The organism is Hydrogenophaga sp., assembly GCF_018780075.1.
In the GTDB taxonomy this organism is placed as follows: Bacteria; Pseudomonadota; Gammaproteobacteria; order Burkholderiales; family Burkholderiaceae_C; genus Hydrogenophaga.
Map to the genome: position 1 here is coordinate 1 of NZ_JADMKB010000040.1, position 49,271 is coordinate 49,271.

The following is a 49,271-nucleotide window of genomic DNA, read 5'->3' on the forward strand; positions in this document are numbered from 1 at the left end:
GCCTCGATGCTGTCTTCCAGCCGCACGCCGTTGGGGTAGATGTAGAGGTGGTCGCTGCTGGTGGTGCAGCCCGAGAGCAGCAGCTCCGCCATCGCCACCTGGGTCGAGACCTGCACCATCTCGGGCGTGAGCCCGGCCCAGATCGGGTACAGCCCGCGCAGCCAGCTGAACAGCTCGGCGTCCTGCACGCCGGGAATGGCGCGCGTGAGGCTCTGGTACATGTGGTGGTGCGTGTTCACCAGGCCGGGCGTGACGAGGTGGCCGCGCGCGTCGATGGTCTCAACGGCCGATTCGAGCAGCGCGCGCGGCAGCTCGGCGGTCGGGCCGATCCACTCGATCACGTGGTCGCGCACGAACAGCGACGCGTCTTTCAGCTCGCGCCCTTGCGCCGGGTCGGCGTGGTCGAAAGTGGCGATGCAGGTGGCGTGGTGGATCAGCAGGGTGTTCATGGTCAATCTCGGAGGAGGGGCATTCAAGGTCAGAACATCGCGGAACCGGCTTTGCCAGGCTGCTGATGTTGCCCCCTTGAGGGGGTGACGCGAAGCGGCGCGGGGGTGTTCTTATTTCAACCAGTAATTGGGCTTGGCGTACGTCTTTTTCAGGTGCTCGATGAAAAACCGCACCTTGGCCGGCAGGTGCCGCTGCTGTGGGTACACGGCCAGGATGTCGTAGGCGGGCAGGGCGAACTGATTCAGCACGGTCACCAGCTCGCCGCGCTGCAGCTGCGCCTGGATCTCCCAGGTGCTGCGCCAGCCCAGGCCCATGCCTTCGCTCACCCAGCGGTGCAGCAGCTCGCCGTCGTTGCAGTCCAGGTTGCCATCCACGCGCACAGTCACCGTTTTGCCGTCCTGCTGGAAATACCAGCCGCGTTGCTGACCCCCTTGCAAGTTGAAGGCCAGGCAGTTGTGGTGCTTGAGGTCGTCCAGCGTCTGCGGCTTGCCGTGTTTGCGGAAGTAGGCCGGCGTGCCGCAGACCACGCGCTGGTTGGTGGCCAGCTTGATCGCCACGAAGTTCGGGTCGATCACGCCGCCGATGCGCAGGCCCAGGTCGTAGCCATCGCGCACCAGGTCCACCACGCGGTCGGTCAGGTTGAACGAGAGCTTCACCGCCGGGTTGGCCTTCAGGAACGCGGCCGCGTGCGGCGCCACGTGCAGCCGGCCGAACGCCGCTGGCGCTGACACCACCAAGTGGCCGCTGGCGCTGTGCTTCTGGGCCGACACCGTGGCCTCGGCCTGCGCCCACTGCGCCAGCAGCGCTCGGCATTCGTCAAGGAAGCTCGCGCCCTGTTCGGTCAGCGCCAGCCGCCGTGTGGAGCGGTGAATCAGCAAGGTGCCCAGGCGCTTCTCCAGCGCGTCGATGCGCCGGCCCATCATCACGGGGGTGATGCCCGCGTGCAGCGCGGCCGCGGCCAGGCTGCCGTGTTCCATCACCTGCACGAAGGCTTCGATTTCCTTGTATCGGTCCATGGGCGCATGTTATCCGCGGGATTGCATACCTGGAGTATCGAATCAAAGTACCCCCAGTGGCATTCTCAAAACGCTATGCGCTCCATAGCATCGGCTCCAGTGATTCAATTTATCTGGAGACAGACATGCCGAAGATGAAAGCCGCGATGGCCGCCGTGCTCGTGATGGAAAAGGAAGGCATCACCCAGGCCTTCGGTGTACCCGGTGCCGCCATCAACCCGCTCTACGCGCAGCTGCGCGAGCGCCAGACGATTGCCCATGTGCTGGCGCGCCATGTGGAAGGCGCCTCGCACATGGCCGAGGGCTACACGCGGGCACGGGCCGGCAACATCGGGGTCTGCATCGGCACCAGCGGCCCGGCCGGCACCGACATGATCACTGGCCTGTATTCGGCCAGCGCCGATTCGATACCGATCCTCTGCATCACCGGCCAGGCGCCGCGCGCCCGGCTCTACAAGGAAGACTTTCAGGCGGTGGACATCGAGGCCATCAGCAAGCCGGTCACCAAATGGAGCGTGACGGTGCGCGAGCCGGCGCTGGTGCCCCGCGTGTTCCAGCAGGCCTTTCACCTCATGCGCTCGGGTCGCCCCGGCCCGGTGCTGATCGACCTGCCGATCGACGTGCAGATGGCCGAGATCGAGTTCGACATCGACACCTACGAGCCGCTGCCGGTCTACAAGCCCGCCGCCACGCGCAGGCAGATCGAGCGCGCGCTGGACATGCTGGCTGCATCGAGCAAGCCGCTGATCGTCGCCGGTGGCGGCATCATCAACGCCGACGCGTCCGACCTGCTGGTGGAGCTGGCCGAACTCACCGGCGTGCCGGTGATCCCCACGCTCATGGCCTGGGGTGCGATCCCTGACGACCACCCGCTCATGGCCGGCATGTGCGGCCTGCAGACCAGCCACCGCTACGGCAACGCGACCATGCTCGCAAGTGACTTCGTGCTCGGCATCGGCAACCGCTGGGCGAACCGCCACACCGGCTCGGTCGAGGTCTACACGCAAGGGCGCAGCTTCGTGCACGTGGACATCGAGCCCACCCAGATCGGCCGCGTGTTCAACCCGGATCTCGGCATCGTGTCCGACGCCAAGATCGCGCTGGAACTGTTCGTGCAGGTGGCGCGCGAGCGCCAGGCCGCCAACGCTTTGAAGGACTTCAGCACTTGGGCCGCGCGCTGCGCCGAGCGCAAGAAACTCATGCAGCGCAAGACCCATTTCGACAACGTGCCCATCAAGCCGCAGCGCGTCTACGAAGAGATGAACGCCGCCTTTGGCCGCGACACGGTCTATGTCTCCACCATCGGCCTGTCCCAGATCGCCGGCGCGCAGTTCCTGCACGTGTACGGCCCGCGCCAGTGGATCAACTGCGGCCAGGCCGGCCCGCTGGGCTGGACCATTCCCGCCGCGCTCGGCGTGGCCGCTGCGGACCCGACCAGGACCGTGGTCGGCCTCTCGGGTGACTACGACTTCCAGTTCCTCGTGGAAGAGCTGGCGGTCGGTGCGCAGTTCCGCATTCCCTATGTGCAGGTGCTGGTGAACAACAGCTACCTCGGCCTGATCCGCCAGAGCCAGCGCGGCTTCGAGATGGACTACTGCGTGCAGCTCGCGTTCGAGAACCAGAACGTTCAGGATGCCACGCTCAAGGGCTACGGCGTGGACCACCAGGCCGTGGTCGAGGGCCTGGGTTGCAAGGCGCTGCGGGTGACCGACCCATCGAAGATCCAGGCGGCCCTGCGCGAGGCCCAGACCATGGCGCGCCAGTTCGGTGTGCCGGTGGTGGTGGAGGTGATCCTGGAGAAAGTGACCAACATCGCCATGGGCACCGAGATCAACGCGATCAACGAGTTTGAAGACATTGAATGCCTGCATCCCGAGGGCCGTGAAGGCCTCATCGCAGCAGGTCTGCTGGAATGAACTGAAAGAGAAAGAACATGCCCCGCTTCGCCGCCAACCTCTCCATGCTCTGGAACGAGCTGCCGTTCCTCGACCGTTTTGAAGCCGCTGCCAAAGCCGGATTCAAGGCCGTGGAGTTCCTGTTCCCCTACGACTTCCCGGCCGAGACCATCGCGCAACTGCTGAAGCAGCACCGGCTGGAATTGGTGCTGCACAACCTGCCGCCCGGCGACTGGGCCGCGGGCGAGCGCGGCATGGCCTGCATCCCGGGGCGCGAAGAAGAGTTCCGCGCCGGCGTGGCCCAGGCCGCCGAATACGCGCCGGTGATCGGTGTGCAGCGCTGGCACTGCATGGCCGGCCTCATGCCCGCGGGTGTGAGCGAGGCGCAGGCGCGTGCCACCTGGGTGGGCAATGTGCGCTTTGCTGCGGCCGAGGCGAAGAAGCTCGGTCTGCCGCTGCTGATCGAGCCCATCAACACCTTCGACATGCCGGGCTACTTCGTCCACCGCCCGCGCCAGGCCATCGCGCTGATGGACGAGGTCGGCGCCGACAACGTGTTCCTTCAGTACGACATCTACCACGCGCAGCGCATGGAAGGCGAGCTGTGCAACACCATCAAGGACCTGCTGCCGCGCATCGCCCACCTGCAGCTGGCCGACACGCCCGGGCGCCATGAACCGGGCACCGGCCAGATCCACCACCGCAACCTGTTTCACCACATCGATGCGCTGGGCTACACCGGCTGGATCGGCTGCGAATACAAGCCCAAAGACGCCACCCCCGGTGGGACAGACCGGGGACTCGGCTGGATCGCCGCGCATGGACAGACGCTGTAGACAAAAACACAAGGAGATACCACATGACCAAGATCGGCTTCATCGGCCTGGGCATCATGGGCACGCCCATGGCGCTGAACCTCATCCAGGCGGGGCACCAGCTGTTCGTCAGCAGCCGCGGCAAGATCCCGGTTCAGCTGGCGGAGCAGGGCGCCACCCTGTGCACCAACGCCACCGAAGTGGCCAAGCGCGCGGACGTGATCATCACCATGGTGCCCGACACGCCCCACGTGCAGGACGTGCTGTTCGGCGAAACCGGCGTGGCCAAGGGCCTGTCGGCGGGGAAGGTGGTGGTGGACATGAGCTCCATCAGCCCCATGGCCACCAAAGGTTTCGCAAGACAGATCAACGCGCTGGGCTGCGACTACCTGGACGCGCCGGTCAGCGGTGGCGAGGTGGGCGCCAAGGCCGGCAGCCTGACCATCATGGTGGGTGGGCCGGAGGCGGCCTTTGAGCGCGTCAGGCCGCTGTTCGAAGCCATGGGCCAGAACATCACCCTGGTGGGTGGCAACGGCGACGGCCAGACCACCAAGGTGGCCAACCAGATCATCGTGGCGCTCAACATCGAGGCCGTGGCCGAGGCCCTGCTGTTCGCCAGCAAGGCCGGTGCCGACCCGGCCAAGGTGCGCCAGGCGCTGATGGGCGGCTTCGCAGCCAGCCGCATCCTGGAGGTGCATGGCGAGCGCATGGTGAAGCGCACGTTCAACCCCGGCTTTCGCATCGAGCTGCACCAGAAGGACCTGAACCTGGCGCTGCAGGGCGCGAAGGAGCTGGGCGTGAGCCTGCCGAACACCGCCAGCGCGGCGCAGCTGATGCAGAGCTGTGCGGCCCATGGCTGGGCGGGCCTGGACCATTCGGCGCTGTGCCGCAGCCTGGAGCTCATGGCGGGCCATGAGATCGCGGGATAGGCATCCCCCCGCCGCGCTTCGCGCGACCCACCAGGGGGCAACACCAGCGGCCCGGCAAGCCGGTTCCGCGGTGTTCTGTAACGAAGGCACTTCTCGCCGATGTATCGCTAGACTGCCGCCATGACCCAAGCCTCCGCCCCCAACCTTGACAACCCCCGCGCGCTGCTGCGCCACCTGTACGACGTGGCGGTGCAGCGCGCGCTGCCGCTGCACAACACCGCCGCCCACCTCCCGCAACTGCCCAAGGGCCGCACCCTGGTGCTCGGCGCCGGCAAGGCCGGCGCCGCGATGGCGCAGGCGGTCGAAGCGCTGTGGCCGGCCGACGCGCCGCTCTCGGGCCTGGTCGTCACACGTTACCACCACGTTCCCCCCCGCCCGGCCGGCGTGCCCGAGCGCATCGAGGTGGTCGAGGCTTCGCACCCCGTGCCCGACGCGGCCGGCCTGGACGCCGCGCAGCGCATCCTGAAACTCACCGAAGGGCTCACCGCCGACGACCTGGTGTTGTGCCTCATCTCCGGCGGCGGATCGTCCCTGCTCACGCTGCCCTGCGACGGTCTCACGCTCGAAGACAAGCAGCGCATCAACCGCCAGCTGCTGGAAAGCGGCGCGCACATCGGCGAGATGAACACCGTGCGCAAGCACCTCTCGGCCATCAAGGGCGGGCGCCTGGCGGCGGCCTGCGCGCCGGCCCGCGTGGTCACGCTCACCATCAGCGATGTGCCGGGCGACGATGTGAGCGTGATCGCCAGCGGCCCCACCGTGGCCGACGCCTCCACCTGCGCCGAGGCGCTGGACATCCTGCGCCGCTACGGCATCGAGGTGCCTGAAGTGGTGAAGGCGCAGCTGCAAAGCGGCGCGCTGGAAACGCCCAAACCCGGCGACGCCGCGCTCGCCGGCATTGAAACGCACCTGATCGCCACGCCCCAACAGAGCCTGGACGCCGCCGCTGAGGCCGCCCGTGCGCTCGGCCTGAACGTGGTGGTGCTCAGCGACGAGATCGAAGGCGAGTCGCGCGAGGTGGGCAAGGTGCACGCCGCGCTCGCGCGCTCCACCGCGCTCGGCCGCAGCAGCTTCGCCAGGCCCTGCCTCATCCTGAGCGGCGGCGAAACCACCGTCACCGTGCGCCCGCGCGCCGAAGGCCAGAAGAAAGGGCGCGGCGGCCGGGCCGGCGAGTTCTGCCTGGGCCTCGCGCAGGCGCTGGGCGGGCAGGGCGGTGTGTGGGCGCTCGCGGCCGACACCGACGGCATCGACGGTGTGGAAGACAACGCCGGTGCCCTGGTCACGCCCGACACGCTGGCGCGCGCCGCCAGGCTGGGCCTGAAGGTGGCCGACCACCTGGCCCGCAACGACGCCTACGGCTATTTCGAACCGCTGGGCGACCTCGTGATCACCGGCCCCACGCACACCAACGTGAACGACTTCCGGGCGGTGCTCGTGATGTGAGTGGAACACCCCCGCCGCGCTGCGCGCGACCCCCTGAAGGGGGCTGAGGGCCGCGGCTCCAAGCCTGCCTGCGCAGGCTTGGACAGCCCGAAGAAGCCTCGCCTCTGGCGAGGCTGCGGCCTGCAAGGCGCACTGGCCGTCCGGCAGAGCCGGCCCGGCGGTGCCCTGAGCGGGTGCCGTGCAGGCGCTGGGGCGGCGCTCCGGCCCCATGGGACCGGCGCGGTTTTGCATGCACAACCGCCTGAGCGGCTGAAGTGGGGTTTCGGATGCGCGTTTGTGCATGGTATGTTTCTTGTTTGTGCACGATATGATCCGCCCATGCACACCGACATACCGCTCCAGCGCCGCGACCTGATCGCCGGGCGCCTGGCCCAGGGCCAGACCGTGGTGGCCGCGGCGCTGGCCGCCGAATTCCAGGTGTCGGAAGACGCCATCCGGCGCGACCTGCGCGCGCTGGCGGCCGAGGGGCGCTGCCGCCGCGTCTACGGCGGGGCGCTGCCGCCCCTGCCCGGCGCCACCCCGATGGCGGTGCGCATGGACGAAGGCCGCGAGCGCAAGGCCGCGCTGGCGCGGGCGGCGGTCGAGACCATCGAACCCGGCGAGTTCCTGTTTCTCGACAGCAGCAGCACCAACCTGGCGCTCGCCGCCGGCCTGCCCGAGGACCACGCGCTCACGGTGGCCACCAACTCGGTGGACATCGCCGCCACGCTGCTGCGCCGCCAGGACGTGCAGCTCCTCATGGTCGGCGGCTCGGTGGACCCGCTGGTGGGCGGCTGCATCGACGCCACCGCCGTGCTGGCCGTGGGCCAGATGAACATCCAGCGCTGCTTCCTCGGCGCCTGCGGGGTCACGGTCGATGGCGGGGTCTGCACCGTCGATGCCGCCGACGCCGCCTTCAAGCGCGCCCTGCGCGCGGCCAGCCGCCGTTGCGTGGCCATGGCCACCAACGACAAGCTGGGCCTGCAGCTGCCGCACCGGGTCACGCCTGTCCGCGAGCTCGATCACCTGGTGGTCGAACACGACGCCGATTTCGCGACCCTCAAGGCCCTCGCGAAGCAGGGCACGCAGATCCTCAAGGCCGCCCGCCCGCGCTGACGCGGCCTCGCGCCGCGCGGTGCCGCCGGGCGACCTCCGGGCCGTGACCAAGGGTTTGCCCGGTATGTAATCCGCTATCACCACAAGCGTGATGTTTTGCTCAACACTGGGGTTCCCCACACGCACCGGAACGGTCCGGGCCACAAGAACCCCTTGGAGACAAACATGCGCGTCATTCCCATTGCAGACCCCGCGTCTGCGGCCGCCGGTTGCGGCGAAGAGAGCGGCGAAGTCCGCAAAGTGAACCTGCCTCTGGCGCGGCGGGATTTCCTCAAAGGCTCCGGCCTGCTGTTCGGCACGCTCGCCACCGGCAGCCTGCTGGCCGGCCTGGCCCCCAGCACCGCCTGGGCGCTCGAACTCAAGAAGCTCAGCGCCGCCGAAGGCAGCGCGCTCATGGCCATGGGCCGCGTGCTCTACCCGCACGAGAAGCTGCCCGATGCGGTCTACGCGCTGCTCGCCAAAGACCTCGACGGCAAGGCCGCGGGCGACGCGGGCGCGGCCAAGCTGCTGGCCGACGGCATCGCCTGGCTCAACCAATCGGCCGGTGGCAACTTCGCCAAGGCCCGCGCGGCGCGGCGCCTGGAGACCGTGCGCGGCATGGAAGGCACGGCCTTCTTCAACACCGTGCGCGGCCAGTGCGTCACCTCGCTCTACGACAACGACATGGCCTACGCCGTGTTCGGTTACCCGGGCTCGGCCTGGGAAAAGGGCGGCTACATCACCCGCGGGTTTCAGGACCTCAAGTGGTTGCCCGCCCCCAGCAAAGAAGCCAGCCCGCCGCCCTACATGGGCTGATGTGGCGCTTCCATTGAACCGAACCCAACCGAACAGAGGCAGACATGGCGAAATTTGACTTTTCCGACGACTCCGTGGTCGTCATCATCGGCTCGGGGGCCGGCGGCGGCACCCTGGCCAACGAGCTGTGCCAGAAGGGCATCAAGGTCGTGACGCTGGAGGCCGGTGCCCTGCAGTCGCAGGCCAGCTTCATCAACGACGAGTGGAAGTCGTTCGTGCAGCTCGCCTGGCTCGACGCGCGCACCACCTCGGGCTCCTGGCGCGTGGCCAAGGACTTCTCGGGCCTGCCGGCCTGGATCTGCAAGACCGTGGGCGGTACCACCACCCACTGGGCCGGCGCCTCGCTGCGCTTCCAGGAACACGAGTTCCGCGCCAAAACCACCTACGGCGAGATCAAAGGCACCAGCCTGCTGGACTGGCCGATCACGCTGAAAGACCTGGAGCCCTACTACGCCAAGGCCGAAAACAAGATGGGCGTGACCCGCACCAACGGCATCCCCGGACTGCCCGGCAACAACAACTTCAAGGTGATGTACAACGGCGCCAGCAAGCTCGGCTACAAGGAGTTGCACACCGGCAACATGGCCATCAACAGCCAGCCGCGCGACGGCCGCGGGCGCTGCATGCAGCTGGGCTTCTGTTTCCAGGGCTGCAAGAGCGGCGCCAAGTGGTCCACGCTGTACACCGAGATCCCCAAGGCCGAGGCCACCGGCAACTTCGAACTGCGCACCCAGGCCCACGTGACGCGCATCGAACACAACGCCGCCGGCAAGGTGACGGGCGTGGTCTACATGGACAAGGACGGCAAGGAACAGCGCCAGAAAGCCCGCATCGTCTGCGTGGCCGGCAACTCCATCGAGACACCGCGCCTGCTGCTGCTCTCGGCCTCCAACCAGTTCAAGGACGGCCTGGCCAACTCGGCCGGCCACGTGGGCCGCCACTACATGCGCCACATGACCGGCTCGGTCTACGCCGCCTTCAAAAACCCGGTGCACATGTACCGCGGCACCACCATGGCCGGCATCGTGCGCGACGAAGCGGCGCACAACCCGGCGCGCGGTTTCGTGGGCGGCTACGAGCTGGAAACGCTGTCGCTGGGCATCCCGTTCATGGCCGCGTTCCTCAACCCGGGTGGCTGGGGATCGGACTTCACCTGGTGGATGGACCGCTACACGAACCTCGCGGGCATGTGGCTGGTGGGCGAAGACATGCCGCGCGAGACCAACCGCGTCACGCTCAACACCAACGTGAAAGACCAGTACGGCAATTACGCGCCCAACGTGCATTTCGACGACCACGAGAATGACATCGCCATGCGCAACCACGCGTTCACGCAGGGCGAGCGGGTCTACGAAGCGGCCGGCGCCATCCGCACCTTCCGCACGCCGCCGTACCCGAGCACGCACAACATGGGCACCAGCCGCATGAGCGCGCGCCCGCAGGACGGCGTGGTCAACAAGTGGGGGCAGACGCACGACATCCCCAACCTGTTCATCAGCGACGGCAGCCAGTTCACCACCGGCGGCGCCGAAAACCCCACGCTCACCATTGTCACCCTCGCCATCCGCCAGGCCGACCACATTGCCGAGCAGATGATGCAGCGGGCGATCTGAAGTGAACCCCCCGCGCCGCTTCGCGTCACCCCCCTCAAGGGGGACGGCACTGGCCGTCTGGCAAAGCCGGCCCGGCGGTACCCCTGGGCCATGGACCGTTTCATGCGTTGCGGATGGCGCTCCGGTGCCGTAAAAAATCAGGAGACACCCATGTGCGAATTTTTCGTCAAGGCCGACCCCATCCAGTACGAGCAGCGCACGCGCACCGTGCGCATCCGCAACGTGCTCACCAGCATCCGGCTGGAGAACATGGCCTGGGACATCCTGGCCGAGATGGCGCTGGAGGAGGGCTGCACCACCAACGCGCTCATCGCCCAGTTTCACGACGAGATCTTTCTGCACCGGGGCGAGGTGCCCAATTTCGCCTCGTTCCTGCGCGTCACCTGCATGCGCTATCTGCACCGCAAGATGACCCGGGCCGAAAGCGCGCTCGCCGTCGACCCGCCCGCGGCGCACATCGGACCTGGCGCTGCCCTGCCCGCCCCCAAGCTGGTGGCCATGGGCGGGCGCAGCTGAACCACGTCCTCCGTTCACTGGCCGTCCCGGTGTGGACCTGCCGGCCACCACCCGCCCCGACAGGGGCAACCACCCGAGGAGACAGAAGATGAAGAAGACGATGAAGCTGTGGGCACTGGGCGCCGTCGCGGCGGCCGTGGCCCTGGGCGCGCAGGCGCAGCAGAACATTGAAAAGCTGAAGCAGATGAAGGTGGCCACCACCGACCTCAACATTCCCGTGGTTCCGCAAACCGGCAAGAACGCCGACGCCATCCGCGCCAACCTCAAGCGCGTCAAGCTGCCGCCGGGCTTCAGCATCGACCTGTTCGCCATCGTCCCCGACGCGCGCCACATGGCGGTCGCGCCCAGCACCAACATGCTGTTCGTCGGCACCCGCAAGACCACCGTCTGGGCCGTGACCGACCGCAACAGCGACGGCGTGGCCGACGAGGTCAAGAGCTTCGCCCCGAGCCTGAAGTTCACCAACCCCAACGGCGTGTGCTGGACCAAGGACGGCTTCCTGATCGTGGCCGAACACAACCGCGTGCTCAACTTCCCCGCCGCCGAGTTCTTCTACGAAGGACCGGACGTGGCCGTGATCGAGGTGGTGGGCCAGGGCAAGCTGGTCCCGCCCGAAGAAGAGAGCTACAACCACGGCGCCCGCACCTGCCGCGTGGCCGACGACGGCATGCTGCACATCACCCTGGGCCAGCCGCACAACGTGCAGCCCAAAGACAAGGTGGCGCTCTACGAGCAGCTGGGCATTGGCGGCATGGTCAAGATGAACGCCTTCGACGGTTCCAAGCGCGAGGTTGTCGCGCGTGGTGTGCGCAACTCGGTCGGCATGGACATCAACCCGAAAGACAAATCGGTCTGGTTCACCGACAACCAGACCGACGGCATGGGTGACGACATCCCGCCGGGCGAGCTCAACCGCGTGTCGAAGCTGGGCGAGCACTTTGGCTACCCGTTCATCCATGGCAACAACGTGCCCATCGCCGGCACCGCCGCCGCGCCCGACCTCAAGGACATGAAGCCACCAGCGCAATGGACCAAGCCGCAGGTCGAGTTCCCCGCCCACCAGGCGCAGCTCGGCATGACCTTCTACAACGGCAAGCAGTTCCCGGCCAAGTACCAGGGCGGCGCGTTCGTGGCGGCGCACGGTTCCTGGAACCGCTCCAAGGCCACCGGCGGTCTGATCAACTACGTCTCGATGAAGGCCGATGGCAGCGCCGACAAGAGCGAGGTCTTCGCCGAAGGCTTCCTCGATCCCGACACCGGCCTGTACCGCGGTCGCCCGGTGGACGTGGCGGTCATGAAAGACGGCTCGCTGCTCATCAGCGACGACTTCGCCGGCGCCATCTATCGCGTCACGTACGCGCCGTGAAGGGCATGCGCCTCACACGCGTCGCGAGGGCGCAGGGTGCGCCCCTCCTGCTGGCCGGGCTGCTGGGCCTGGCCGGTGGGGTGGGCGCCCAGGAGCCCGGGCAGGTCAAGGCCCCGGTGAAAACCGGGCTCTGCGTGACCTGCCACGGCGCCCTGGGCATGGGTGCCACGCCCGACACGCCCCACATCGCCGCCCAGCCGCAGATCTACCTGGTGGCGCAGCTCAAGGCGTTTCGCAGCGGCGAGCGCAAGCACGCGGTCATGAACGTGATCGCCCGGCCGCTGACCGACACCGAGATCACCGAGCTGGCCGACTGGTACAGCAGCGTGCGCATCGAGGTGCGCGCGCCCTGAACGACCGCTTTTCCTTTTGTTCAACCTTCTCCCACCCCAACGATGAGTTTCACCACAGAACAACACCCGGGCGTCGTGGGCGACGCGCCCGCCGCCACCCAGGGCTTTGTGCTCAACCACAGCATGCTGCGCGTGAAAGACCCGGCCGTCTCGCTCGCCTTCTACACGCGCGTCATGGGCATGAAGCTGCTGCGCAAGCTCGACTTCCCCGAGATGAGGTTTTCGCTGTACTTCCTGCACCGCCCGGTGGACGGCGAGCAGCCGCCCGAGGACGCGGGCGAGCGCACCGCCTGGACGTTTGCGCAGCGCGGCATCCTGGAGCTCACCCACAACTGGGGCACGGAGGCCGACCCCGATTTCAGGTACCACGACGGCAACGCCCAGCCCCAAGGGTTCGGCCACATCTGCTTCTCGGTGCCGAACCTCGACACCGCCGTGGCCTGGTTCGACGAGAACGGCCTCACCTACGTCAAGCGCCCCGAGCAGGGCAAGATGAAAGACGTGGCCTTCATCAAGGACCCCGACGGCTACTGGATCGAGATCGTCGAGCCCGCGCGCCTCAAAGCCCTCGGCCGTTGAGGGGTCTTTCCCCGGGGCTGGGCTGACCGCCCGAATGGACCAGCCGTCGGGCCGTTGTTGTCGCCTTTGCGTGGGCGGACATTTCACACAATGCGTGGACGGACCGCGCTCCCGCGGCGGCGAGCGTCTCAAGTCTGGATGCATGCACCGATATGCGAGGGACGTTCGCGGCGCGGATGTCGGGCCACCCCCGTTCTTTCCCACCAGCCCTCGCAGGAATTGCCATGACATTCACGAAATCCTTTCTGAGGATCGCCGCCGTGGTGATCGGTGCCACCCAGGCCCACGCCGCCGACCCCAAGGCCACCTCGCCGAACTCGACGACCACCTGGCCAAGATCGGTGCGTCGCGCGTGGAGGGTGTGGACAAGGTGGCCGACAAGGAAGTGCCGGTCATCTACTTCGGACAGCGCAAGATCAACAACAACTTCAATGTGGTCGATGGCATCCGCCAAAACCACCAGGCCACCGCCACGGTCTTTGTGAAGGCCGGCGACGAGTTCGTGCGCGTGAGCACCAACGTGCTGACCCCCGAAGGCAAGCGCGGCATCGCACCCAGCTGGCCCGCAACGCCGCCTACGACGCCGTCACCAAAGGCCAGCAGTTCTGCGGCCCCATCGACGTGCTGGGCACGGCCTTCGACGCCTGCTACAACCCGATCAAGGACGGTTCGGGCAAGACCATCGGGGTGAGCTACATCGGTCACAAGAAGTGATCGGAAGCGCCCCATGAAACCCAACCGCCGATCTGGTCGCTGGCTGGACCGCCTGCCGGTGGGCCGCCAGCTGTTCGTGGCCTTCACCGCCATGCTCGTGTTGACCGCTGCCCTGGGCGCCACGGCGCTGGTCGGCCTGCGCAGCGTGGACGGCGAGGCTGTCCTGCTGTCCGCCAAATGGCTCAAAGGCGTGGGCAACCTCTCGGACGTGGTGGGTCGCGTGGTCGAGACCATGAAGGGCATCAACGAGAGCAGCCGCAAGATCAGCGACATCATCGGCGTGATCGACGCCATCGCCTTCCAGACCAACATCCTCGCGCTCAACGCGGCGGTGGAGGCGGCGCGGGCCGGCGAGCAGGGCCGTGGTTTCGCGGTGGTGGCGGCCGAGGTGCGCAACCTCGCGCAGCGCAGCGCCGAGGCCGCCAAGGAGATCAAGGTGCTCATCGGTGCCAGCGTGGACCGCGTCGAGCAGGGATCGGCCCTGGTCGATCAGGCCGGCGTCACCATGCACGAGGTGGTGACCTCGATCCGCCGCGTGAGCGACATCGTGAGCGAGATCAGCGCCGCCAGTTCGCAGCAGAGCGCCGGCGTGGCGCAGGTGGGGCAGGCCATCACCCGCATGGACCAGGGCACCCAGCAGAACGCGGCGCTGGTCGAACAAAGCGCCGCCGCCGACAGCCTGAAGCAGCAGGCCGAGCAGCTGGTGGCCGCGGTGGCGGTGTTCAAAACAGGGCATTGAAGCGACCCCCCCCCGCCGCGCGTCGCGCGGGACCCGGCGGGGTTGCGTCGGCGAATCCGCGAGAGTTGCACCGAGCCGCCCGCGCCCCTCACCGGGCGCGGGCGGCTTCACTTCGTGTGTGGGACATGGGCCCGCCTTGTGCAGGCGATTTGTTACAAATGGCCGCCCAGTAAAATCCGACCTCGCCCCTGGGGCGGCTGTGCCGGAGTGACCTCACCCGGCCAACCGCCTCCACCGCCCTGGTGAACGCACCGGGGCCGGTGCGAGGGGCGCCCGACGTGCCCTGGCGCGTCAATACCGCCCTCCGGGCACCCGCCGTCCGCTGCCAGCCCCGCTGCGCGGCCGCCCCATCTGATGCCATTCGAAGGCAGCGCCCCCGTGGCGCGAAGGACCGTTTTCTTGCGCAGCAACTTCAACCGCCCGGCCCTGGTGCGACAGCTCGCGGGCTTTCTGCCCGAGGGCGCGCACGCCTTGGCCGACGCGTCCCGGCAAGACCTGGCCGAGCGCCTCGGCCAGTGGCTGAATGTGGCCGACGCCATCACGCTGAGCTCGGCGCACCCGTCCATCGCGGCGTTGGGGGCGCGGGCGGCCCAGCCTCCCACGCGCGCGCCCGCCGCCGAGGCGCTGCCGGCCGAGCTGGAGCGTGTGCGCGCCACGCTGACCCGCTCCATCACCGCGCGCGACCCCAAACACCGCCCCGACCCGAACGACCTCGACACCGAGTTCGCCCTGTTCCACCAGCGCCATCAGGACCAGCAGCGCCGCATGGAGATGAGCGTGGACGCGCTGCGCGAACACGTGCGCCAGACCCTGGCCAAAGGCGCGCCGCGCCTGGCCCAGCTCGCCGCGCTCGACGCCGTGATGGACCAGATGCTCGGCGGGCGCGAGCAGCGCCTGCTCGCCGGCCTGCCCGCCCACCTCAAGGCGCGCTTCAAGGCCCTGCGCCAGGCCGCCGCCGCATCCGACACCCCCGACGACCTGCGCTGGCTGCAGGGCTTCGAAGCCGAGCTGGAGCAGACCCTGCTCGCCGAGCTGGAGCACCGCCTGCAGCCGGTGGTCGGGCTGATTGAATCGCTGGACGCATGAACCGCGTGACCCCCTCACCCCTGATGCGAACGGCCAACGCCCATCGAATCTGAGCCTTTGAACACACAAGCCATGCCTTCCTCCTCCTTCTCCAGCCGCGCCCTGCTCATCGGCGCCTTCCTGCTCGGCCTGTTCGCCATCGCCTGGGTCGGCGTGGGCTTCGTCGGCAGCGGCAGCTGGCTCGCCCTGGGTATGACGGTGGCCATCGCTGCCGCCTACCTGCTGGGCGCGCAAGAAATCCGCCGCTTCCGCAGCGCCAGCACCGGCCTGGCCCAGGCGCTCACCCACATCCCGCAACCCCTCGGCAGCCTGGCCGACTGGCTCGCCCGCGTGCCCGTGCCGCTGCAGAACGCCGTGCGCCAGCGCGTCGAGAGCGGGCGCGGCGCGCTGCCCGGCCTGGCGCTCACGCCCTACCTGATCGGCCTGCTGGTGATGCTGGGCATGCTCGGCACCTTCCTCGGCATGGTGGTCACTTTCAAGGGCGCGGTGTTCGCGCTCGAAGGCTCGGCCGATCTGGGCGCCATCCGCGGCGCGCTGGCCGCGCCCATCAAGGGCCTCGGCATTTCCTTTGGCACCTCGGTGGCCGGTGTGGCCAGCTCGGCCATGCTGGGCCTCATGTCGGCCATCGCCCGCCGCGAGCGCATGGACGTGGCCCGCGCGCTGGAGCAACACACCGCCGGCGCGCTGCGCCCCTTCACGGCCGCCTTCATTGCCGCAGAGCACCGCGACCAGACCTTCGCCGCCTTGCAACGCCAGGCCGACGCGCTGCCCCAGGTCGTCACCCAGCTGCAGGCGCTCATGGAGCAGGTGGAGCGCCGCCACCAGCAATTGGACGAACAGCTCACCGCGCGGCAGGACCAGTTCCATCGCGAAGCCGCCGCCTCGTACACCGACCTCGGTCATTCGGTGGCGCAGGCGCTGAACGAGAGCTTGTCGTCCAGCGCCCGCGTGGCCAGCGACAGCATCAAGCCCGTGGTGGAAAACGCCATGGCCGCCATCGCGCAAGAGTCCACCCGCCTGCACGAGCGCGTGAGCGCGGCGGTGCAGACGCAACTGACCGGCCTGTCCACCCAGTTCGCCACCACCACCGGCAGCGTGGCCGAAGGCTGGCAGTCCGCGCTGCAGCACCACGCCCGCACCAGCGAGCAACTGGTCAGCGGCCTGGGCCAGGCGCTCGACCGGTTCAACACCAGCTTCGAAGCCCGCGCCGCCCAGCTGCTGTCCAACGTGCAACAGGCCACGGCGCAGCAGCACAGCGAGCAGGCCCAGGCCGAAGCGCAGAAGCAGGCCGCGTGGACCACCGCGCTGCAAGGCATGGCCAGCAGCCTGCAGGCCGAGTGGCAGCAGGTGGGCGCCCACCACCTCGCGCAGCAGCAGGCCGTGTGCCAGACGCTGGAGCACACCGCCAGCGCCATCCAGCACAGCGCCAGCGAGCAGGCCACGCGCAGCATGGACAGCGTGGCCCGCCTGCTGGCGCAGAGCGAAGCGTTGGTGTTGGCGCGCACCGAATCCGAAGCGTTGTGGACGCAACAACACGGCCAGCGCATGGACCAACTGGCCGCGCTCTGGCGCAGCGAACTCAGCGCCTTGCGCGCAGAAGAAAGCACGCACCTGCAGACCCTGCGCAGCGACGAGGCCGCCCGCGGCCAGGCCGCCGCCGAGCGGTTCGCCAGCCTGCAAACCGAGCTGGCCACGCAGCTGCAGACCCTGCGCGCCGAAGAAACCAGCCGCCAGCAAGCCACCGTCGAACAGGCCGCCGCGATGCACCGCGACATCAGCAGCCAGTTGCAGGCACTGCGCGGCGAAGAAGCCACGCACCTGCAAGCCTTGCGCAGCGAAGAGGCCGCCCGCGGCCAGGCCTCCGTGGACCGACTCGCCAGCCTGCAAGCCGAGTTGGCCACCCAGCTGCAAACCCTGCGGGCCGAAGAAGCCAGCCGCCAGCAGGCCGCCGCCGAGCAGCTTGCCTCGCTGAACCACGACATCACCACCCAGCTGCAAGCGCTGCGCAGCGAAGAAGCCAGCCACCTGCAAACCCTGCGCAACGACGAGGCCGCGCGCGGCCAGGCCGCGGTGCAGCGCCTGGGCGAGCTGCAGGCCGCCGTCACCGAACACCTGGCCACGCTCGGCACCTCGCTCGAAGCGCCCATGTCGCGCCTGCTCGACACCGCGTCCGAAGCGCCCCGGGCCGCGGCCGAAGTCATTGCCCAGCTGCGCGGCGAAATGAGCCGCCTCACCGAGCGCGACAACCTCGCGTTGCAAGAGCGCACCGAGCTGGTGGCCCACATCAGCAGCCTGCTGCAGAACGTGCAGCAGACCACCGGCGAGCAGCGCGCCGCCATCGAATCGCTGGTCGCGTCCGCCACCACCGTGCTCAACCAGACCGGCGCGCAGTTCGCGCAGACCCTGGGCGCGCAGGCCGGCCGGGCCGACGAGCAGACCGCACAACTTGCCACCAGCACCGCCGAACTCGCCGCGCTGGGCGAGGCCTTCCAGCAGGGCGTGCTGCTGTTCAGCAGCACCAACGAGAAGCTGGTGGACGGCCTGCAGCGCGTGGAAGGCGCCATCGGCCAGCACATGGCGCGCAGCGACGAACAGCTCGCCTACTACGTGGCGCAGGCGCGCGAGGTGATCGACCTCAGCATCAGTGCGCAGCAAGGCATCGTGGAAGACATGCGCCTGCTGCGCACCGCCAAGCCCGCCGCCGCCAAAGCCGCCGCGCCCGCTGCGCAGGGAGCCGCTTGATGAGCGGAAACGTGGACGACACCGCCATCGACGACGGCCTCGGCGAGACCGCGCCGGTCTGGGCCGTGTTCGGCGACCTCATGTCCGGCGTGGTCGGTGCGTTCGTGCTCATCCTCATCGGCGTGCTGCTGGTGCAGATGGACCTGGTGGCCAGCCTGCAGTCCGAGATCACCAAACGCCAGCAGGAAGAGGCCCGCCGCATGGCCCTGGAAAAGGCGCTCGCCATTCCGCTGCAGAGCGGCCGCGTCACGCTCAACAACGGCCGCATCGGCATCAGCGGCAGCGTGCTGTTCGACTTCAACTCCGACCAGCTGCGCCCCGAAGGCCAGCAACTGCTCAAGAGCCTGGTGCCGCCGCTGGAGGTGTACCTGGGCGAGCGCGACGAGATGCTCATGGTGAGCGGCTTCACCGACGACAAGACCGTCGTCAAAGGCCCTCATCAGCGCTTTGAAGACAACTTGGAACTCTCGGCCCAGCGCGCGCTCACCGTCACACGCACGCTCGTCAAGGAAGGCATGCCGCGCCAGCGCGTGTTCAGCGCCGCCTTCGGCGCCGAGCAGCCCGTGGCCAGCAACGCCGACGAACAAGGCCGCGCCCTCAACCGCCGCGTGGAAATGGCCCCCGTGCCCCGCGCCGCGCCCACGGCCAGCACGGCGGCGCCCGCACAGCCCGCCGCTGCCGCCACCGCCAAGCCATGAACACGCCGCCCACCGGCCCGGCTGTGATTCCTCACCCTCCCCACCTCGGGGAGCGCAGGGGTGGGGGCCCGCGTGAGGCCGCCTCAACGGCCCCCAAACCATCCCCCCTCGCAGCCCTCAACGCCCACATCACCCAGGCCAGCCAGGCCGCAGCGGGCGGCCTCAAATCCAACGCAGGCAAGTGGCCCGAACTGCGCAGCGCCCAGCGTTTCCGCGAAACCTGGGAGCGCCTGGGCGCCGAAGAGACCGTGGTGAAAGCCACGCACCGAGCCCCCGAAAACGCCGGCCCGCTCAACTCCCACATGCTCGTTCTGCGCACCCTCGGCCTCATGCGCGAGCTCTCGCCGCACTACCTGCGGCGCTTCCTCTCGCACACCGAGACGCTGCTGTGGCTCGAACAGGCGCAGGGGCAGCTCAAGGCGCCGGTGGGCAAGGGCAAGGCAGTGAAGGCGGCTCGACAGAAGAAGTGAAGATCGTCGAAGCGCGATCAGCCTCTGCGTCGTTCTTGCCCGAATGCGATCGCCGGCCATGGCGGCGAGCAAACCCCATGTGACTGGTGCCAGGACAAGTGCGGGTGTATCGTGGCAAATCACCCCGCGCGCCCATCGCTGCGCTCTCCAACCCCGACCGGCCGGCGGCCAAGCGCGCGTTCGACGCGGTGACAACGATGCAGCAGATTGGCATCGCCACCACCCAGGCCCCGCCGTGCAACACGCAGGAGAACCCACATGTCTTACATCGACGGCTTCGTGATCGCGGTCCCGACCGGGAACCAGCAGCAGTTCATTGCCCACGCCAACACGGTTGACAGCGCCTTCATCGATCACGGCGCGACGCGGGTGGTCGAGTGCTGGGGGGCCGATGTGCCCAAAGGCAAGACCACCGACTTCCAGGGTGCGGTGGCGGCGCAGGACGACGAGACGGTGGCGTTCTCGTGGATCGAGTGGCCCGACAAGGCCACGCGCGACGACGTGATGGGCCGGATGGACGAACTGGGCAAGACCGACGAGCGCTGCGACCCGGCGAAGAACCCGATGCCCTTCGACGGAAAACGGATGATCTATGGAGGCTTCGAGCCGATCGTTGAGCAAGGAGGCGCGGCCGCCGACAGCTACGTGCAGGGCTTCGTCATCCCGGTGCCGGTGGGCCGGCGCGAGGACTACCGCCAGCTGGCCGAAGACGCGTGGGTGATGTTCAAGGACTACGGTGCGCTGCGCGTGGTGGAAGCCTGGGGCGACGACGTGCCCGATGGCCGGCTCACCGACTTTCGCCGCGCCGTGAAGGCCGAGCCGGGCGAGAACATCGTGTTCGCCTTCATGGAATGGCCGTCGCGCGACGTCTGCGACGCCGCGCACGACCAGATGATGAAGGACGACCGCATGAAGCCACCCGAGGGCATGGACTGGCCGTTCGACGGCAAGCGCATGATTTTTGGCGGGTTCACCCGCGTCGTGACACTGGAGCAATGACATGAGCAACCCCAAAGGCGATTTCATCTGGTACGAGTTGCTGACCACCGACGCCGACGCCGCGCAGCGTTTTTATGGCGATGTCGTCGGCTGGAAGGTGAGCGACAGCGGCCACCCGGGCATGGACTACCGCATCCTTGACGCGGGTGACGGCCAGGCGGGCGGCCTGATGCAGATCACCGAACAGATGCCCGGTGCGAAGCCGGTCTGGCTCGGCTATGTCGGGGTGCCCGACGTCGACGCCGCGGTCGCCGACTGGACGGCCGCGGGCGGCAGCGTGCAGATGCCCGCGATGGACATCCCGAATGTCGGGCGGATCGCGATGCTTGCCGATCCGGACGGCGTGCCGCTGTACGTGATGCGCGGCGCCAGCGAGGCGAGCAGCACCGCGTTTCGCGTCGCCGATGCGCGCCATGTGCGCTGGAATCAAATCGCCGCGAAGGACGATGCGGCGGCGCTCGGCTTCTACAAGGCGCGCTTCGGCTGGGAAGTGGTCGGGGCAATGCCGATGGGCGCGATGGGCGACTACCACTTGCTTGCCGCCAACGGGGTCCGCATCGGCGCGCTGATGCGCAGCCAGGTGGACCATGCGCCATGTTGGATCTACTACATCGGGGTCGCGGACATCGATGCGGCGATGGCAAAGATCACGGCGGGCGGCGGCCAGGTGCTCGATGGCCCGCACCCCATCCCCGGCGGCGAATACAGCCTCCATGCGCGCGACCCGCAAGGCGCTGTCTTTGGCCTCGTCGGCCCGCGCGTGGCGCCGCCGTGATCAGGCCGCCCTGAGCCAGACCCCGATCGCGACTAACACCTCGTTCGGCACCGACGCACGGCTTGATTTTCGCGGGGCCAACCCGCAGGCAGGGGTTCCCGAGAGCGTCTGGCCGACCGGGCACCGTGTCGGTGAGACGCCGCTGCGCTCGCTGCGAGGCTGACCCAGGAAGTCATCACCACCCGCGGCATCGACGGCGACGCGCTCGGCCAAGGCGCCGCGCGCTCATCCACCCTGCGCAGGCCGGGGTGACGCTGGAATGGCCGGCGGACGGTGTATCTGGTTGTAAATCCCCCCATCCCAAAGCCCAATCGCTCTCCCAAACAGGGGATGGCGTTCTCCCATCTTGGGGATGCCGCCCGCGCCGGCGGCTCGCACACTGGAAACGGTCGTTTCGCATGGCGCTTCTGGACCCATGCGAATCGATCATCCACCCCCCATCACCGAGGAGTCGCCATGGCCAAGTCACCCAACCCAGGTGCCGGCAGCAATGCCCCCACCACCCCTTCGCCCGATCACGCCTCCGCCGCCGCGGAGCGCCTGTCCGCCGACTTTGAGGCCGCGGAAGCAGCGGTCATCGGCAAGCTCGGCGCCGCGCGCCTGGCGGCACTGAGCGGCACACCGGTCAAACGCCTGGCCGGTCAGCCGATGGCCGAGCTGAAGGCCAAGCTGGGCCATGTGCTGGACCCGCGCTGGCTGTTCATGCAGCGGGTGTGCGGCAAGGTGGTGCGCACCGACGCGACCACGGGCCGCGTGATGCCGGTGCCGCTGGCCACCGTGCAGGTGGAAGACACCGACTGCTCGCTGTTCGCCTACCACCCCATCGGTTCGCAGTGGAGCTGGCTGTTTCCGTTCCATTGCCGGCGCGAGGTGATCGCCACCGTGAAGACGGACGCGTGCGGCAACTTCTGCGTCTGGATTCCGCGCTTCGACATCGACTGGGTGCTGCGCTGGCGCACGCTGCGGCTGTGTTTTCCGGTGCTCTTCGAGCGCCCGAACTGGCGCGAGCTGCTGGACGACCTGCGCGAGCGCATGCCGGTGCTGACCGAGCGCGGCCCGCGCGGGCCCATCCCCGGGCCGGACCCGGCGCCCGACTTTGCGGCGCTGCGTCGCAGCGCGCTGATGAGCGACTCGCGCGCGGCCGAGGCCCTGGCCCGCTTCGAAACCCTGCCGGGCAGCGCCTTTGGCGACGACACCTCGGCGATCGACCAGGCGCTGGACGCGCCGGCCGCGTTGCGCATGGCGCCGCCGCTGCCGGCCGATTTCCTGGCCGACACCGGTGGCAAGAAGGGCGCGCTGTCGCGCGTGGCGCTGGACAGCGTGGCCGCGCAGCTGAAGCTGGACCCAAAAGCGTTCGAGGATTTTGACCCGCGGCGCTGGATCGGCCCGATGCGCCGCTGCGTGAACGTGCACATGCCGGAGTGGGTGCCCATCATCGACGTGCCCGACATCACCTTCCGTGTGCTGCAGGATGTGAACGGCGACGGTGTGGAAGAGGTGATCTACGGCGAGAGCCATTTCGACGTGCGCTGGAACGCCGGGAACCTGCCCTTCGTGACGCTGGAGGCGGACCCGAGCGCGCGCGTGGCGCCCGACTGTTTTCCCGACGAACAGATCCCTTGCGGCAACGCGCCGGCCATCGTCATGGCCGGGCGCTTGCCGCTCACCGGCGACCCGACCACCTTTGACGGTGCCACGGGCTACAACCTGCGCACCAACCGCCCGCATCCCTCGGGCACCAGCGTCGATGCCTTGCCCAACCCGGCCGCGCGTTCCCCGGCCTACGGCAAGCTGTCGCTGCTCGGCTGCCACCGCACGCACGCGGGGGCCACGCACTACCGCGTGCTGTACCGCCACCGCGCGCCGGGCAGCGCGGCCTTCGGCCCGCAGACGCCCTTTGTGGGCGTGAGCTGGTGGCTGTACCGGCTCAACGGCGCCGGCGTGGGCGAGTGGCACGCACCCACCAGCGACGCCAACGGCTGGTACCCGATCAACCTGCCCGCCGGGCCCAACAGCTGGCTGCCCAGCGAGCAGCTGTTGCTTGACTGGCCCACCGGTGGCGCCTACCCCGACGGCACCTACGAGCTGGTGCTGCAGGTGGGCACGCTGCCCGGCACTGTGCTGTCGAGCGCGGCGCCGGTGTTGATGGCGGTGGACAACCACGCGCCAGGGTTCGTGTTCGACATCGCGTGGCGCAAGGCCGGCGATTCCGACTGGCTGCCCATCGGCGGCAACTGCCCGGTGGTGCGGCGTGGCACCACGGCGGTGGCGGTGGAGTTCCGGGTCACGATGGACGTGCACAGCGAGCACTTCCGCAACGCCTACTTCCACCCAACGGTCTGCGGTAACGTGGGCATGGTGCGCACCAGCGGCGTGGGCGGCGGCGACGGGCCGCTCGGTTTCGAGCACTGGCACACCTCGGTGGGCGACCAGGGCGGGCTGATGCAGGCGGTGTACACGCTGCCGGCCAACGCCGCCCAGGGCACCTACGGGTTCTTTGCCCGCAGCGTGTCGCGGGCCTTTGACACCAACCAGGTGATGGTGCCGCCGACACCGGCCTTCGAGTACGAGGCCACGCGCGTGTACCAGGACACGAGCCGCGTGTTCGCGGTGTTCGACGCCAATTGAGTGCGCGCGTGGACGTCGGCTTTGGCCCGGAGCCACCGTGGTTTGAAGCGGTGCTCTCGGTGCTGGCGGTGTGGCGGCTGGCCCGGCTGGTGGCGCGCGAGCGGGGTCCGTTCGACCTCGTCTCCCGCTTGCACGTGGCCGCGGCCGGCACGCCACTGGCCGATGGCCTGGCCTGCGTGCACTGCCTTGCGGTCTGGCTGGCGGTGCCGCCCGCGGCCCTGCTGGCGCCCGGCTGGGCGGCGGGTCTGTTGCTGTGGCTGGCGGTGGCCGGCGGTGCGAGCGCGATGGAGCTGGCCGTGGGAGAAACATCATGAGCTGTTGTCAACGACCCCCGGTGACCATGCCCGACCGCTGGGCCGCTGCGGGTTCGGCACCACCGCCGGCGGTCGCGTCGGCGGTGCCCGAGCGTCTGCGTTTCAACGGCCCCCGGGCGCTCAGCCTCCCGGTGGGCCACCGCCGGGTGCTGGCCCGGCCCGGTGAGGAGATGCAGGGTCTGAGCGGTGTCGAGCGCGAGGTGCTGTGGCGCACCGGCCTGTTCGGGCCGGGGGTCTGAGCGACCGCTTCACGCTGTGGGGAACGCGGTCGCCTGCTGGGCAGGCAGCTTGGTCATGGCGGTGTTGAACAGGGCGTGTGACTGCCACCCGCTCAACCAGCCCTTGAGCGCCGGCAAGGGCAGTGCCTCAAACCACGCTGGCTCCACCGCCGCGAACTGTCGAACGAACGGGAAGATGGCGATGTCGGTGGCGCAGGGGGTCTGGCCGCCGAGCTGGCCGGTGCGTTGAAGCTGTGCGTCCAGCGGTTTCAACAACACGTCCACCGCCTGCTCGTGGTGGTGCACCTTGGCATCCACGCCGTCGAAGCGCTCGGGGTATTTGGTCCGGTCCAGGTGGTGTTTGAATGCGCCGTCGCAGACCGCCAGCAGCGCCAGGTTGTCGGCGCTTTGTGCGCACGCCCACCAGCCTTCGGGGTCACCGGTTTCAACGAAGGCCCAGCGCACGATGTCCAGGCTCTGCTCCAGCACGGCGCCGTCCGGCAGCCGCAGCACGGGCACCGTGCCCTTGGGTGAGAGGGCGAGCATCTCCGCGGGTTTGTCGCGCAGCACGATCTCGAACGCGTCAAACGCCACGCCCGCCTGCAGCAGGGCCAAACGCGCGCGCATGGCGTAGGGGCAGCGCCGGTAGGTGTAGAGCAGCGGGGCGGGGATCATGGGGGGCTGCGGTGTGCTTCGTTGTGCCAGACGGACGAGGGTAGGGCAAGGCCGGTGCCTCACTTCACATACCGCCGCAAGCCCTTCACCAGCGCATCAAACGCTGCCTTGCAGCGCGGGCTGTTGCGCAGGCCTTCGTGCATGGCCACCCAGGTGGTCAGCTTCATGGACAGCCGCGTGGGCAGCACGCGCACCAGGTTCGGGTCCCGGCGCGCCAGCGCGGTCTGGCACACGCCGATGCCCGCACCGGCGCGCAGCAGGGCCAGCTGGGCGAGGTCGCTGTCGCAGCGCCAATGGAAGTTGTCTCGCTGCCAGACCGGCAGCTTGGCGGCAGCGCCGCGAAGGAACGGGGTTTCGCGGTCGAAGCCGATCAGCACGTGGTGGGCCAGGTCGGCCAGCGAAGCGGGCTGGCCGTGGCGTTCGAGGTAGCTGCGGTGGGCGTGCAGGCCCAGCTCCACGTCGCCCACGCGGGTGGCGAGCAGCACGTCTTGCTGGGGCGGGGTCATGCGCACGGCGATGTCCACCTCGCGGCGCACCAGGTCTTGCAGGGCGTTGCTGGTCACCAGCTCGACGCGCAGTTCCGGGTGCTGTGCCTGCAGCGCGGCCAACAGGGGCGGCAGCACCTCCACGCCCATCACTTCGCTGGCGGAAATGCGCACCGTGCCGCGCACGCCCTCGCCCAGGCTGCGCGCGCTGCGCTCCAGCGAGGCCGCCATGTTGTGCATGGCTTCCGCGCCGTCGCGCAGCGTGAGCGCGGCTTCGGTGGGCAGCAGGCCGGCCTGCGAGCGCGTGAACAGGATGGTGCCCAGCGCGGCTTCGAGCAGCGCCACATGGCGGCCCACCGTGGGCTGCGTGAGGCCCAGCGCCCGCGCCGCGCCGGAGAGCGAGCCTTCTTCCAGCACCGCCAGCAGCGAGCGGTACAGCTCCCATCCAATGGTCTTGTCCATCAAAAAACGTATAGCGGCTGTTAAGGCTTGGGCAATTTCTTTTTGCCCGCGAAACGCCGACCATAACCCCATCACAACCCCACCACCACTTTTTCAGGAGCTTTTCATGTCGGATTCATCAACGGTCTTGGTGCTCGGTGCCAGCGGCGGCATCGGCGGGGAAATGGCCCGCCTGCTGCTGGCGCGGGGCTGGCAGGTTCGCGCCATGAAGCGCGGGCTGGGGGTGGAGCGCCGCGAGCAGGGTGGCATCGAATGGGTGGAGGGCGACGCGCTGCGGGCGGCCGATGTGATGGCCGCCGCGCAGGGCTGTTCGGTCATCGTGCACGCGGTCAACCCGCCCGGCTACCGCCGCTGGGCCGAGTGGGTGCTGCCCATGATCGACAACACCATTGCGGCCGCGCAAGCCCAGGGCGCCACGGTGGTGCTGCCGGGCACGGTCTACAACCATGGGCCCGACGCGTTCCCGCTGATTGCCGAAGACGCACCGCAGAACGCCCACACCCCCAAGGGCCGCATTCGCGTGGAACTGGAGCAGCGCCTGGCCACGGCCACGCAGGCGGGCCGCATGAAGGTCATCGTGGTGCGCGCTGGCGACTTCTTCGGTCCCCGCGCGGGCAACAACTGGTTCAGCCAGGGCATGGTCAAGCCCGGGCGCGCGGTGCGCAGCGTGAACACCCCGGCCGCAGCCGGCGTGGGCCACCAGTTCGCCTACCTGCCCGACGTGGCCCGCACCATGGCCGAGTTGCTGGATCACCGCGAGACCCTGCCGGCCTTCGCCACCTTCCACATGGCCGGCCACTGGGACGCCACCGGCACCGCCCTGGCCGAAGCCGTGCAGCGTGCCGTGGTGCGCCGCGGCGGCGCAGCGCCGGCCATCCGGCCCTTTCCCTGGTGGCTGGTGCGCCTGGCCTCGCCCTTCGTGGCCACCTTCCGCGAATTGCTGGGCATGCGCTACCTGTGGCAACAGCCGGTGCGTCTGGACAACCGCCGGCTGGTGCAGCAGCTGGGCCACGAACCGCACACCCCGCTGGACGAAGCGGTCGAAGCCACGCTGGTGGGCCTGGGCTGCCTGCCGTCGGGTGGCGTGCCCACGCAGGCGCAAGGGGCACCCGCCCGAACGGAGCGGGTGCGCTCACCGCGTACCATCTCCCCATGACCCAAGACACCCAAGACCCGATCCACGAAGACCGCGTGTGGAGCGACGAGCACTGGACCGCGCGCGTGGTCAAGAACGAAGACGACGATGGCTGGGCGGTGGCCATGTTCCTGGACGGCCAGGTCGAGCCCGCGCTGGTCGGCCCCTGGACGATGGGGCGCGACAAGAAGAACCCCAAGCCGCTGGACACCAACGCGTTCAACACGCTGGTGAAGACGGCCAAGGAAGTGATCCGACGCTCGGAGCAACAGCGTTTTGCCGAGCTGAACAAGAACGTGAGCGTGTCGGTGGGCGGCCAGCGCATCCGCGTGGAGCTGGCCATCGTGCCGGACGAAGAGGGCGCCACCGCCACGTTGCGCGCGCTCAACGAGTTCGACGAGGAGCTGGCCCTGGTGTCCACGCCGCCGAACTTCAAGCTCAACACGGCCAGCGCCGAGGCCTGGGTGGTCTCGGGGTTTGAGAAGCCGCGCTCATGATCGACGGACTCATCGCCGGACGCCTGATGGGCGACGCCTCCCGCCGCGTGGACAAGGCGGGCCGCACCTACATCGTGGCGCGCGTGCTGGCGCGCAACAAGATGGACGAGGAGTTCATCGTCAACGTGATCGCGTTCGACGAGGCGCCCTGCGCGGCGCTGCTGGCCCTGGCCGACGGCGAGGCGCTCACGCTCTCGGGGGCGCTCACCCCCAAGGTCTGGACCGACAAACAGGGCATCGCCCGACCGAGCCTGGATCTGATCGCCGCGCAGGTGATGACGGCGTATCACGTGGGTCGCAAGCAGGCGGCACTCGGTCGGACGGACGGCGAGCCGCAGTAGACCAGGGCCCGGCGCGGACCGATTGCCGCACACGGCGGGGGCGCCTCGTCGCACCCCAAAAACAAAAAAGCAGCCCGTTTGGAGCCCAGGGGGCCATAATGCACTCCGCGCCGGCCATCGTGCCTGCGCATTTTCAAGGTGATCGGTCAGTTTCGCGCGCTACGGCGGCACTCTCGGGTTTGTTGAGCTTTCGGGACCCCATCGCTTTTGTGTTTCTGTTTTTTTGGAGTCCCTTATGGGCAATAAACTTTACGTCGGCAACCTGCCGTACACCGTCCGTGACGAAGACCTGCAACAGTCCTTCAGCGAGTTCGGCTCGGTCACCAGCGCCAAGGTCATGATGGAACGCGACACCGGTCGCTCCAAGGGCTTTGGTTTTGTCGAGATGGGCAGCGATGCCGAGGCACAAGCCGCCATCAAGGGCATGAACGGTCAGTCGCTGGGTGGCCGCAGTGTCACGGTGAACGAAGCTCGTCCGATGGAAGCACGTCCTCCCCGCACCGGCGGCTACGGCGGTGACCGTTCGGGCGGCGGCGGTGGTTACGGCGGTGGCGGTGATCGCGGCGGCTACGGCGGTGGCGGTGGTGGCCGCGGCGGCTACTGAGCCCTGCGCACCTGACGTCTCAGCCCCGCGCTGAGACCAGCCAAAAGGCTTCGGAACTCCGGTTCCGAGGCCTTTTTTCTTGGGCGTGTGCGACGGCGCGTCACCCAGACGCTTGAAACGGTGCAACCCAGGGCACCGCCGGGCTGGCGGTGCCGGACGGCCAGTGCCACCCCCCCGGGGGGTAGCGCGAAGCGCTGCGGGGGGATTCCGGCTCAGGCGTGGATGTACTTGGTGAAGACGTCGCTGAAGTCGCGTTTGGTGTAGCCCACCAGGACCACGTTGTTGAGGTTCTTCAGGATGTCGTTGTACTGGGCCGTGATGGCCTCGCCGCTGCTGGCGGTGGTGATCTTGTACATCGAGGCCGTGGCGCTGAGGGCGTGCATGGCGTTGTCGCGGCAGATGGCGTCGGAGCGCTGGCGTTTGCCGATGCTGATCAGCGCCTTGTAGATGTCCTTGAGCTGTTCGATGAAGGCCTTGCGCACATCGATGCTGAAGCCCACACCGCCGATGCTGAACTTCAGCTCGATGTCCATGTCCAGCGTGCCGGCCGTTTCCAGTGTCACGTGGTCGACGGACTCGGTGCCGTACTCGTAGCGCTTGATCGAGCGTTTGGACGACACGGCCGAGTCGCCGTCCACGTGGATCAGTGCGAGGTTGGTGAAGCAGTACTCGTCTTTCTTGGACTTGATCAGGAAGAAGATCTTTTCGCCGTCTTCGTGAAACAGGTAGTCGTCGGCATCGACGCTGCCGAAGTCCTTGGGCTGGATGATGGATCCGATGTCGCTGAGGCCCAGGGCCTCGGAGGCGAGTTTCTTGAACATGGTGGTGGCTCCTTTCGTGTGGTGGGGGGTGAATGCAAATCATGCCATTTGAAACAAGACGCAGTCGTGTCCGCCGCGCGGTTATGCTGCACGCCTCGGGAATGACCCCGGGAGGATTTCCGGAACGCCATGGACATTCACCGACCGCTGCCTTGATCGATCTGTCAAGCCTTTCCCATGCACCGCTGTGGCCCGAGCCGCCGTCCATCGTGGCCGCGCGCGCAAAGATGGCCATGCGACTGTCGTGGATGACGGCGGCACTGGGGCTGGGCCTGTTCGCGGTGGATCGCTTCACGGGCGTGCCCGCCACGGCGGACAGCATGATGACGCTGGTGCTGGCGGTCATGGGCGCGCTGTCCTGGGGCCTCCTGAAGGTCCGCCGCTACAACAGCGTGGCCTGGCTGCTGGTGGTGTTCCTGTTCGGCATGGCGGCGGCGTCGACCTGGTTTTTCGGGTCGGTGCGAACGGTCAACATCGCGCTGATCCTGATGGGGCAGGTGGCGTCGGGGATTTTCCTCAGCCGCCGTGGCCTGGTCTGCACCACGGCCGCCGCGATCGCCTTGCTGGGGGGGCTGACCTGGGCCGAGGCCGCGGGCCTGCTGGCCGGCCAGCCGCGTTTTGCGGTGAGCTGGCGCACCTGGATGACACAGAGCATGAGCCTGGTGGGCGTGGCCGCGATGATGTACCTGAACCGGACGCAGATGCACATGGCGCAGGCCATGCACCTTCGCGAAGCGACGCAGCGCCTGAGAGCCCAGCTCGACCGGGACCTCGGGCAGGACCGCTTCTCGCGCCTGTTCCAGTCCAGCCCCACGCCGATCTTTGTGCAGTCGTCGCGCACGGGCTTGATCCTGGACGTGAACAAGGCCTTCGAGCGCACGTTGGGCCACGCGCGCAAGGACGTGTTGAACCGGCGCGACGGGTTCCTGTGGTTGCCGGACGAGGAGCACCAGCACTTTGTTCGCGCCCGCCGGGCCTCGCGGCGCACCGGGTGGCACCCGATCACGGCGCTGTGTCGCGACGGCCGGCCGCTGGCCCTGCAGATCAGCAGCGAGCGGGACGATGACCCGGACGATGGGTTGCTGATCACGGCGGTGCGCGTGCCCGGCAGCACCACCGGTGGACTGCCCACCTTGCATGCCCCGCTGGAGCCCTGGCCCCATGCTTGATTCGCGCCCCCTGGAAGATCCCGCCGACATCCGCAAGGAACAGCGGCGGCGCAGCCGCCGCAGTGCGCGCTGGGTCATGGTGGCCATCGCGCTGTTGATGCTGGGCATGGCGCTGGTCGACCACCTGCTCGCCCCACCCGGGGAGTCGCGGTCGTTCATCTCCCTCTCGTTGGGCGGGGTGGCGCTGCTGTACCTGATGCTGCAGTCGCGGCCGCGCCGGTGGGAGAGTCCGCTGATGGTCATGGGCGTCTTGGTGTTCACCGTCTGGGCGGTGCACAGCTACGGCTCGGTGCGCTCGGCCTCGACCCAGGCCCTGCTGGGGGCGGTGGTGATGGCGGGCACCTACCTGAGCCTGCGCGCGCTGTGGGCGACCACCGTTGCGGGTGTGCTCATCCTGGGCGGGTTGACCTGGGCGGAGGCCGGTGGGCATCTCGTGAAAGCTGGCTTCGCGCCCGACCTGCGGTTCTGGCTGATGGGCAGCGTCATCATCACGGTGATCGGGGCGCTGCTGCACCACACGCGCAAGGCGACCGACGAGGCCTACCTGCGGCAGCTCAACCAGATGGAAGAGCGCCTGCGGCTGGAGCACGAGCGGGACCGGTCCCGGCGCCGGTTCCAGCGCATCTTCCGGCTCAACCCCACCGCGCTCATGATCCAGTTTGCCGGCACGCGGACCGTGCTCGAGGTCAACCCGGCGTTCGAGCGCGACTTCGGCTACCCTGCCGACGAGCTCGTGGGCCGGTCGGCCGGGGTCCTGTGGGCCGACGAGCCCTCGTGGCAGGCACACTGCCTGGGCCTGTTCGAAACGGGGCGCACCGGGTGGCAGAACGCCGACTGGCGGCGGTCCGATGGCCAGGTGATCGAGGTGCTGGTCAGCAGCGAACTCAACGAAGACCCGGGTGGCCTGCTGATCCTCACCACGGTGCTGGACGGGCAGGGTGAAGGTTAGCCACCGGGTTGAACCGCGGTGCGCTTCCTGCGCAACGGTGGGCCGCTGCGCCGGTCAGCACTCGACCAGGGCCTTGATCACCCCGGCGGACGGGTCGAGCAGGGTCTGGAACTGCGTGGGCACGTCCGACAGCGCCAGGCGGTGGGTGTTCAGGGTGGACGGGATCAGGCCGGCGCGCATGGCGTCGAGCACGGTGCTGAAGTCTTCGGTGGTCGCGTTGCGGCTGCCCAGCAGCGTCATCTCGCGCTTGTGGAACTCGGGGTCGGAAAAGGTGATGTTCGCGCCCACCACCGAGATCAGCACGTAGCTGCCGCCGTGGGCCACGAACCTGAAGCCGCGCTCCATGGCCTGGGGGGTGCCGGTGGCGTCGAACACCACGTCGAAGAACTCGCCGTCCGTGAGCTTGGCGAGCTGCGCTTCGTCGCCGTCGCCCAGCGGCACACCGGCGTGGATGCCCAGGGCGCTGGTGCAGAAGTCGACCCGGTCCTGGCGGCCGTCCAGCGCGGTGACGGTGGCACCACGCAGCTTCGCAAAGATCATCGCGGCCATGCCGATGGGGCCGGCGCCCACCACGAGCACACGCTGTCCGGCGCGCAGAGCGGAGCGGCGCACGGCGTGGGCACCGATGGCCAGGAACTCGACCATGGCGGCCTGGTCGAGCGACACGCCCTCGGCCTTGTGCACGAAGGCCTGGGGCACGGTGAGGTATTCGGTGAACGCGCCGTCGCGGTGCACGCCGAGCACCTGGATGCTCACGCAGCAATTCGTCTTGCCCGCGCGGCAGGCGATGCAGGTGCCGCACGACAGGTAGGGCATGACGTAGACCGTGTCGCCGGGGCGCAGGGCGCCGTTGTCCGGGGCGGCCTCGACGATGCCCGAGAGCTCATGGCCCATCACGCGCGGGTAGCTCAGGTAGGGCTGTTTGCCGGTGAAGATGTGCAGGTCGGTGCCGCACACGCCCACGCGCTTGACACGCAACAGCACCTCGTCGGCGCCGCGTTCGGGCATGGGGCGGTCCTGGGCCAGCAGCGTGCCGGGGGTTTCGCAGACAACGGTCAGCATGGTGTTCCTTGGGTTCAGTCGATGTTCTGTTCGTTGAGCTCGCGCCGGGTGGGCAGGCCTTCCATGTCGCCGATGACCTGCAGCGCGAGCGAGGCGATCCAGTTGGCGCGCTTCAGGGCCTGGGGCCATGTAAGCCCTTCGAGACGGGCGCTGATGATGCCCACGGCAAACGCGTCACCGGCGCCCACGGTGTCCACCACCACGGGCACGGGCACGCCGGGCACCTGGCCGTGTTCACCGCTGGCGGTGTGGAAGTAGGCGCCCTCGGCACCCATCTTCACCACCACGGCTTTGGCACCCCGGTCGATGTACCAGGCGGCGATGTCGGCGGGCGTGGACTGGCCCGTCAGCAGCCGGCCTTCCTCGATGCCGGGCAACACCCAGTCGGCGTGCCGGGCCAGCTCGTTCAGGGTGTCGCGCATGGTGGCCGTGTCGGGCCACAGGCGGGGGCGCAGGTTGGGGTCGAACGACACGCTGCGGCCCGCCGCGCGCAGGCTCTGCATGGCGTGCGCCACCACCTCGCAGGCCGCGGGCGACAGCGCGGGCGTGATGCCGGTGGCGTGCAGGTGGCGGGCGCGCAGCGCGTAGGCGGTCGGCAGGTTGGCCAGCCCCAGCTGGCTGGCGGCGGAGTTGCGGCGGTGGTACTCGATGGCCGGGTCGCTGCCGTCCACGCTGCGCGACTTGAGCATGAAGCCGGTGCTGCGGGTCGGGTCCTCCTCCACCTGCGAGGTGTCCACGCCTTCGGCCTCGATGGCCTGGCGCACGTAGCGGCCGAACGAGTCGTCCCCCAGGCGGCTGACCCAGCCCACCCGGAAGCCCAGCCGGGCCAGGCCGATGGCCACGTTGCTGTCGGCCCCTGCCAGCCGTTTGCTGAAGGTCTGCACCTGCTCCAGCGGCCCGGGCTCCTGGGCCACCAGCAGCGCCATGGTTTCGCCCAGCGTCAGGACATCGAGTGGGTCGGGAGCCGCCGTCATGGGGTCAGCTCCCCGCGGTTCACGGCGTCCAGCGTGGCCCGAACGCCGTGTTTCTGCAGCGACTGCAGGGTGCCCAGCAACGCAGCGGCCAGCGGCGCGCTGCCCGCCAGATCGCCAAACACCGGGGCGTAGGACAGCATCTGGTGCACTGCCTCGACGGTCACTCCCTGGGCCAGCGAGCGCTGGTAGAGCGCCGTGAGTTCGGCCGCGTGGGGGTCGTCGATGGGGTAGGGCTGGCCCAGCTCGTCCGTGCCACGCAGGTAGTGCATCCAGGCCGCAATGCCCAGCGCCATGCGCGGCACGGGCAGGCCCTGGGCCAGCCGGTCGCGCACGGTGCCGAGCAGGCGCTGGGGCAGCTTCTGCGAACCGTCCATGGCGATCTGCTGCGTGCGGTGGGCGAGTGCGGGGTTGGCGTAGCGGGCCAGCAGCTCGCTGCGGTAGCGGGCCAGGTCCAGCCCGGGCAGGTCGGCCAGGGTGGGTTCGATTTCATCGCGCATCAGCGCTTCGATGTGCTCGCGCAGAGGGGCCTGCGCGATGGCTTGGTCCACCGTCTGCCAGCCGGCAATGGCGCCGAGGTAGGCGATGCTGGAGTGCGTGCCGTTGACCATGCGCAGCTTGAGCCGTTCGAAGGGTTCGGCGTCGGCCACGAAGCGCGCACCGCCCAGCGTCCAGTCGGGCCGGTCGGCGGCGAAGTGGTCCTCCACCGCCCAGTCGAAAAAGGGCTCGCCCAGCACCGGCCAGTGGTCTTCGGCGCCCAGCGCCTGCGACACGGCGGCGCGGTCGCCGTCGGTGGTGCGGGGCACGATGCGGTCCACCATGGAGCAGGGAAACCGGCATTCGGCGGCGATGCGCCGGGCCAGCGCCGGGTCCACCGCTTCGGCGAAGCGCAGCACGGCGCCGCGCAGCACACGGCCATTGGCCGGCAGGTTGTCCAGCGACATCAGCGTGAGCGGGCCGCGGCCTTGCGCGAAGCGCCGCTGCAGTCCGAACACCAGCATGCCGATGGCGGAGCGTGGCGCTTCTGCGTGGGCCAGGTCGTGCACGATGTCCGGGTGGTCCAGGCGCAGCGCGCCGGTGGCCGGGTCGTGGCAGTAGCCCTTCTCCGTCACGGTCAGGCTCACGATGCGGGTGTCGGCGGCGGCGATGGCGTCCAGCACCGCGCCGGGGTTCTCGGGCGCCACCAGCAGGGAGCGCACCGCGCCGATCACCTGCAGGCGCTGGCGCGGCTGGCCCTGGGCATCGGCATCGCGGATCGCCAGCGTGTACAGGCCGTCCTGCGGTTGCAGCGCGTCGCGCGTGTCGGGCTGGCGCAGCGACACGCCGACGATGCCCCAGCGCAGGTCACCCGCGGCGATGGCCGCTTCGGTGACGGCGGCCATATGGGCGCGCATGAAAGCACCCAGCCCCAAGTGCACGATGCCGGTTTTCAGTGCCGCGCGGTCATAGGCCGGTCGCATCACGGCGGTGGGCAACGCACCCACCGTGTGGTCGTTCAGTCGATTCATGTCCACCCTCACCAGTTGGTCAGCGTGCCATCGTGCTGCAGGCGGTTGACCGGCAGGTAGGCGCGCTGGTACGGGTACTTGGCCGCCAGCGCTTCGTCGATGGTCACGCCGTGGCCGGGCGCTTCGCCGGGGTGCATGAAGCCGTCCTTGAAGCTGTAGGCGTGGGGGAACACGGCGTCCGTCTCGTCGGTGTGGCGCATGTATTCCTGGATGCCGAAGTTGGGCACCCAGAGGTCGAAGTTGAGCGCCGCGCCCATGCACACGGGCGAGAGGTCGGTGGCGCCGTGCGAGCCGGTGCGCACCTGGTAGAGCGCGGCCAGGTCGGCAATGCGGCGCAGGTGGGTGATGCCGCCCGCGTGGACCACGGTGGTGCGGATGTAGTCGATCAGCTGGTTCTGGATCAGGTCTTTGCAGTCCCAGATGGTGTTGAAGATCTCGCCCACGGCCAGCGGCGTGGTGGTGTGCTGGCGGATCAGGCGGAACGACTCCTGGTTCTCGGCCGGCGTGGTGTCTTCCAGCCAGAACAGTCGGAAGGGCTCCAGGTCTTTGCCCAGGCGCGCGGCCTCGATGGGCGTCAGGCGGTGGTGCGCGTCGTGCAGCAGGTGGATGTCCGGCCCCACGGCGGCGCGCACCTTGTCGAACAGCTCGGGCGTGTGGCGCAGGTATTTTTCGGTGGACCAGTCGTGCTCGCTGGGCAGGTCGGCGTCGGCCGGTTCGTAGAACATGGTCCCGCGGCCCACGCCGTACACCTTCTCCAGGCCGGGCACACCGCTTTGCGCGCGGATGGCCTTGTAGCCCATCTCCTTGTAGCGCAGCACCTCTTCCACGGTCTGCAAAATGTCCTTGCCGTTGGCGTGGCCGTAGACCATCACGCCGGTGCGGCTCTTGCCACCCAGCAACTGGTACAGCGGCATGTTGGCGGCCTTGGCCTTGATGTCCCACAGCGCCGTGTCCACGCCGGCGATGGCGCTCATGGTCACCGGGCCACGGCGCCAGTAGGCGCCTTTGTAGAGGTACTGCCAGATGTCCTCGATCTGCTGCGGGTCGCGCCCGATCAGGCAGGGAATCACGTGGTCGGTCAGGTAGCTGGCCACGGCGAGTTCGCGGCCGTTGAGTGTGGCGTCGCCGATGCCCGTCAGGCCCTCGTCGGTCTCGATCTTCAGGGTCACGAAGTTGCGGCTGGGCGCGCACACGATGACTTTGGCGGCGGTGATCTTCATGGTGTCTTGCTGAGAATGAGGGGTTACATGACGGCGCCCAGCGCCCAGGGCACGAACTCGTTCTGGCCGTAGCCGTGCTGCTCGCTCTTGGTCTGGCGGCCCGAGGCGGCGGCCAGCATCTCGTGGAAGATGCGTTCGCCCAGTTGCTCCACGCTCTCGCTGCCGTCGATCACGGTGCCGCAGTTGATGTCCATGTCTTCTTCCTGCTTGGCCCACAGCGCGCTGTTGGTGGCCAGCTTGAGCGAAGGCGAGGGTGCGCAGCCATAGGCCGAACCGCGCCCGGTGGTGAAGCAGATCAGGTTGGCGCCGCCGGCGACCTGGCCAGTGGCCGACACCGGGTCGTAGCCCGGCGTGTCCATGTAGACAAAGCCCTTGGCGGTGATGGGCTGGGCATATTCGTACACGTCCACCAGGGGCGTGGTGCCGCCCTTGGCGATGGCGCCCAGCGACTTTTCGAGGATGGTGGTCAGCCCGCCGGCTTTGTTGCCGGCCGAGGGGTTGTTGTCCATCTCGGCGTGGTGGCGGGTGCAGTACTCCGTCCACCATTGCAGGCGGGCTTCGAGCTTGTCGGCCACGGCCTGCGACACGGCGCGTTGCAGCAGCAGGTGTTCGCCGCCATAAATCTCGGGCGTTTCGGACAACACGGCCGTGCCGCCGTGGCGCACCACCAGGTCCACCGCCGCACCCAGGGCCGGGTTGGCGCTGATGCCCGAATAGCCGTCGGAGCCGCCGCACTGCAGGCCCACCACCAGGTGGCTGGCCAGCACGGGCTGGCGCTGCACGGCGTTGGCCTCGGGCAGCAGGGCTCGCACGGCCTCGATGCCGCGCGCCACGCTTTGGGCGGTGCCGCCCGTGTCCTGGATGCTGAAGGTCACCAGCTTCGCGCCTTCGCGCAGGCCTTCTTGCGCCAGCAGGCCCTGGATCTGGTTGGTCTCGCAGCCCAGGCCCACGACGATGACCGCCGCAAAGTTGGCGTGGCGTGCGTAGCCCGCCAAGGTGCGGCGCAGCACGCGCAGACCTTCGCCTTCGCTGTCGGTGGCGCAGCCCGCGCCGTGGGTCAGCGCCACGATGCCGTCCACGTTCGGGAAGGCGGCCAGGGCCTCGGGGTGGATGTCGCGGCGGAAGTGGTCGGCGATGGCGCGCGCCACGGTGGCCGAGCAGTTCACGCTGGTCAGCACACCGATGTAGTTGCGCGTGGCCACGCGGCCGTCGGCGCGCACGATGCCGTCGAAGGTGGCGGGCGTGTCCACGTAGGCCACGGGCCGCACGTCGCCGCCCACGCTGTGGCCGCGATCGAAGCGGCTGAACGCCAGGTTGTGCGTGTGCACATGCTGCCCGGGCGCAATGGCCTGGGTGGCGGTGCCGATGATCTGGTTGTAGCGACGCACCGGTTCGCCCGCCGCGATGGCGCGCACCGCGATCTTGTGGCCCGGCGGCACCAGGCCCGACACGGTGATGCCTTCGGTCTCGATGCGCGTGCCGCCCAGCAGCTGCTGGCGGGCGATGACGACGTCGTCGTTCGGGTGAATGCGGATGACGGGGTTCATTTCATTAGCCCTAATTGCTGTGGCAGCCACAGCGTCAAGGCGGGGATGTAGGTGATGGCGATCAGCGCCAGCATCAGCGGCACCAGCCAGGGCAGGATGGCCATGGTGGTGCGCTCCACCGAGAGCTTGGAGATGCGCGCCAGCACAAAGAGCACCATGCCCAGCGGCGGATGCAGCAGGCCGATCATCAGGTTCAGCGTCATGATCAGGCCGAACTGCAGCGGGTCAATGCCGAGCTTGAGCACGATGGGCAGCAGGATCGGCACCAGGATGGTGATGGCCGCGATGGTGTCGATGAAGCAGCCCACGAACAGGATCAGCAGGTTGGCCAGCAGCAGGAACACCCACTTGTTGCTGGTGATGGAGAGGATCCAGTCGGCCAGGGCCTGCGCGGCCTGCGTGGTGGTGAGCAGCCACGCGAAGATCGACGCGGCGGTGACGATGAACAGCACCGAGGCGGTGGTCTCGATGGTCTCGAAGGTGGCCTGCGCCAGCGTGCGCAGGCTCATGGAACGGTAGCGCACCAGGCCCAGGAACAGCGCCCAGATCACCGCGGCCACGGCGGCCTCGGTCGGGGTGAACCAGCCCATGGTCATGCCGCCGATCAGGATCACGGGCGCCATCAGCGCCAGCACCGCGGAGAAGTTGAAGCGCCAGTCCAGCGCGATGAGCACGACAAAGGCCGCGCCCGCCGCCAGGTTCACCGAGACACCCGCTTTCACGGCCAGCCACACCGCCATCGGGAAGGCCAGCACGACCAGGATCTCCAGCGCCGCGCCGCCCAGGCGACCCCAGTGGAAGGCCACGTCGCCGCCCCAGCCGTTGCGGTGGGCGAAGTAGGCCACCGTGATCATCATCAGCACGGTCATGAACACGCCGGGCATGATGCCCGCGACGAACAGGGCGCCGATGGAGACGTTGGCCATCATCCCGTAGATCACGAAGGGCAGCGAGGGCGGAAAGATCGGGCCCAGCGTGGCCGAGGCCGCGGTCACGCCCACCGCGAACTCGGTGGAATAGCCGTGTTCCTTCATGGCCTTGATCTCGATCGACCCCAGGCCCGCGGCATCGGCGATGGCCGTGCCCGACATGCCCGAGAAGATCACCGAGCCGACGATGTTGACCTGACCCAGGCCGCCCTTCATCCAGCCCACCAGGGCCACCGCAAAGTTGTAGATGCGGCCGGTGATGCCGGCGATGTTCATCAGGTTGCCGGCCAGGATGAAGAAGGGCACGGCCAGCAGCGGGAAGGACTCGATGCCCGCGATCATGCGTTGGGCCAGCACGATGTCGGGCACGCTGCCCGAGACCAGGATGTAGATCAGCGAGCCACCGGCCATGGCCACCGCCACCGGCAGCCCGCAGAGCATCAGGCCCAGGAAGGAAACGATCAGGATCAACATGGTGTGGGTTCCGTTCAGTCGGTCGAACCGTCAAAGAAGCCGGGGTTCTGCAGCGCCGAGAAACCGCGGCGCCAGTTCTCCACGGCGACCTGCACGGCGCGCACCGCCATCAGGGCGAAGCCCGCGAAGGCCAGCCAGTACACATGGCTCTTGTTCCACTCGATGGTGGTCATGGGCTCGTTGTCCACCGCCAGCGCGTAGCGCGCCACCAGCCAGGCGCCGTAGCCATAGAACACGATGGCCACCAGGTCCACCACCGTCGACAGGACCCGGCCCGCCGCGGTGGGCAGGTAGCGGTAGACCAGGTTGACCTGGATGTGCCGCACCCGGCGCACGCACATGGACGCACCGATGAAGACCACCGGCATGAGGCAGTACACGGCCAGCTCCTCGGTCCAGGCGAACGAGTCGTTCAGCACGTAGCGGCTGAAGAACTGCAGGAACACCAGGCCGGTCATGATCCAGAAGAAACCCAGGCAGATCCAGTCTTCGATGCCGTAGCCCGAGAGGTCGACCTGGTGCTGGTCGGCCTCCGCGAAGCTGGCGACCAGCGCTTCCGCGCTGGTCTCGACCGGATGCGACTCGGCTGCGCCGCCCACGGTGGGCAGAGAGCTTTGTAGCGACATGCCGGGCCGCCTTACTTGACGGCCTGGATGCGGTCCCAGTCGGCTTTCTGGTAGCCGAACTGCTCGAAGGGCACGTTCTTCAGCACGGTGTCGCGGAACTCGCCGGTGTTCACGTCGGTCACGCTCACGCCCTTGCTGCGGAACACGGCGGCCAGTTCTTTCTCGCGGCCGGCCACCTCTTTCGATGCCTTGGCGGCGGCCTCCTGCGCCACCTCGGTGAACATCTTCTTGTCGGCGTCCGACAGCTTCTTCCATACGCCGCCGGCCACCACGGTGTTGAGGTGGTCCACGATGTGGCCGGTCAGCACGATGTGCTTCTGTACCTCGAAGAATTTCTTGGCTTCGATGGTGGGCAGCGGGTTCTCCTGCGCTTCGACGGTGCCGTTCTGCAGCGCCAGGTAGACCTCGGCGAACGCGATGGGCGAGGTGTTGGCGCCGCAGGCGCGGGGCATGGCCAGGTAGGCGGGCACGTCGGGCACGCGCATCTTCAGGCCCTTCATGTCGGCGCACTTGGCGATGGGCTTGTTGCTGGTGGTGTGGCGGGTGCCGTAGTAGGTGGTGGCGATGATCTCGTGGCCGCTCTTTTGTTCGTAACCCGCGGTCAGCTCTTTGTAGATGTCGCTCCTGGTGTAGGCCAGCAGGTGGTCCACGTCACGGAAGGTGTAGGGGTAGTAGGTGACGCCGATGCGCGGGAAGGCCTTGGCCGCGAAGCTGGAGCCCGAGATGATGATGTCCACCGTGCCCAGGGTCAGGCCCTGGTTGATGTCGTTTTCCTTGCCGAGCTGCGAAGCGGGGTACACGTCGATCTGGTAGCGGCCACCGCTGCGCTTCTTGATCTCTTCGGCCGCCCACACGGACGCGGTGTGAAACGGCTCGGAGGTCTCGTACACGTGGGCCCATTTGAGCTTGGTCTGGGCGAAGGCGGGGGCGGCGGCGATCAGACCGGCGGCCAGGGTCAGGGTGATGCGTGTGGTGTTCATTCGGTGTCTCCTGTCGTTGTTGAAGAAAGTGAGTCAGCCGGCGGCTAGCCGGGGATGAGCTGCACCTTGGTGCTGCGGCTGCGGTCCAACGCCAAATCGAAGGCCGCCTTCGATTCGCTGATCGGGATCTGTGCGCTGATGAGCGGGCGCACGTCGGCGCGCCGGCTGCGGATGGCCATCACGGCCCAGTCGAATTCGATGTCGGCCCGGAACGCCCCGACGTAGTCAAGCTCGCGGGTCATGATGTCGTTGGCCGGGAACGGCAGTTCGGGTGGCAGCGTGCCGACCTGGACGATGCGCGCGCCGCGGCGCACGGCCGACAGGCAGCCCGCGAGCGCGGCCGGGTGCCCCGCCGCCTCGATCGCCACATCGACCTGGCCCGACCAGGCGCGGGTGTCGGGCTGGGCGTCGTCGGCGCCGACGGTGAGCGCCATCTCGCGCGCCCGGTCGCTCGGGTCGCTGCAGAGCACGCGCCCCGCGCCGGCCAGCCGCGCCGCGATCACCGACATGCAGCCGATGGTCCCGGCGCCCGTGACCAGCACCGTGGCGCCCAGCAAGGGGCCGGCGCGGCGCACCGCGTGCAGCCCGACCGACAGTGGCTCGGCGCAGGCGATCTCGCCCAGGCTCACGTCCTCATTCACCGCGGTGAGCTGCGATTCGGCGACCACGAACTGCTCCCTGAACAGGCCCGGCAGGTGCGGAAAAATCGCCGCACTGCCCAGGAACACCATCTTGTCGCAGAGGTTGCTGCGGCCCGCGCGGCAGGCCGGGCACGCCCCGCAAGGGTGGGCCGGGTTCACCGCCACCTTCTGCCCCGGCCGCACCCGGGTGACACCGGCCCCGATGGCCTCGACCACGCCCGAGGCCTCGTGGCCCGGCACGAAGGGCGCCCGGATGGCGAACGCGCCCGCGCGGCCGTGCTGGTAGTAGTGCAGGTCGGAGCCGCAGATGCCGCCGGCGCCCAGGCGCAGCCGCACCTGGCCGGCGGCGGGCTCGACCTGGGGCAGTTGTTCGACGCTCAGTTGCAGAGGGCCGTGCAGGGTGCAGGCGAGGCTCATGTCATTTCCTGTGGGTGTCGGTGTCGACCGGTGTGGTCCAGCCCGCCGAGAAGCGCTCGTGGGAATGTTCGAGGTGGCTGGTCATGGCGGCGCGAGCGGCTTTCGGGTCGTGGCGCTCGATCGCCCGGACCACGGCGCGGTGTTCGGCCACGGCCTGCTTCCAGGTGGTTTCGCGCTCGAAGTGGCTGCCCAGGCGGGCGAACAGCGGGCCGTTGCGTTCGTCGAAGAGCTGCGTGACGATGGCCAGCAAGGGGCTGTTGTCGCTGGCCTGGGCGATGCGCAGGTGGAAGTTGCGGTCGCCGCTGATGGGCAGGGTCCGCGCGGCGATGTCGCTTTCCATCTCGCGCAGGCTCTCTTCCAGATCGGGCACCAGGGTGCTGTCTTCGCTCTGCGACGCCACGGCCGCGAGCTCGCACTCGATCAGCTGGCGGGCCCGGATGATCTCCAGCGGGCCGTGGGCGTTGTCCAGCAGGCGCTCGGGCTCGCGGCCGATGACGACGATGCCCGAACCCACGCGCACCTCGATCAGCCCCTGGACTTCGAGCGCGATCAGCGCCTCCCGCACGGAGGGGCGTGACACCCCCATCTTCACCGCCAGGTCGCGTTCGGCGGGCAGGCGTGAGCCCACGGCGAATTCGCCGCTCTGGATGAGCTGGCGCAGCTGGTCGGCGATCTGTCGGTAGAGCCGACGGGGCTCGATGGGTTGGAAGGGCATGGGTGGTAATTTGGTAAATTGGTCAGACCAATTGACCGGAGTTTAGGCAGAACCGGATGGCCTGCGCATGGGGGTTTACCAGAGGGTGGGCAGGGCGTTCACCGGCGCTGCGGCCCGGCGCGCCCAGCGCTCAGGCGGCGTTCATGCCCTGGGTCAGCGACAGCGCGGCGGCCGCGGCGCGCAGGTACTCGCGCACCTGCGCCATGTCGGGGCCCACGTGGCGGTCGATGCGGCGGATGTAGGGGCAGGTGAGCGTGGCCAGGGCGGTGTTGTCGGGGCCGAGGATGGGGAACGAGATGTCCACCACCCCTTGCGTCTGCGCACTGTCGCGCTCCAGGTAGCCGCGCTCCCGGATGCTGGCCAGCGTGGCCTGCAGCGCGTCCAGGGTGGTGGGCACTTCGCCGTCGACCGGGAGGTGCTCGGCCAGCATGCGGTTGAAGCTGCCCTCGTCGGCAAAGGCCAGCAGCAGGTGGCCCGAGGCCGTGTCCAGCAGGCCCACGCGCGCGCCGCGCTGCACGGCAAAGCTCCAGCCGCTGGGGCTGTTGATCTGCGCGCTGATCAGCACGTTGCCTCGGTCGTACACCCCCATGTGGCAGGACTGCTCGGCCTTGCGCGTGAAGTCGTCCATGACGGGCAGCGCCTGGTTGATCAGGCGGCTGAGCGGCGGGTGCATGTGGGCCAGCGCGAACAGCTTGAGGCTCAGGGCGTAACGGTCGCCCGAGGGGTTGCGCATCACGTACTGGCGCGCCACCAGGCGTTCGAGCATGCGGTAGATCTCGCTGGCGCTGCGGTCCATCTCCTTCACGATTTCAGCGCGCGTGAGGCCGTGCGGCTGCGTGGCCAGCAACTCCAGGATGTCCAGCCCCTTGTCCAGCGCCGGCGCGCGGTAGCGGTCGTCGGTGGCGGTGGTGTCGGGCACGGCTTCCGCCTTGGGGCGGCGTCCGCGGGGTTTGGGCGTGGTGGTGGCTGCTGGCATGCGGTCGGGCGATGGGGTGGTTCGGGTCGTGCTGCTTTGTACCGCAGCCCGTGGCTAGGGTAACTACCGAGCCGGTGGCGGCCGGTTCGCCCCTATCATTTTATTCATACATGGATTGTTTGTTTATCTGTGAATTTAATCAACCGAGGTTTCCCGTATGCGTGAAGGTCGTCTGGCAGGCAAAACCATCCTCATCACCGCGGCGGCGCAGGGCATTGGCCGCGCCAGCGCCCTGGCCTGTGCCGCCGAGGGCGCGCGGGTGATCGCCACCGACGTCAACCTGCCGCTGCTGGACCAGCTGGCCGCCGAACACCCGGGCATCGAGGCGGTGTGGCTGGACGTGCGCGACGGCGAGGCCGTGCAGGCGCTGGCGCAACGCACCCCCGCGCTCGACGCCCTGTTCAACTGCGCGGGCATGGTGGCCAATGGCAGCGTGCTCGACTGCTCCGAGGCCGACTGGGACCTGAGCTTCGACCTCAACGTGAAGAGCATGTTTCGCATGACGCGCGCCTTCATGCCGGCCATGCTGGAGAAGGCCCGCACGCAGGATGTCAGCGTGTCGGTCATCAACATGGCGTCGATGGCGTCGAGCATCAAGGGCTTCGCCAACCGCTGCGCCTACGGGGCCACCAAGGCGGCCGTGATCGGGCTGACCAAGTCGCTCGCGGCCGACTACGTGAAGCAGGGCCTGCGCGCCAACGCGCTGTGCCCGGGCACGGTGGACACGCCGTCGCTGCGCGGTCGCATCGCCTCCGCGGCCGACCCGGTGCAGGCCGAAAAAGACTTCATCGCCCGCCAGCCCATGGGCCGCCTGGCCATGGTGGGCGACATCTCGCCCATGGTGGTGTTCCTGGCCAGCGACGAGTCGCGCTTCGTGACCGGGCAGACGTTGCTGGTCGACGGCGGCGTGACCATCTGACCCGGGGCCACAGCACCGTGACAGCCCTGATCTCGGTCCAGAACCTCAGCAAGTCCTTCCCCGGCGTCAAGGCGCTGGACGGGGTGCGCTTCGACCTGCGCGCCGGCGAGGTCCACGCCCTGATGGGCGAAAACGGCGCGGGCAAGTCCACGCTGATGAAGATCCTGGCGGGGGTCTACCGCAAGGACAGCGGCGAGGTGCGGCTCGACGGCGAACCGGTGGAGATTCAAAGCCCGGCGCACGCGCAGTCGCTGGCCATCGGCATCATCCACCAGGAGCTGCACCTGATGGCGCATCTCACGGCGGCGCAGAACATCTTCCTCGGGCGCGAACCGCGCAAGGCCGCGGGCCTGCTGCTGGACGAAGACCGGCTCAACCGCGACACCCAGGCGCTGTTCGACCGCCTGCACCTGGTGCTCTCGCCCACCACCGCCGTGGGCGAGCTCACGGTGGCTCGACAGCAGATGGTGGAGATCGCCAAGGCGCTGTCGTTCAGGACGCGCGTGCTCATCATGGACGAGCCCACCGCCGCGCTGAACAACGCCGAGATCGACGAGCTGTTCCGCATCATCCGCCAGCTGAAGGCCGAGGGCGTGGGCATCGTCTACATCTCGCACAAGATGGACGAGATCCAGCGCATCGCCGACCGGATCACCGTGATGCGCGACGGCGCCACCATCGACACCGTGCCCGCCGACACCCCCATGCCGCAGGTGATCGCCATGATGGTGGGGCGCTACCTGGAACACACCGACAAACACATCCCCGACACCTCGGCCCACGAGGTGCTGCTGGAGGCGCGTGGCCTGAACCGGGGCCGCGCGATCCGCGACGTGAGCTTTTCGGTGCGCCGCGGCGAGATCGTCGGCTTCGCCGGCCTCATGGGCGCGGGGCGCACCGAGGTGGCGCGCGCGGTGTTCGGCGCCGACCCGCTGGACTCGGGCGAGATCCATGTGCGCGGCCAGCGCGTGCAGATCGGCTCGCCGCAGGACGCGGTGCAGGCCGGCATCGGCTACCTCTCCGAGGACCGCAAGCACTTTGGCCTGGCCACGGGCATGGACGTGGCATCCAACATCACCCTGCCCAGCCTCAGGCGCTGGCTGACGTGGGGCGTGTTCCTGAACCGCGCGGCGATCCAGCGGGTGTCGCAGCAGATGGTGGAGAAGCTGCGCATCAAGACGCCCTCGCTCACCCAGACCGCGCGCCTGCTCTCGGGCGGCAACCAGCAGAAGGTGGTGATCGCCAAATGGCTGGTGCAGGACTGCGAGATCCTGTTCTTCGACGAGCCCACGCGCGGCATCGACGTGGGTGCCAAGAGCGAGATCTACAAGCTGCTGATCGACCTGGCCGCGCAGGGCCGCGCCATCGTGGTGATCTCCTCTGAGCTGCCCGAGGTGCTGCAGCTGAGCCACCGCGTGCTGGTGATGTGCGAGGGCCGCATCACCGGCGAGGTGCCGGGGGGCCAGGCGACCCAGGAAAACCTGATGGCCCTGGCCACCCGCCGCGACTGACCAAGACCGAGACCAACAAGGCATTCCATGACACAAGCGACTTCCCCTTCCTCCTGGCTGGCCCGTTTTTTCGGGGCGCAGGCCCGCCAAAAGCTGCTGGCCTTTGCCAGCCTGATCGCGCTGATCGTGGTGTTCAGCGTGCTCAAGCCCGAGGCCTTCATGACGCAGGACAACCTCATCGGCATCCTGCAGTCCACCACGGTCATTGGCGTGCTCGCCATCGCCAGCACCTTCGTCATCATCACCTCGGGCATCGACCTCTCGGTGGGGGTGCTGATGACCTTCTGCGCCGTGATGGCCGGTGTCTTCATCGTGAACCTGGGGTTCCCCCTGCCGCTGGGCATCGCGTGTGCCCTGGCCATGGGCGCGCTGTCGGGCTGCGTGTCGGGGCTGGTCATCACCAAGCTCAAGGTGCCGCCCTTCATCGCCACGCTGGGCATGATGATGCTGCTCAAGGGCCTGTCGCTGCTGATCACGCAGACCCGTCCCATCTACTTCAGCGACGTGGAAGGCTTTGACCAGATTTCGCTGGGCTCGCTGATCGGTGACGTGTTCCCCTCGCTGCCCATTCCCAATGGCGTGCTGATCATGTTCGTGGTGGCCGTGGTGTGCGCGGTGGTCCTGAACAAGACGGCCCTGGGCCGCTACACCTTTGCCCTGGGCAGCAACGAGGAAGCGGTGCGCCTGTCGGGCGTGAACGTGGACCGCTGGAAGGTCATCATCTACACCTTTGCCGGCGGCATCTGCGGCATCTCGGGCTTGCTGATCGCCTCGCGCCTGAACTCGGCCCAGCCCGCCCTGGGCCAGGGCTACGAGCTCGACGCCATCGCCGCCGTGGTGATCGGCGGCACCTCGCTCAGCGGCGGCGTGGGCACGATCCTGGGCACCATCATCGGCGCCTTCATCATGAGCGTGCTGATCAACGGCCTGCGCATCATGTCGGTGGCGCAGGAGTGGCAGATGGTGCTCACCGGGCTGATCATCATCCTGGCCGTGTACACGGACAACCTGCGCCGCCGCCAGAACTGAGGAGAGCCACGCCCCTCAGCCACCGCCCTTCACCCCACCCACCGCTTCCCGTTCCCGTTCCCGTTCCCGATACCCACCCCATCCACTTTGAGGAGACACACCATGAACGCAAAAAGACAACTGCTGGCCCTGACCGCCGGCCTCGCACTGGCTGGCTTCACCAGCTTCGCATCGGCCCAGGAAATCTACATTCCGCTGGTCTCCAAGGGCTTCCAGCACCAGTTCTGGCAGGCCGTGAAGCAGGGCGCCGACCAGGCCGGCAAGGACTACAAGGTGAAGGTCACCTTTGAAGGCCCCGAGACCGAGCAGCAGGTGGACAAGCAGATCGACATGCTCTCGGCCGCCATGGCCAAGAAGCCGGCCGCCATCGGTTTTGCCGCGCTCGACAGCAAGGCCGCCATTCCGCTGCTGAAGAAGGCGCAAGCGGCCAAGATCCCGGTGATCGCGTTCGACTCGGGCGTGGACAGCGACATCCCCGTGACCACGGCCACCACGAACAACGTGGCGGCCGCGTCCCTGGCCGCCGACAAGATGGCCGAGAAGATCGGTGGCGAAGGCGAAGTGGCCGTGATCGCCCACGACCAGACCAGCCGCACCGGCGTGGACCGCCGCGACGGCTTTCTCAACCAGATCAAGGCCAAGTACCCCAAGATCAAGGTGGTGGACGTGCAGTACGGCGGCGACCAGCTGAAGTCGGCCGAGATCGCCAAGGCCCTGATGCAGGCCCACCCCAAGCTGAAGGGCATTTTTGGCACCAACGAACCCGGCGCGATCGGCGCGGGCAAGGGCATCAAGGAAGCCAAGAAGACGGGCGTGGTGATCATCGGCTTCGACTCCGGCAAGGCCCAGAAGGACATGATCAACGACGGCACCATCGCCGGCTCCATCACCCAGAACCCGGTGGGCATTGGCTACAAGACGGTGGAAGCGGCGGTCAAGGCGCTCAAGGGCGAGAAGCTGCCCAAGATCATCGACACCGGCTTCTACTACTACGACAAGTCGAACATGAACGACCCCAAGGTCGCCGCGGTTCTGTACGACTGATCAACCCCACTCCCCGTCGCACCAACCCAGAACACGGCGGAACCGGCTCAGCCGGGCCGCTCGTGTTGCCCCCTGGGGGGTGACGCGCCCAAGGGCGCGGCGCGGGGGGTATTTAAGGAACTATTGTGAAACTCTTGCGCTTTGGGCCACCCGGCCAGGAAAAGCCCGGCGTGCTCGACGCCCAGGGTCGTGTGCGCGACCTCTCCGGCGTGATCGCCGACGTGGCCGGCCCGGCCTTGTGGCCCGAGAGCCTGGCGCGCCTGAACGCTCTCAACATCGACAGCCTGCCGCTGGTGCCCGGCACGCCCCAACAGGACCTGCGCCTGGGCGCCTGCGTGGGCCAGGTGGGCAAGTTCATCTGCATCGGGCTCAACTACTCCGACCACGCGGCCGAGAGCGGCATGCCGGTGCCGCCCGAGCCGGTGGTGTTCAACAAATGGACCAGCGCCATCGTCGGCCCCGACGACGCGGTGGAGATTCCACGCGGCTCGGTGAAGACCGACTGGGAAGTGGAACTGGGCGTGGTCATTGGGCGCGGCGGGCGCTACATCGAGCAGGCCGACGCGCTGTCCCATGTGGCCGGCTACTGTGTGGTGAACGACGTGTCCGAGCGCGAATACCAGCTCGACCGCAGCGGCACCTGGGACAAGGGCAAGGGCTGCGACACCTTCGGACCCACCGGCCCCTGGCTGGTGACCGCCGACGAAGTGCCCGACCCGCAGGCGCTCAGGATGTGGCTGGAGGTGGACGGCAAGCGCTACCAGGACGGCAGCACCGCCACCATGGTCTACGGCGTGGCCTTCCTGGTCAGCTACCTCAGCCGCTTCATGAGCCTGCAGCCGGGCGACGTGATCTCCACCGGCACCCCCCCGGGCGTGGGCCTGGGGCAGAAACCCCCGGTCTACCTGCGCGCCGGGCAGACCATGCGCCTGGGCATCGACGGCCTGGGCATCCAAACCCAGACGACCGTACAGGCCTGAGATGACCCAGATCACCGCCATGCGCGTCGTGGACGTGCGCTTTCCCACGTCCCAACACCTGGATGGCTCGGACGCCATGAACCCGGACCCGGACTATTCCGCGGCCTATGTGATCCTGGACACCGACCGGCCCGGCCTCGAAGGCCACGGCCTGACCTTCACCATCGGGCGTGGCAATGAAATCTGCTGCGCCGCCATCGAGGCCATGCGCCACCTGGTGGTGGGCCTGGACATGGCCTGGGTGGCCGAGGACATGGGGCGCTTCTGGCGCCACATCACCTCCGACAGCCAGCTGCGCTGGATCGGCCCGGACAAGGGCGCCATCCACCTGGCCAC

At 68.4% G+C, this 49,271-nt stretch carries 47 protein-coding genes and 4 pseudogenes; 35 read left to right on the forward strand and 16 right to left on the reverse strand.

The annotated features are described in order from the left end of the window. Both IV088_RS09470 and IV088_RS09475 read right to left on the reverse strand, forming a co-directional pair. Positions 1-449, reverse strand: a 449-nt coding sequence (locus IV088_RS09470) for an amidohydrolase family protein (protein WP_291101034.1), incomplete at its 3' end; no start/stop codon positions are given. A gap of 111 nt (positions 450-560) precedes the next feature. Further along, the gene (locus IV088_RS09475; protein ID WP_291101036.1) at positions 561-1,466 is read right to left on the reverse strand and encodes a LysR family transcriptional regulator; all 906 of its coding nucleotides are present in this window, start codon (positions 1,464-1,466) and stop codon (positions 561-563) included. A gap of 125 nt (positions 1,467-1,591) precedes the next feature. On the opposite strand from IV088_RS09475, the gene gcl reads away from it, so the two are divergent. The 23 genes and pseudogenes from gcl (at position 1,592) to IV088_RS09595 (ending at position 24,269) form a co-directional block, all read left to right on the forward strand. Beyond that, positions 1,592-3,382, forward strand: coding sequence for a glyoxylate carboligase (gcl, locus tag IV088_RS09480; RefSeq protein WP_291101039.1), 1,791 nt, complete (start codon positions 1,592-1,594; stop codon positions 3,380-3,382). 17 nt (positions 3,383-3,399) lie between these two features. Then, positions 3,400-4,197 (forward strand): hydroxypyruvate isomerase, encoded by a 798-nt coding sequence (hyi, locus tag IV088_RS09485; RefSeq protein WP_291101042.1) that lies wholly within the window; start codon positions 3,400-3,402, stop codon positions 4,195-4,197. A gap of 23 nt (positions 4,198-4,220) precedes the next feature. Continuing rightward, positions 4,221-5,105, forward strand: a complete 885-nt coding sequence (gene glxR / locus IV088_RS09490) for a 2-hydroxy-3-oxopropionate reductase (protein ID WP_291101045.1) — start codon at positions 4,221-4,223, stop codon at positions 5,103-5,105. Between the two features lie 120 nt (positions 5,106-5,225). After that, entirely contained in the window at positions 5,226-6,548 is a 1,323-nt protein-coding gene (locus IV088_RS09495; RefSeq protein ID WP_291101048.1) for a glycerate kinase, read from the forward strand. A gap of 276 nt (positions 6,549-6,824) precedes the next feature. Beyond that, positions 6,825-7,643 carry a DeoR/GlpR family DNA-binding transcription regulator gene (locus IV088_RS09500; protein ID WP_291101050.1) on the forward strand — a complete coding sequence of 273 codons (819 nt, stop codon included), beginning with the start codon at positions 6,825-6,827 and terminating at the stop codon, positions 7,641-7,643. Between the two features lie 165 nt (positions 7,644-7,808). Then, the gene (locus IV088_RS09505; protein WP_291101052.1) at positions 7,809-8,438 is read left to right on the forward strand and encodes a twin-arginine translocation signal domain-containing protein; all 630 of its coding nucleotides are present in this window, start codon (positions 7,809-7,811) and stop codon (positions 8,436-8,438) included. Positions 8,439-8,482: 44 nt separating this feature from the next. Beyond that, on the forward strand, positions 8,483-10,051 hold the full coding sequence (locus tag IV088_RS09510; RefSeq protein WP_291101055.1) for a GMC family oxidoreductase: 1,569 nt from the start codon (positions 8,483-8,485) through the stop codon (positions 10,049-10,051). A gap of 150 nt (positions 10,052-10,201) precedes the next feature. Continuing rightward, positions 10,202-10,567: a ribbon-helix-helix domain-containing protein gene (locus IV088_RS09515; protein WP_291101059.1), complete on the forward strand. Its 366-nt coding sequence runs from the start codon at positions 10,202-10,204 to the stop codon at positions 10,565-10,567. Between the two features lie 88 nt (positions 10,568-10,655). Then, positions 10,656-11,933: a PQQ-dependent sugar dehydrogenase gene (locus tag IV088_RS09520; RefSeq protein ID WP_291101063.1), complete on the forward strand. Its 1,278-nt coding sequence runs from the start codon at positions 10,656-10,658 to the stop codon at positions 11,931-11,933. Positions 11,934-11,938: 5 nt separating this feature from the next. Beyond that, positions 11,939-12,286: a c-type cytochrome gene (locus IV088_RS09525; RefSeq protein ID WP_291101066.1), complete on the forward strand. Its 348-nt coding sequence runs from the start codon at positions 11,939-11,941 to the stop codon at positions 12,284-12,286. Positions 12,287-12,328: 42 nt separating this feature from the next. Further along, positions 12,329-12,865 (forward strand): lactoylglutathione lyase, encoded by a 537-nt coding sequence (gene gloA / locus IV088_RS09530; protein ID WP_291101069.1) that lies wholly within the window; start codon positions 12,329-12,331, stop codon positions 12,863-12,865. Between the two features lie 142 nt (positions 12,866-13,007). Then, positions 13,008-13,561 (forward strand): annotated as a pseudogene (locus IV088_RS09535) (cache domain-containing protein); the annotation flags it as partial. Between the two features lie 223 nt (positions 13,562-13,784). Then, positions 13,785-14,318 (forward strand): annotated as a pseudogene (locus IV088_RS09540) (methyl-accepting chemotaxis protein); the annotation flags it as partial. 399 nt (positions 14,319-14,717) lie between these two features. Beyond that, positions 14,718-15,404, forward strand: a complete 687-nt coding sequence (locus IV088_RS09545) for a DUF3348 family protein (RefSeq protein ID WP_291101072.1) — start codon at positions 14,718-14,720, stop codon at positions 15,402-15,404. A 72-nt stretch (positions 15,405-15,476) separates the two neighbouring features. Next, positions 15,477-18,146 carry a DUF802 domain-containing protein gene (locus tag IV088_RS09550; protein ID WP_291101075.1) on the forward strand — a complete coding sequence of 890 codons (2,670 nt, stop codon included), beginning with the start codon at positions 15,477-15,479 and terminating at the stop codon, positions 18,144-18,146. Next, a complete protein-coding gene (locus IV088_RS09555) occupies positions 18,146-18,844 on the forward strand; it encodes an OmpA family protein (protein ID WP_291101078.1) in 699 nt (232 codons plus the stop codon). The genes IV088_RS09550 and IV088_RS09555 overlap by 1 nt, the downstream gene beginning before the upstream one ends. Then, entirely contained in the window at positions 18,841-19,314 is a 474-nt protein-coding gene (locus tag IV088_RS09560; RefSeq protein ID WP_291101080.1) for a DUF2894 domain-containing protein, read from the forward strand. Before IV088_RS09555 ends, IV088_RS09560 begins: the two co-directional genes overlap by 4 nt. Before the next feature lie 258 nt (positions 19,315-19,572). Then, a pseudogene (locus IV088_RS09570) lies at positions 19,573-19,932 on the forward strand (DUF1428 domain-containing protein); the annotation flags it as partial. Positions 19,933-19,959: 27 nt separating this feature from the next. Then, complete coding sequence (locus tag IV088_RS09575; protein WP_291101164.1) at positions 19,960-20,313, forward strand: DUF1428 domain-containing protein; 354 nt, start codon at positions 19,960-19,962, stop codon at positions 20,311-20,313. 1 nt (position 20,314) lies between these two features. Then, positions 20,315-21,088, forward strand: a complete 774-nt coding sequence (locus tag IV088_RS09580; RefSeq protein WP_291101083.1) for a VOC family protein — start codon at positions 20,315-20,317, stop codon at positions 21,086-21,088. Positions 21,089-21,544: 456 nt separating this feature from the next. Then, positions 21,545-23,716, forward strand: coding sequence for a hypothetical protein (locus tag IV088_RS09585; RefSeq protein WP_291101086.1), 2,172 nt, complete (start codon positions 21,545-21,547; stop codon positions 23,714-23,716). A gap of 8 nt (positions 23,717-23,724) precedes the next feature. After that, complete coding sequence (locus IV088_RS09590) at positions 23,725-24,030, forward strand: hypothetical protein (RefSeq protein ID WP_291101089.1); 306 nt, start codon at positions 23,725-23,727, stop codon at positions 24,028-24,030. 26 nt (positions 24,031-24,056) lie between these two features. Next, positions 24,057-24,269: a hypothetical protein gene (locus IV088_RS09595; RefSeq protein WP_291101092.1), complete on the forward strand. Its 213-nt coding sequence runs from the start codon at positions 24,057-24,059 to the stop codon at positions 24,267-24,269. A gap of 9 nt (positions 24,270-24,278) precedes the next feature. Here the strand turns inward: IV088_RS09595 and IV088_RS09600 are convergent, their stop codons facing one another. Both IV088_RS09600 and IV088_RS09605 read right to left on the reverse strand, forming a co-directional pair. Then, positions 24,279-24,923, reverse strand: a complete 645-nt coding sequence (locus IV088_RS09600; RefSeq protein WP_291101095.1) for a glutathione S-transferase — start codon at positions 24,921-24,923, stop codon at positions 24,279-24,281. A gap of 59 nt (positions 24,924-24,982) precedes the next feature. Continuing rightward, positions 24,983-25,870 carry a LysR family transcriptional regulator gene (locus tag IV088_RS09605; RefSeq protein WP_291101097.1) on the reverse strand — a complete coding sequence of 296 codons (888 nt, stop codon included), beginning with the start codon at positions 25,868-25,870 and terminating at the stop codon, positions 24,983-24,985. 106 nt (positions 25,871-25,976) lie between these two features. Here IV088_RS09605 and IV088_RS09610 point away from each other — a divergent pair, with 106 nt between their 5' ends. The 4 genes from IV088_RS09610 (at position 25,977) to IV088_RS09625 (ending at position 28,447) form a co-directional block, all read left to right on the forward strand. After that, positions 25,977-27,026 carry an NAD-dependent epimerase/dehydratase family protein gene (locus IV088_RS09610; protein ID WP_291101100.1) on the forward strand — a complete coding sequence of 350 codons (1,050 nt, stop codon included), beginning with the start codon at positions 25,977-25,979 and terminating at the stop codon, positions 27,024-27,026. Then, positions 27,023-27,502 carry a hypothetical protein gene (locus tag IV088_RS09615; protein ID WP_291101102.1) on the forward strand — a complete coding sequence of 160 codons (480 nt, stop codon included), beginning with the start codon at positions 27,023-27,025 and terminating at the stop codon, positions 27,500-27,502. Before IV088_RS09610 ends, IV088_RS09615 begins: the two co-directional genes overlap by 4 nt. Further along, positions 27,499-27,843, forward strand: a complete 345-nt coding sequence (locus IV088_RS09620; protein WP_291101105.1) for a single-stranded DNA-binding protein — start codon at positions 27,499-27,501, stop codon at positions 27,841-27,843. The genes IV088_RS09615 and IV088_RS09620 overlap by 4 nt, the downstream gene beginning before the upstream one ends. A 235-nt stretch (positions 27,844-28,078) precedes the next feature. Beyond that, positions 28,079-28,447: an RNA-binding protein gene (locus IV088_RS09625; RefSeq protein WP_291101108.1), complete on the forward strand. Its 369-nt coding sequence runs from the start codon at positions 28,079-28,081 to the stop codon at positions 28,445-28,447. Positions 28,448-28,659: 212 nt separating this feature from the next. Here the strand turns inward: IV088_RS09625 and IV088_RS09630 are convergent, their stop codons facing one another. Next, a complete protein-coding gene (locus IV088_RS09630; RefSeq protein WP_291101111.1) occupies positions 28,660-29,268 on the reverse strand; it encodes a PH domain-containing protein in 609 nt (202 codons plus the stop codon). A gap of 152 nt (positions 29,269-29,420) precedes the next feature. Here IV088_RS09630 and IV088_RS09635 point away from each other — a divergent pair, with 152 nt between their 5' ends. Next, positions 29,421-30,437 (forward strand): PAS domain S-box protein, encoded by a 1,017-nt coding sequence (locus IV088_RS09635; RefSeq protein WP_291101113.1) that lies wholly within the window; start codon positions 29,421-29,423, stop codon positions 30,435-30,437. Next, the gene (locus IV088_RS09640; protein WP_291101116.1) at positions 30,430-31,386 is read left to right on the forward strand and encodes a PAS domain S-box protein; all 957 of its coding nucleotides are present in this window, start codon (positions 30,430-30,432) and stop codon (positions 31,384-31,386) included. Before IV088_RS09635 ends, IV088_RS09640 begins: the two co-directional genes overlap by 8 nt. Positions 31,387-31,440: 54 nt before the next feature. On the opposite strand, the gene IV088_RS09645 is transcribed toward IV088_RS09640, so the two are convergent. The 11 genes from IV088_RS09645 to IV088_RS09695 form a co-directional block, all read right to left on the reverse strand. Next, a complete protein-coding gene (locus IV088_RS09645) occupies positions 31,441-32,448 on the reverse strand; it encodes a zinc-binding alcohol dehydrogenase family protein (protein WP_291101118.1) in 1,008 nt (335 codons plus the stop codon). Positions 32,449-32,462: 14 nt separating this feature from the next. After that, entirely contained in the window at positions 32,463-33,422 is a 960-nt protein-coding gene (locus IV088_RS09650; RefSeq protein ID WP_291101121.1) for a sugar kinase, read from the reverse strand. Continuing rightward, the gene (locus tag IV088_RS09655; RefSeq protein ID WP_291101123.1) at positions 33,419-34,927 is read right to left on the reverse strand and encodes a mannitol dehydrogenase family protein; all 1,509 of its coding nucleotides are present in this window, start codon (positions 34,925-34,927) and stop codon (positions 33,419-33,421) included. Before IV088_RS09655 ends, IV088_RS09650 begins: the two co-directional genes overlap by 4 nt. A gap of 8 nt (positions 34,928-34,935) precedes the next feature. Continuing rightward, positions 34,936-36,147, reverse strand: a complete 1,212-nt coding sequence (gene manD / locus IV088_RS09660) for a D-mannonate dehydratase ManD (protein ID WP_291101126.1) — start codon at positions 36,145-36,147, stop codon at positions 34,936-34,938. Positions 36,148-36,170: 23 nt separating this feature from the next. Then, positions 36,171-37,694, reverse strand: a complete 1,524-nt coding sequence (locus tag IV088_RS09665) for a UxaA family hydrolase (RefSeq protein WP_291101129.1) — start codon at positions 37,692-37,694, stop codon at positions 36,171-36,173. Next, positions 37,691-39,097, reverse strand: coding sequence for a TRAP transporter large permease (locus IV088_RS09670; RefSeq protein WP_291101132.1), 1,407 nt, complete (start codon positions 39,095-39,097; stop codon positions 37,691-37,693). The genes IV088_RS09665 and IV088_RS09670 overlap by 4 nt, the downstream gene beginning before the upstream one ends. A gap of 14 nt (positions 39,098-39,111) precedes the next feature. Further along, a complete protein-coding gene (locus tag IV088_RS09675) occupies positions 39,112-39,723 on the reverse strand; it encodes a TRAP transporter small permease (protein ID WP_291101134.1) in 612 nt (203 codons plus the stop codon). 11 nt (positions 39,724-39,734) lie between these two features. After that, positions 39,735-40,703 (reverse strand): sialic acid TRAP transporter substrate-binding protein SiaP, encoded by a 969-nt coding sequence (locus IV088_RS09680; protein ID WP_291101137.1) that lies wholly within the window; start codon positions 40,701-40,703, stop codon positions 39,735-39,737. Between the two features lie 44 nt (positions 40,704-40,747). After that, entirely contained in the window at positions 40,748-41,761 is a 1,014-nt protein-coding gene (locus tag IV088_RS09685; RefSeq protein ID WP_291101140.1) for an L-idonate 5-dehydrogenase, read from the reverse strand. 1 nt (position 41,762) lies between these two features. Beyond that, positions 41,763-42,476 carry a FadR/GntR family transcriptional regulator gene (locus tag IV088_RS09690; protein ID WP_291101143.1) on the reverse strand — a complete coding sequence of 238 codons (714 nt, stop codon included), beginning with the start codon at positions 42,474-42,476 and terminating at the stop codon, positions 41,763-41,765. Between the two features lie 130 nt (positions 42,477-42,606). Next, positions 42,607-43,452, reverse strand: coding sequence for an IclR family transcriptional regulator (locus IV088_RS09695; RefSeq protein ID WP_291101146.1), 846 nt, complete (start codon positions 43,450-43,452; stop codon positions 42,607-42,609). Between the two features lie 157 nt (positions 43,453-43,609). Between IV088_RS09695 and IV088_RS09700 the strand changes: the two genes are divergently transcribed. The 6 genes and pseudogenes from IV088_RS09700 to IV088_RS09725 form a co-directional block, all read left to right on the forward strand. Beyond that, positions 43,610-44,371, forward strand: coding sequence for an SDR family oxidoreductase (locus IV088_RS09700; RefSeq protein ID WP_291101150.1), 762 nt, complete (start codon positions 43,610-43,612; stop codon positions 44,369-44,371). Between the two features lie 17 nt (positions 44,372-44,388). Next, positions 44,389-45,882, forward strand: a complete 1,494-nt coding sequence (locus IV088_RS09705; protein WP_291101153.1) for a sugar ABC transporter ATP-binding protein — start codon at positions 44,389-44,391, stop codon at positions 45,880-45,882. Between the two features lie 27 nt (positions 45,883-45,909). Next, a complete protein-coding gene (locus IV088_RS09710; RefSeq protein WP_291101156.1) occupies positions 45,910-46,911 on the forward strand; it encodes an ABC transporter permease in 1,002 nt (333 codons plus the stop codon). A gap of 102 nt (positions 46,912-47,013) precedes the next feature. Further along, entirely contained in the window at positions 47,014-47,955 is a 942-nt protein-coding gene (locus tag IV088_RS09715) for an ABC transporter substrate-binding protein (RefSeq protein ID WP_291101159.1), read from the forward strand. 125 nt (positions 47,956-48,080) lie between these two features. Beyond that, complete coding sequence (locus IV088_RS09720) at positions 48,081-48,935, forward strand: fumarylacetoacetate hydrolase family protein (RefSeq protein ID WP_291101162.1); 855 nt, start codon at positions 48,081-48,083, stop codon at positions 48,933-48,935. 1 nt (position 48,936) lies between these two features. Next, a pseudogene (locus IV088_RS09725) lies at positions 48,937-49,271 on the forward strand (fuconate dehydratase); the annotation flags it as partial.

Excerpts from the sequence above, each read along its gene's own strand:
- IV088_RS09495 (WP_291101048.1), top strand. The coding sequence starts at position 5,226 with ATGACCCAAGCCTCCGCCCCCAACCTTGACAACCCCCGCGCGCTGCTG.
- IV088_RS09550 (WP_291101075.1), top strand. The coding sequence starts at position 15,477 with ATGCCTTCCTCCTCCTTCTCCAGCCGCGCCCTGCTCATCGGCGCCTTC.
- IV088_RS09585 (WP_291101086.1), top strand. The coding sequence starts at position 21,545 with ATGGCCAAGTCACCCAACCCAGGTGCCGGCAGCAATGCCCCCACCACC.
- gloA (WP_291101069.1), top strand. The coding sequence starts at position 12,329 with ATGAGTTTCACCACAGAACAACACCCGGGCGTCGTGGGCGACGCGCCC.
- IV088_RS09595 (WP_291101092.1), top strand. The coding sequence starts at position 24,057 with ATGCCCGACCGCTGGGCCGCTGCGGGTTCGGCACCACCGCCGGCGGTC.
- IV088_RS09650 (WP_291101121.1), bottom strand. The coding sequence starts at position 33,422 with ATGACGGCGGCTCCCGACCCACTCGATGTCCTGACGCTGGGCGAAACC.
- IV088_RS09690 (WP_291101143.1), bottom strand. The coding sequence starts at position 42,476 with ATGCCCTTCCAACCCATCGAGCCCCGTCGGCTCTACCGACAGATCGCC.
- IV088_RS09555 (WP_291101078.1), top strand. The coding sequence starts at position 18,146 with ATGAGCGGAAACGTGGACGACACCGCCATCGACGACGGCCTCGGCGAG.
- IV088_RS09645 (WP_291101118.1), bottom strand. The coding sequence starts at position 32,448 with ATGCTGACCGTTGTCTGCGAAACCCCCGGCACGCTGCTGGCCCAGGAC.
- manD (WP_291101126.1), bottom strand. The coding sequence starts at position 36,147 with ATGAAGATCACCGCCGCCAAAGTCATCGTGTGCGCGCCCAGCCGCAAC.
- IV088_RS09505 (WP_291101052.1), top strand. The coding sequence starts at position 7,809 with ATGCGCGTCATTCCCATTGCAGACCCCGCGTCTGCGGCCGCCGGTTGC.
- IV088_RS09525 (WP_291101066.1), top strand. The coding sequence starts at position 11,939 with ATGCGCCTCACACGCGTCGCGAGGGCGCAGGGTGCGCCCCTCCTGCTG.
- IV088_RS09670 (WP_291101132.1), bottom strand. The coding sequence starts at position 39,097 with ATGTTGATCCTGATCGTTTCCTTCCTGGGCCTGATGCTCTGCGGGCTG.
- IV088_RS09515 (WP_291101059.1), top strand. The coding sequence starts at position 10,202 with ATGTGCGAATTTTTCGTCAAGGCCGACCCCATCCAGTACGAGCAGCGC.
- glxR (WP_291101045.1), top strand. The coding sequence starts at position 4,221 with ATGACCAAGATCGGCTTCATCGGCCTGGGCATCATGGGCACGCCCATG.
- hyi (WP_291101042.1), top strand. The coding sequence starts at position 3,400 with ATGCCCCGCTTCGCCGCCAACCTCTCCATGCTCTGGAACGAGCTGCCG.
- IV088_RS09520 (WP_291101063.1), top strand. The coding sequence starts at position 10,656 with ATGAAGAAGACGATGAAGCTGTGGGCACTGGGCGCCGTCGCGGCGGCC.
- IV088_RS09630 (WP_291101111.1), bottom strand. The coding sequence starts at position 29,268 with ATGTTCAAGAAACTCGCCTCCGAGGCCCTGGGCCTCAGCGACATCGGA.
- IV088_RS09610 (WP_291101100.1), top strand. The coding sequence starts at position 25,977 with ATGTCGGATTCATCAACGGTCTTGGTGCTCGGTGCCAGCGGCGGCATC.
- IV088_RS09620 (WP_291101105.1), top strand. The coding sequence starts at position 27,499 with ATGATCGACGGACTCATCGCCGGACGCCTGATGGGCGACGCCTCCCGC.
- IV088_RS09560 (WP_291101080.1), top strand. The coding sequence starts at position 18,841 with ATGAACACGCCGCCCACCGGCCCGGCTGTGATTCCTCACCCTCCCCAC.
- IV088_RS09715 (WP_291101159.1), top strand. The coding sequence starts at position 47,014 with ATGAACGCAAAAAGACAACTGCTGGCCCTGACCGCCGGCCTCGCACTG.
- IV088_RS09510 (WP_291101055.1), top strand. The coding sequence starts at position 8,483 with ATGGCGAAATTTGACTTTTCCGACGACTCCGTGGTCGTCATCATCGGC.
- IV088_RS09625 (WP_291101108.1), top strand. The coding sequence starts at position 28,079 with ATGGGCAATAAACTTTACGTCGGCAACCTGCCGTACACCGTCCGTGAC.
- IV088_RS09700 (WP_291101150.1), top strand. The coding sequence starts at position 43,610 with ATGCGTGAAGGTCGTCTGGCAGGCAAAACCATCCTCATCACCGCGGCG.
- gcl (WP_291101039.1), top strand. The coding sequence starts at position 1,592 with ATGCCGAAGATGAAAGCCGCGATGGCCGCCGTGCTCGTGATGGAAAAG.
- IV088_RS09615 (WP_291101102.1), top strand. The coding sequence starts at position 27,023 with ATGACCCAAGACACCCAAGACCCGATCCACGAAGACCGCGTGTGGAGC.
- IV088_RS09710 (WP_291101156.1), top strand. The coding sequence starts at position 45,910 with ATGACACAAGCGACTTCCCCTTCCTCCTGGCTGGCCCGTTTTTTCGGG.
- IV088_RS09580 (WP_291101083.1), top strand. The coding sequence starts at position 20,315 with ATGAGCAACCCCAAAGGCGATTTCATCTGGTACGAGTTGCTGACCACC.
- IV088_RS09655 (WP_291101123.1), bottom strand. The coding sequence starts at position 34,927 with ATGAATCGACTGAACGACCACACGGTGGGTGCGTTGCCCACCGCCGTG.
- IV088_RS09605 (WP_291101097.1), bottom strand. The coding sequence starts at position 25,870 with ATGGACAAGACCATTGGATGGGAGCTGTACCGCTCGCTGCTGGCGGTG.
- IV088_RS09665 (WP_291101129.1), bottom strand. The coding sequence starts at position 37,694 with ATGAACCCCGTCATCCGCATTCACCCGAACGACGACGTCGTCATCGCC.
- IV088_RS09475 (WP_291101036.1), bottom strand. The coding sequence starts at position 1,466 with ATGGACCGATACAAGGAAATCGAAGCCTTCGTGCAGGTGATGGAACAC.
- IV088_RS09675 (WP_291101134.1), bottom strand. The coding sequence starts at position 39,723 with ATGTCGCTACAAAGCTCTCTGCCCACCGTGGGCGGCGCAGCCGAGTCG.
- IV088_RS09600 (WP_291101095.1), bottom strand. The coding sequence starts at position 24,923 with ATGATCCCCGCCCCGCTGCTCTACACCTACCGGCGCTGCCCCTACGCC.
- IV088_RS09685 (WP_291101140.1), bottom strand. The coding sequence starts at position 41,761 with ATGAGCCTCGCCTGCACCCTGCACGGCCCTCTGCAACTGAGCGTCGAA.
- IV088_RS09640 (WP_291101116.1), top strand. The coding sequence starts at position 30,430 with ATGCTTGATTCGCGCCCCCTGGAAGATCCCGCCGACATCCGCAAGGAA.
- IV088_RS09680 (WP_291101137.1), bottom strand. The coding sequence starts at position 40,703 with ATGAACACCACACGCATCACCCTGACCCTGGCCGCCGGTCTGATCGCC.
- IV088_RS09695 (WP_291101146.1), bottom strand. The coding sequence starts at position 43,452 with ATGCCAGCAGCCACCACCACGCCCAAACCCCGCGGACGCCGCCCCAAG.